Origin of the sequence: Roseiconus nitratireducens, assembly GCF_008629675.1 — a bacterium.
GTDB lineage: Bacteria > Planctomycetota > Planctomycetia > Pirellulales > Pirellulaceae > Stieleria > Stieleria nitratireducens.
Genome location: NZ_VWOX01000013.1, coordinates 173,015 through 217,474, shown reverse-complemented (window position 1 = coordinate 217,474; position 44,460 = coordinate 173,015). Strand labels below are relative to the sequence as shown.

General features: G+C 60.1%; 35 protein-coding genes. 16 read left to right on the top strand and 19 right to left on the bottom strand.

From position 1 onward, the window contains the following. Positions 1-313: 313 nt before the first annotated feature. From FYK55_RS21300 to FYK55_RS21280, 5 genes are all read right to left on the bottom strand, one after another. A complete protein-coding gene (locus tag FYK55_RS21300) occupies positions 314-1,489 on the bottom strand; it encodes a redoxin domain-containing protein (protein ID WP_161604665.1) in 1,176 nt (391 codons plus the stop codon). Between the two features lie 197 nt (positions 1,490-1,686). Next, positions 1,687-2,859, bottom strand: coding sequence for an AGE family epimerase/isomerase (locus tag FYK55_RS21295; protein ID WP_150078588.1), 1,173 nt, complete (start codon positions 2,857-2,859; stop codon positions 1,687-1,689). Then, positions 2,852-5,530 carry a sodium:solute symporter family transporter gene (locus FYK55_RS21290; protein ID WP_150078586.1) on the bottom strand — a complete coding sequence of 893 codons (2,679 nt, stop codon included), beginning with the start codon at positions 5,528-5,530 and terminating at the stop codon, positions 2,852-2,854. Before FYK55_RS21290 ends, FYK55_RS21295 begins: the two co-directional genes overlap by 8 nt. Positions 5,531-5,555: 25 nt before the next feature. Beyond that, complete coding sequence (locus FYK55_RS21285; protein WP_150078584.1) at positions 5,556-6,515, bottom strand: dihydrodipicolinate synthase family protein; 960 nt, start codon at positions 6,513-6,515, stop codon at positions 5,556-5,558. 58 nt (positions 6,516-6,573) lie between these two features. Then, the gene (locus tag FYK55_RS21280; protein ID WP_150078583.1) at positions 6,574-8,244 is read right to left on the bottom strand and encodes a sialidase family protein; all 1,671 of its coding nucleotides are present in this window, start codon (positions 8,242-8,244) and stop codon (positions 6,574-6,576) included. 317 nt (positions 8,245-8,561) lie between these two features. Between FYK55_RS21280 and FYK55_RS21275 the strand changes: the two genes are divergently transcribed. The 3 genes from FYK55_RS21275 to FYK55_RS21265 are packed head-to-tail and all read left to right on the top strand — an operon-like array spanning position 8,562 to position 12,229. After that, positions 8,562-10,043 (top strand): sulfatase, encoded by a 1,482-nt coding sequence (locus FYK55_RS21275; RefSeq protein WP_150078581.1) that lies wholly within the window; start codon positions 8,562-8,564, stop codon positions 10,041-10,043. A 51-nt stretch (positions 10,044-10,094) separates the two neighbouring features. Beyond that, the gene (locus FYK55_RS21270; RefSeq protein ID WP_150078579.1) at positions 10,095-11,264 is read left to right on the top strand and encodes a Gfo/Idh/MocA family protein; all 1,170 of its coding nucleotides are present in this window, start codon (positions 10,095-10,097) and stop codon (positions 11,262-11,264) included. Beyond that, the gene (locus tag FYK55_RS21265; protein ID WP_150078577.1) at positions 11,261-12,229 is read left to right on the top strand and encodes an ROK family protein; all 969 of its coding nucleotides are present in this window, start codon (positions 11,261-11,263) and stop codon (positions 12,227-12,229) included. Before FYK55_RS21270 ends, FYK55_RS21265 begins: the two co-directional genes overlap by 4 nt. Before the next feature lie 184 nt (positions 12,230-12,413). Here FYK55_RS21265 and rpmA read toward each other — a convergent pair whose 3' ends face one another. The 3 genes from rpmA to FYK55_RS21250 form a co-directional block, all read right to left on the bottom strand. Next, positions 12,414-12,659: a 50S ribosomal protein L27 gene (rpmA, locus tag FYK55_RS21260; RefSeq protein WP_150078576.1), complete on the bottom strand. Its 246-nt coding sequence runs from the start codon at positions 12,657-12,659 to the stop codon at positions 12,414-12,416. Between the two features lie 130 nt (positions 12,660-12,789). After that, complete coding sequence (locus FYK55_RS21255) at positions 12,790-13,791, bottom strand: FliM/FliN family flagellar motor switch protein (protein ID WP_161604664.1); 1,002 nt, start codon at positions 13,789-13,791, stop codon at positions 12,790-12,792. A 21-nt stretch (positions 13,792-13,812) separates the two neighbouring features. Further along, positions 13,813-15,090, bottom strand: a complete 1,278-nt coding sequence (locus FYK55_RS21250) for a glutamate-5-semialdehyde dehydrogenase (RefSeq protein WP_150078572.1) — start codon at positions 15,088-15,090, stop codon at positions 13,813-13,815. Positions 15,091-15,602: 512 nt separating this feature from the next. On the opposite strand from FYK55_RS21250, the gene FYK55_RS21245 reads away from it, so the two are divergent. Beyond that, entirely contained in the window at positions 15,603-16,388 is a 786-nt protein-coding gene (locus tag FYK55_RS21245) for a TIGR00282 family metallophosphoesterase (protein ID WP_150078570.1), read from the top strand. A gap of 295 nt (positions 16,389-16,683) precedes the next feature. On the opposite strand, the gene FYK55_RS21240 is transcribed toward FYK55_RS21245, so the two are convergent. From FYK55_RS21240 to FYK55_RS21230, 3 genes are all read right to left on the bottom strand, one after another. Next, a complete protein-coding gene (locus FYK55_RS21240) occupies positions 16,684-16,905 on the bottom strand; it encodes a BON domain-containing protein (protein WP_150078568.1) in 222 nt (73 codons plus the stop codon). Positions 16,906-17,790: 885 nt separating this feature from the next. Next, complete coding sequence (locus tag FYK55_RS21235; RefSeq protein WP_150078566.1) at positions 17,791-18,516, bottom strand: response regulator transcription factor; 726 nt, start codon at positions 18,514-18,516, stop codon at positions 17,791-17,793. Positions 18,517-18,586: 70 nt separating this feature from the next. Continuing rightward, a complete protein-coding gene (locus FYK55_RS21230) occupies positions 18,587-19,540 on the bottom strand; it encodes a sensor histidine kinase (RefSeq protein ID WP_150078564.1) in 954 nt (317 codons plus the stop codon). A 414-nt stretch (positions 19,541-19,954) separates the two neighbouring features. Here FYK55_RS21230 and FYK55_RS21225 point away from each other — a divergent pair, with 414 nt between their 5' ends. The 11 genes from FYK55_RS21225 (at position 19,955) to FYK55_RS21175 (ending at position 37,739) form a co-directional block, all read left to right on the top strand. Next, the gene (locus FYK55_RS21225; protein WP_235908864.1) at positions 19,955-20,401 is read left to right on the top strand and encodes a hypothetical protein; all 447 of its coding nucleotides are present in this window, start codon (positions 19,955-19,957) and stop codon (positions 20,399-20,401) included. A gap of 337 nt (positions 20,402-20,738) precedes the next feature. Further along, on the top strand, positions 20,739-21,749 hold the full coding sequence (locus FYK55_RS21220; protein WP_390621751.1) for an ABC transporter ATP-binding protein: 1,011 nt from the start codon (positions 20,739-20,741) through the stop codon (positions 21,747-21,749). Beyond that, positions 21,746-24,259 (top strand): ABC transporter permease, encoded by a 2,514-nt coding sequence (locus tag FYK55_RS21215; protein ID WP_150078560.1) that lies wholly within the window; start codon positions 21,746-21,748, stop codon positions 24,257-24,259. Before FYK55_RS21220 ends, FYK55_RS21215 begins: the two co-directional genes overlap by 4 nt. A gap of 185 nt (positions 24,260-24,444) precedes the next feature. Continuing rightward, positions 24,445-25,788: a 3-keto-disaccharide hydrolase gene (locus FYK55_RS21210; protein WP_390621750.1), complete on the top strand. Its 1,344-nt coding sequence runs from the start codon at positions 24,445-24,447 to the stop codon at positions 25,786-25,788. 398 nt (positions 25,789-26,186) lie between these two features. Next, entirely contained in the window at positions 26,187-28,883 is a 2,697-nt protein-coding gene (gene gyrA / locus FYK55_RS21205; protein ID WP_235908868.1) for a DNA gyrase subunit A, read from the top strand. Between the two features lie 254 nt (positions 28,884-29,137). After that, positions 29,138-30,862, top strand: coding sequence for an alpha-keto acid decarboxylase family protein (locus FYK55_RS21200; RefSeq protein ID WP_201743770.1), 1,725 nt, complete (start codon positions 29,138-29,140; stop codon positions 30,860-30,862). A 193-nt stretch (positions 30,863-31,055) separates the two neighbouring features. Next, complete coding sequence (locus FYK55_RS21195) at positions 31,056-31,484, top strand: hypothetical protein (RefSeq protein ID WP_150078556.1); 429 nt, start codon at positions 31,056-31,058, stop codon at positions 31,482-31,484. 199 nt (positions 31,485-31,683) lie between these two features. Further along, positions 31,684-32,409 carry a hypothetical protein gene (locus FYK55_RS21190; protein WP_150078554.1) on the top strand — a complete coding sequence of 242 codons (726 nt, stop codon included), beginning with the start codon at positions 31,684-31,686 and terminating at the stop codon, positions 32,407-32,409. Between the two features lie 439 nt (positions 32,410-32,848). Then, positions 32,849-34,372 carry a pyridoxal phosphate-dependent decarboxylase family protein gene (locus tag FYK55_RS21185; protein ID WP_201743769.1) on the top strand — a complete coding sequence of 508 codons (1,524 nt, stop codon included), beginning with the start codon at positions 32,849-32,851 and terminating at the stop codon, positions 34,370-34,372. Next, complete coding sequence (locus tag FYK55_RS21180) at positions 34,369-36,585, top strand: hypothetical protein (RefSeq protein ID WP_150078552.1); 2,217 nt, start codon at positions 34,369-34,371, stop codon at positions 36,583-36,585. The genes FYK55_RS21185 and FYK55_RS21180 overlap by 4 nt, the downstream gene beginning before the upstream one ends. A 14-nt stretch (positions 36,586-36,599) precedes the next feature. Further along, a complete protein-coding gene (locus tag FYK55_RS21175; RefSeq protein ID WP_150078550.1) occupies positions 36,600-37,739 on the top strand; it encodes a sugar-transfer associated ATP-grasp domain-containing protein in 1,140 nt (379 codons plus the stop codon). Positions 37,740-37,838: 99 nt separating this feature from the next. Here FYK55_RS21175 and FYK55_RS21170 read toward each other — a convergent pair whose 3' ends face one another. Beyond that, the gene (locus tag FYK55_RS21170; protein WP_150078548.1) at positions 37,839-38,516 is read right to left on the bottom strand and encodes a class I SAM-dependent methyltransferase; all 678 of its coding nucleotides are present in this window, start codon (positions 38,514-38,516) and stop codon (positions 37,839-37,841) included. A gap of 356 nt (positions 38,517-38,872) precedes the next feature. Here FYK55_RS21170 and pgl point away from each other — a divergent pair, with 356 nt between their 5' ends. Continuing rightward, a complete protein-coding gene (gene pgl, locus FYK55_RS21165) occupies positions 38,873-39,571 on the top strand; it encodes a 6-phosphogluconolactonase (RefSeq protein WP_150078546.1) in 699 nt (232 codons plus the stop codon). Between the two features lie 127 nt (positions 39,572-39,698). On the opposite strand, the gene FYK55_RS21160 is transcribed toward pgl, so the two are convergent. The 7 genes from FYK55_RS21160 to trxA all read right to left on the bottom strand — a co-directional run bounded on the left by FYK55_RS21160 (position 39,699) and on the right by trxA (position 44,441). Further along, the gene (locus tag FYK55_RS21160) at positions 39,699-40,361 is read right to left on the bottom strand and encodes a bL17 family ribosomal protein (protein WP_150078544.1); all 663 of its coding nucleotides are present in this window, start codon (positions 40,359-40,361) and stop codon (positions 39,699-39,701) included. 66 nt (positions 40,362-40,427) lie between these two features. Beyond that, positions 40,428-41,417, bottom strand: a complete 990-nt coding sequence (locus FYK55_RS21155; protein ID WP_150078542.1) for a DNA-directed RNA polymerase subunit alpha — start codon at positions 41,415-41,417, stop codon at positions 40,428-40,430. A 181-nt stretch (positions 41,418-41,598) separates the two neighbouring features. Beyond that, the gene (gene rpsK, locus FYK55_RS21150) at positions 41,599-41,982 is read right to left on the bottom strand and encodes a 30S ribosomal protein S11 (RefSeq protein WP_150078540.1); all 384 of its coding nucleotides are present in this window, start codon (positions 41,980-41,982) and stop codon (positions 41,599-41,601) included. Between the two features lie 206 nt (positions 41,983-42,188). After that, the gene (gene rpsM / locus FYK55_RS21145) at positions 42,189-42,560 is read right to left on the bottom strand and encodes a 30S ribosomal protein S13 (protein WP_150078629.1); all 372 of its coding nucleotides are present in this window, start codon (positions 42,558-42,560) and stop codon (positions 42,189-42,191) included. 211 nt (positions 42,561-42,771) lie between these two features. Then, a complete protein-coding gene (locus FYK55_RS21140; RefSeq protein ID WP_150078538.1) occupies positions 42,772-43,293 on the bottom strand; it encodes a dihydrofolate reductase in 522 nt (173 codons plus the stop codon). A gap of 5 nt (positions 43,294-43,298) precedes the next feature. Continuing rightward, complete coding sequence (locus FYK55_RS21135; protein ID WP_150078536.1) at positions 43,299-44,093, bottom strand: thymidylate synthase; 795 nt, start codon at positions 44,091-44,093, stop codon at positions 43,299-43,301. Between the two features lie 18 nt (positions 44,094-44,111). Next, positions 44,112-44,441 (bottom strand): thioredoxin, encoded by a 330-nt coding sequence (gene trxA, locus FYK55_RS21130; RefSeq protein WP_150078534.1) that lies wholly within the window; start codon positions 44,439-44,441, stop codon positions 44,112-44,114. Positions 44,442-44,460: the final 19 nt, after the last annotated feature.

Here is a 44,460-nt window from a genome sequence, read left to right as displayed (position 1 = left end):
GCTAGCCGCGGGTTTTCTCGCCTCGACCGGCGGCTAGCGCCTTGCCGCTCATTGCACTGCAAATCACGGTGTTTTTGATTGAAAGTGGCGCTGTCCAGCTAGGCTTTGTCTGAAAACAAGTGGCTACGCTCGCCAGAGCGTGGGTTTGCGCCGCAAACGCAACGGCAGCAACTGGGTTTGACGCCTTTTCAGACAAAGCCTAGCACCGACCGAAGAGTGCAAACCGGTTCGCCGACTTTCAGATTCGTCGCTCTAGCTTCCTTCCCCACGCTATTTGCCTGCTGACTGAACTTCCGGCGGCACGTCCCAAGCCTCACGGCAGGTACGTGTTGCTCATGATCTTCAGCAGGGTATCCAGCAGCTCAGACGCTTCCATCTTGCCGGTGTGCCGAAACACGATGTCGCCGCCGGGTGCCACCAGGACCGTGTGCGGCTCCGGACCTTCCCATTCCGGATCCAACGCCGCAATCAACGCGTCGATATCCGGATCGGTGAACAGGTAGTTGTTCCCCTCACGGCCTTCGGCTTCCAGGGACGGTTTTAAACGCGGAGGCAAGACGGCTCGCTGGGCGCTGAGAAACGCACGCACGCGATCTTGATTCTTAGGAAGATCGGTGCTGATCGTGATCAATTCAAAATTCCGCAGGCCCATGCGTCGTGAAATCTGCATCAGACCGGGAAACTCTTCGATACAAGGCTGGCAGGTGGTCGACCAGACGTTGAACAACCGGTACTTGTCCGTGGGATTCTTGACCAGTTTGCTCAAACCGTCCGCGTCGATCTGGGCTAAAGAAACGTCGGCCGTTTCCCATCGCTGCTGATCCTCTTCGACGCTGGCGATCTTTTCACGCCACTTCGTCGAACAGCCGAACGGCTTGGTCACCGCGACGGGGACTGGCTGTCCCTCCAGCAGCGCCAACACGGCGTCGCGTGCTTCACGGGATTCGACGGTGGCCGGATCCGGATAACGCGAGTTGTCCAACCGGCCCTTGTAGCGAAGTTTTCTTTGCTGGTCGAAAACGAAAACGTGGGGAGTCGCCAAACAACCGTAACGTTTTGCAGTTACCTGCGTTTCCCCATCGTACAGATAGGGGAAAGTGAAACCATGCTCCTCGGCATAGGGCTTCATGTCTTCGAAGCTGTCATCGTATTTTGAGTACCCCAGTTCATCGGGTCGCAACCCGTCGCCAGAATTCGGATTGATCGCGACGACGGCCACGCCGCGCCCTTCGACTTCACGCACCAGCTTCATGAATCGCGGATCGTGGGCGTGACACACGGGGCAGTGATTGGAAGTGAAGTAGACAACCAGAATCTTTCCATCGGAAAAGTCGTCCAAACTCCAGTCACGCCCGTCGATTCCAGGAAGCGTGAAATCGGGCGCTGCATCCCCGATTTCCAATGTTTGAAATCCAGGTGGCTGATCCGCCGAACAGACGGCAACGGCCATCAACATCGCGAACAAAGCTGAGTAGCCAATCTTGATCATGGCAGGGACTCCGGGGATGAATCTGTGCGGACGATCGGGGACGGACCTCCAATATACCGCCATTCCCCCAGCATCAGGGAAATCCGCACCCCTGCCCGCCAGCTCTCAGATGGCAAGCACCGCTCCACTTTCTGGTCGGCCGAACCTCCTTCACTTCAGTTGTGGCAAATCAAATAATCGTCGGGGCTTTCAAAGGCCTACCGGCGATCGCCCAGCAACTGGGAACAGATCAGCTGCATCCGCGGAAGATGGAAGGGGCCTTTCCAAAGATTGCCTTTCAGCTGGCTGCTGACGGTTCCGTCGTGGTGCAAGTACCCGAACCACTCTCCCCGCTCGGGGTCGGCGAAATGATCGTGTGCCCAATCATGCACCTGTCGATACCAGCGGGCGTACCTTGCGTCGCCGGTCAATTGGTACGCCATCAAGGTCGCGATCACGGCTTCGCAATGCGGCCACCAGAATTTCATGTCGTGCCAATACTCGCTGACCGGCTTTCCGCTCAAATCAACGAACGAGAACAAGCCCCCGTGGTCGTCGTCCCAGCCGCGTTGCCACATCCAATCGAGCATTCTGCAGCCCAACTGCTGCAGATCGCGGTCACCGCGATGTTGCCCCTCCTGCATCAGAAACCAGGAACACTCGATCGCGTGCCCCGGATTGAGTAACCGTCCATCAAAATGATCCAGTACCTGCCCGTCGACACCAACGTTCTCCAAGACGACTTCCAGATCTTCCCGAATGTGAAATCGCCGGATCAGGTCAATCAAGCGGTCGATGCAATCGTCCGCACCGGGATAGTTGATGGAATCACGCAACTGCTGGGCGGTCGCGATGCCAATCATCGGAAACCCCAACGAACGCATCGGCCTGGTTTCGGTGAACTTTGATTTCGCCTCGGGAGAAAACAGGTGATGGTTCAGAAATCGGCGAAAAAGCCGTTCGGCTTTCTGCGCCGCGAGATCGTCTCCGGTTGCCTGCGCCAACTCACCGTAGGCGATCGCGGCAAAGCTCTCCGAAAACGCGTAGCGTCTTTTGCGAAGCGGTTCGCCCGTGCGAGTCACTTGAAACCATAGCCGTCCATCCAGCGGATCAAAACAATTCCGATCGACGAAATCCATGCACCGCTGTGCCACGCGCAACCAGGTTTCATCGGCTTTCAGGTTGTTGTGCAGTTCACCGAGCAACCAGGCGAATCGGCACTGTTGCCAAACTCCTTTGTCGGTGTCGATCACGTTTCCCGCCGCATCCAACGAAGTGATCACTCCGCCAAACTTGTGATCCACCCCATGCTGGAGCCAGAACGGCAGCGTGTCTTCCAACAGGGCGTCACGGTAAGCATCTGCCAGCTGACGTTGGGTCGCATCATTCATCGGGTTTTCCCTCCCGAAACTTCGCGGACGGCCGAAGCGAATAGATCGTCAAACCGCTCAAATCATTGGCGGGTTGGGGAAACAGATGGCTGGATAGGTACCCGGCGACAAAACAGCTGGCGATCCCCGCTGCGGTATACAAATACCCGACCACCGGCGTGAAGTACCACAAGTAAAACATCACTGCGGCGCCCACCACTGCTCCGATCAATGCCCCCGGCGCGTTGGCGCGGCGGGTCAAGGCTCCCAGGATGAACAGCCCTCCCAGCACTCCCATGAACAGTCCGATGACCTTGATGAACGCATCGAACAGGGACCGGATTTCCGGATCAACAAAGACCAGCCCGAACAGCGTCCCCAGCACGCCCACCGTGAACGTCGCCACCCGAGCCGATTTGAAATAGCCGTTTTCGGTGCGACACCAATCAAAGGGACGCATGAAGTCCGTCACAATCGCGGTCGCCGTGGAATTCATACTGGTGGAGACGGTCGACTGCGCCGCCGCGAACACGCCCGCCACAATCAGTCCCGCGATGCCGACCGGCATCTCGCGCGAGATGAAAAGCGGAAAGACCTGGTCGGTCGTGATCGTCGGATCCAACTTCTCGGGGTGCGAACGATAAAAGACGAACAGCGCGGTCCCGATCCCGAAGAACAGCAGCGTTGCGGGAATCGTCAGGACCGCATTGGTCCAAATCGACCGGGCCGCGAGACGTTCCGATTTGGTCGTCATGTAGCGCTGCACCACCGCCTGGTCCGCGGTGTAGGACGACAGATTTTGAGCAATTGCCCCCACAATGATGACCCACAGCGCGATCTGCGTGTTGGTCACATCCCAGTGGAGATTCGCGATCGTGAACTTGTCGGCATTTCGGGCCGCGGCAAAGAAACCATCCAACCCTCCGTCGGCTCCGGCGATCAATAACACCAGACTGAGCACCGCGCCGCCCATCAAAACGAAGGTTTGAATGGTATCGGTCCAGATCACCGCTTCGATCCCGCCGGCCGTGCAGTAGACAATGCTCAGGACGCCCATCAACAACACCGACTGGGAGGGAGTCAACGGGGTCGCCACGGCGAGGGCCAATCCGGTCAGCGACATCACCACCGCCATGCGAAACACATGAAAGAAAACGAAACTGGCGCTTCCAAAAAGCCGAACCGGACGACTGAATCGTTTCTCCAGGTACTCATAGGCGCTGGTCGCATCGATCCTTCGATAAAAGGGCATGGCAACGTACACGGCGATCACAGCCACCACCGGGATCATGAAATTGCCGATGGCGTAAACCCAGTCCTGCGCGAACGCTTTCGAGGGAATGCCGGTAAACGTCAGCGAGCTGAGCATGGTGGCGAAGATGCTGCAGCCGGCAGCCCACCAAGGAATTTGCTTGCCGCCGCGAAAGTAGTCGTCGGTGTTTTTATTCCGCCGCGTGAAGTAAACGCCGATTCCGACCATCGCCAGCAGGTACCCGAACAAAACCAAATAATTCAGCGTCCCGAATTCGCGTGGCGGAACGTCCGGTGTCACCTCCCAGACGATGGGAGCGCGGACGCGGGGTCGAATTTCTCCGCTGGGGATCACGATGGATCCGTGCCAATCGACCGCCGACGTGGTGACATGGTTTTGCGGAATGGGCCCGGCATCGACCCATGTATCGGTAATCGTGTGGTAGGCCAGCGCACGGCGCGGGAACCCCGGGTGTTGGTCCCGTAGATCGTCCGCTTGAAAGAACAAAGACCCATCGGCACCGCCCAATACCAGAATGTGGCTCTGCTTGATTCCGATACCAGTCCCCGCCATCACGCACCGCGGGACATCGCTCCGCTGACGCCAACTCGCTTCGACGGGGGAGTATTCCCAAACATCCTTCAGAAATTCAACCTTGTTGCCGTCGCCGTCATTGTTGCCGTCGCCGTCCGAGGTGCGCCGGCCGCTGATCACGTACAGACAATCGTGGTATCCGTTGTGCTGCCGCACCATCAAATGGAACGCCCGCGGCTTGCCGGGAAAATCTTCCAGCCGTCGCCAGCGAAACTGTTGCGGGCGGTCTTTCATCGACAGGTCCAGTGACCACACGCCCGCGGTCGCCGTGTCGAGTGAGGCGTCGCGTTGACCACCGGTCAAATAGACGGTCGACCCCAGCATCGCCGCGGCGGAATAGACACACGGTTGCGGCAGCGAAGGATAGGGAATCATTTCCACCTTTTCGGTCGCGGAATCCCAACGCAACAGAAACACATCGCTGAAGGTCGTGTCCTGGTCGTTGCCGCCGATGCACAACACCCCATCCGCGGTGGAGACGGACGCGCCATAGGCGATGGGGTGTTTCAGTCGCCCGCCGTCTTTCCAAACCGGTCCCTGATCGGTTTGGATCAACACATGGATGCGGTCGTGCCACTGCTTGGTTGATTCCCACACCGGGGTCGGGAAATTGGCACCGCCCGCAACCATCAAGGCTCCGTGGTGAACACCGACGAAGGGGCCGGCGACACCCAGAGAATCCGGCAATTCGGGCAACTGATTCCACCGCAGCTGCATCCCACCTAACGACTCTTCCTGATCCGATTGAGCCGTCGCAGTGGTGGTCCAGCAAACACAAATTGCCGCCGCGATCATTCGGGTCAGCGTGATCAAATCGGGCCGGGGACCGACAGCAAATTGTGACATTCGTCGTTCCGCCGAGTTGGGCCCTTCAAGGCTCGGTGCGTTCAAGACTCCGTCCTCCGCGATCTCCACCCGGTTGAGACGACCATTGGAAAAACCCGATCGCTTCCAAGTCCTCCGCCAAGCGTTGCGTCTGTCGGGAATCCATCTCGGTCAAAGGAAGGCGACATCCGCCCATTGAAAACCCGTTTCGCTCCAGCACGGATTTCATCGCCGCGTGAAAAGGATACTTTCCCATGGTGCGCACCATCTGCACGGACAAACGCTGCAGCCCGCGCGCCCGGCCCATGTCGCCCGCATCGAACGCGTCGATGATGCCGCGATACAGCGGGGCGGCAACGTTGTACGTGCTTCCAATCGCCGCAACGGCGCCCGTCGCCAGGGCCCCCAACAGCATCTCATCACAACCCCAGACGACGTCGAATCGGCGCTCGTCCAGTTCCAGGCACTCTTGGAATTCGAACAATCGCGTGTCGGTGTACTTCAATCCGTGCAGATTGGCGATCCGTTCGGATCCACGCCGCAAGAAATCGACCGTGTCCAACGTCGATCCGGTCAACGAAGGGATGTGATAGTAATAGAAAGGAAGCTCCGGTGCCCCCGAAGCAACCTCGGCCATGCAATCGATCAACGTCGCCACGTCGTTGACCTTGAAGTAGGAGGGGCAGGTGGCCGATACCGCGTCGACACCGATTTCCTGCGCACGCGCGGCCAAGGCCCTTGCTTCTGACAAACTGTTGTGGCCAACTTGCGCCACGACGGGAACGCGACCACCGGACGCTTTGACAAACGCCGCGGTCACCGCGTCGCGTTCATCGCTTCGCAGGGACATCCCCTCCCCCGTGCTGCCACACACGTACAGCCCGCTGACTCCCTGCTCGAGCAGGTGATCAACCATTGCCGGGACTTCGTCCAGCCGGAGTCGTCCGTCGTCATCCAACGGAGTGAAGGTGGCTGCGATCAGGCCACGAAGCTTGAATGTTTGCATGTTGTCCAGTGGCAAAACGCCAGGTGGGATAGAGGCGGGAATGGCGAGAGGCGTAGGGCTAGGGGCGATCCTTGGATGGAGCAAGCATCTGATGGAGTGGGATTCGTTGAAAGATCAGGTCGGCCCGGCTGCCTTCATACAGAACCCCAAGTGTCTCGGAATCGATCTGGGTCATGCAGGAATACCCAAACGATCGGCCTTCGTCCAGGAGGACACGGTTTGATTGCGGCCAATGCTGACCGAGATCGGGCGATGCCTTGACCATCATCCTGGACCGTTCCGAACGACTGTCAGGGTTGGAAAACAGCAGCCATTCTGCTCCGCTATCGAATCTGTTCTCGACCGACGACAGTTTGATCAAACTTGCCATGCAGGCTCCCGGTTCGGAGAGTGTCGTTTCGGAAGTCGGATGTCGTTTCCAGGTCCGCCCCAGGTCATCGGTGGTCATCACCACGCGGAACGGTTTGCGGTTGTACCGGCAATTGAGCATCAACACACCCGGATGCGTTTCGACGATCTGTGCCTCGGTCGTGTCGGGAAAGGCTCCGTGACCACAATGCCAGGTCTTCCCGTGATCCTGGGAATACACGATCGTGGAATGGGGGAGACGTCCGTTGGATTCGGCATCTTGAAACTGGGCGGCGAACACCAGCGTCCCGTCGCTCATCGAGATTCCTTTGCCCGGGCCCTGCAGCAACAGACACCACTCGGGACGCTTGACTTGCGAAGTGATATTGATCGGTTCCGACCAGGTTTGCCCATCGTCATCACTGCGGACAAGCATCATTTGTCCTGTTTGTTCCGGGGCGATTCCGGGCCCCGATCCATGCCAACCGCGGGGCCCGTGACTCCACAGCCCCGCCACCCAGATCGTCCCCCGCTCGCGGTCGACCAACACGGCCGGGTCTCCGATTCCGTCGTGGCTCCACGCCGGATCATCGCCCATGTCCATGATGATTTGCATCGGTTCCCAATTGCGTCCCCCATCGAGCGAGCGAGACATGCCGACGTCGATGTCGGCGGGCAGATCGCGGCTGTTGGCTCGACGCACGTCGTAGACTGCGATCAGCGTGCCCTGATTCGTGGTCGCCAACCCGGGAATTCGATACGTGTCGACGTCGTCCTGGCCACCGCTCCGGAGTGCGATGCCGAACCGTTGCGGAACCGGATCGTCGCCGACGTGAATCCGTTGGCCGTTGGACACAAGCACACGGTCGCAGCCGACCGAAATTCGATGATCCAAGTTTGCCGTCGGACGCAATCGCACGGCCAAGCCAAATCGATTCTCACCCAACCGCAAGGCACCCGTTTTCGCGTTCAGGTCCAACCGCAACAGCCGCTCGGGCATCGGCTCGGCGGGCAGGCTTGCCAGTGGCGGCCACTGCAGTGACCCGTCGGAAGCAAGACGATGAATTGAAATCGATTCCAAGTCGGTCGCTTGATCGGTGCCCGCTAGCGACACGTCCAGTTCGCGAAGGTGCGGCAACCGTTGTGCGTCGCTTTCATCGGTCAGCGTTTCGGTCGAATCCTTTGATGAGACGGTGACGGAAATGGTTTGGACCGGTGTCGATCGATCGCCCAACAGAATCGGCAGCGTCACCCGTTGCGTGACGCAATGCACGTCCGCCGAGTGGCCTTGCGCATGGAGCAGGCCGCTTGAACCCAGCAGGCACACCGAGCCGATCATGGCAGCCACTGTCCGCAATAGATTGATACTGGCCTGGGGCACCGAATTGACTCCGTCGGGTGTTCGTTCTGTTGACGTTGCTGCCCGCGGTGGCACACGGACGGCAACAGCATAACAGCCGGTGTGGCGAGGATGAGTCCCGGGGATCTCAATTTCGGCTGGTCGAAAAGTTTCTGGACACTGCGATGTTTCATGCGGGGGACGAAACGCCTGCGTGCCCCCGAGCGCGTTATCCTGTAAAAGTCATTCAGTCTCCGATGGACGCCGAACCAAGTCAGAACGTTCCGTGGGTGGCCGAAGGTTCGGCATCAAAATGCTGCTGGTGGTTCTCAACTTTTTCACTCCCAAGCCTGACCGGAATGTTGTTTCAACGCTCTGCCCGATCGTTTTTTCTGTGGTCCTGTTTGCTGTTGCTGTTCTTTGTTTCAGGGGCACGCGTGACGACGGCCGAGCAACCCAACGTGCTGTTCATCGCGGTGGATGACCTGGCCGCCACCTTGGGGTGTTACGGGGATCCGTTTGCCAAAACACCAAATCTGGATCGCCTGGCCGCCTCCGGCGTTTGCTTCTTGAACGCTTACAACCAGTTGCCGTTGTGCAACCCGACCCGCGCGTCGGTCATGACCGGCCGTCGCCCGGATGAGCTTGGGGTCTACGACTTGGATCGCCATTTCCGCGACCAACTTCCCGACGTGATCACGTTGCCACAAGTTTTCCAAGCTGCCGGCAGTGAAGTGGTTCGAATCGGGAAGATCTATCACTACAACGTTCCGGCATCGATCGGCACCGACGGTTTCGATGACCCTCCGTCTTGGGACCAAACGATCAATCCCAAGGGGCGGGACAAAACGGATGAGCCGCTGATCAGCAACGCGGAACCGCACCGAAAGATCAGTGCCGCACTCTCCTGGCTTGCGGCCGACGGGGCCGATGAAGAGCAAACCGACGGCATGATCGCGACCGAAGCGATCAAGGTGATGGAACGGACGCGAGATCGTCCCTTCTTTTTGGGCGTCGGTTTCTTCCGCCCCCATACCCCGTACGTCGCACCGCGGAAGTACTTCGACCTGTACCCGCTGGAAACCGTCTCGCTTCCGTATGCGCCGCCGGGGGACCGCGATGATATCCCCACCGCCGCATTTGCACACAATTGCCCGGTCCCCGATTACGGCCTGCCCGACGACAAACTTCGTAAAGCAACCCAGGCCTACTACGCGTGCGTTTCGTTCGTGGATGCGCAGGTCGGACGGCTGCTGGACGCTTTGGAGCGATTGAAGTTGGCACAGAACACGATCGTCGTGTTGTGGAGCGACCACGGCTATCACTTGGGCGAACACCATGGCGTTTGGCAAAAGCGAACCCTGTTCGAACAATCCGCTAAAGCGCCGCTGATCATCCGAGTGCCCGGGGCCAACGGTAATGGCACCCCGTGTCGAAGGATCGTTGAGTTTGTCGACATCTATCCGACGGTCGCCGCCGCAGCTGGCTTGCAAGCGCCGGCGGGGCTGGCCGGCAACAACCTGGGACCGTTGCTGGACGATCCGCTCGCGGAATGGGATGAGCAAGCCGTCACCCAGATCCTACGTCCGGCCGATGACCGGCTGCCGCACCCGGTGATGGGATGCAGCATTCGCACGCCCCGCTATCGCTATACCGAATGGAGTGAGGGGGCCTACGGCGTCGAACTGTATGACCACCGAGCCGACCCCTTGGAGTTTGATAACCTGGCGATCAACCCTGATTCGCGCGCCCGTGCCGTGATCAAACAGCTGCAACAACGGCTGCGTGCAAAGGCCAGCGGCAAAGTGCCTGACGTCCCCGTCAATCCGGCACGGCTGTAACTTTCGACACCGCTTCGCCCCAGCTACCTCTCCTTTGAATCGCAGGATGTCATGAAAGAATTTCGAACGGTCGTGGTGGGCACCGGCTTCATCGGCCCGGTCCACGTTGAAGCACTTCGCCGTGCGGGTGTGACGGTGGCGGGTATTGTCGGATCGTCACCGGAAAAGTCGACCGAAGCCTCGAAGGCACTGGGACTGCCGGCGACCTACCCGACGCTGGAATCCGTCCTGAACGACCCAACGATTGACGCGGTCCATCTGGCAACACCCAACCGTTTGCACTTTGAACAAGCCGCCGCGGTGTTGCGGTCGGGCAAACACGTGGTGTGTGAAAAACCGTTGGCGATGACTTCCCGCCAATCCGCGGAGCTGGTCGAAATTGCCGCTGCCAGTGGGCGAGCCGCGGCGGTCGCTTACAACATCCGCTTCTACCCGCTGTGCCACGAGGCCGCGGCGCGGGTCGCAGGCGGGTCGGTGGGCGAATTCCTGCACGTCTCGGGATCCTATGTCCAAGACTGGTTGCTGTGCAAAACGGATTTCAATTGGCGTGTGTTGGCCGAAGATGGTGGTGAATTGCGCGCCGTGGCGGACATCGGCACGCACTGGCTGGACTTGATCCAGTTCATTACCGGACAGCGGGTCGTCGCCGTCTGTGCGGATCTTCGTACTGTTTACCCGCAACGGGAGCGACCGATCGGCAACGTGGAAACGTTTTCCGGAAGCGGCTCGTCGGACATTCCACGTGAGAGCGTGCAGGTCACCACCGAGGATTGCGGCAGCGTGATGCTGAAATTCTCCGGCGGCGCAAATGGGTGCATGTGGGTGTCTCAGACGACGGCGGGACGCAAGAACTGCCTGCGGTTTGAAATCGGTGGAACCGAGCAATGCCTGGCGTGGAACAGCCAGTCACCCAACGAGTTGTTCATCGGTCAACGCGATTGTGCCAACGAATCTTTGATCCGTGATCCTGCTCTGCTGCAGCCCCAATCGGCCGCACTGTGCAACTACCCCGGCGGGCACAACGAAGGCTTTCCGGACACGTTCAAGCAGTTGTTTCGATGCTTCTATGGCAGCATCGCTGACCAAAGCTTCGCAACCGATCCTCCCTTTCCCACCTTTGCCGACGGACACCACGAAGTCCTCCTCTGCGAAGCCATCCTGACAAGTCACCGCAAGCGGACTTGGGTGGACGTTGCCAAGGATCAAGGCGATCACCAATGACACGGATCTATTGCGGAATCGACTTGGGCGGAACGTCGGCCAAGCTGGCGTTGGGCGATTCGACGGGAAAGATCATTGCATCGGATTCGTTTTCCACGCAGTCCGATGGTAGACCGGACGCCGTGATCGCTTCGATCGAACAACACGTCCAGAAGCTCTTGCGGAAAGCCGGCGCGGACTCGTTAGCGGGACTTGGAATGGGCGTACCCGGTCTGGTGGATGTTCAAGAAGGCGAAACCCGGTTCCTGCCGAATCTGCCGACACAGTGGCGAGACATCCCGGTCGCGAGGAACTTAAGCCGAGTGTTGGATTGTCCCGTCCGATTGATGAACGACGTGCGCACCGCGACGCTGGGAGAACTTCGATTCGGTTCCGGGAAAGATTCGCCACGGGATTCGTTCGCGTTCTTCTCCATCGGCACCGGCATCGGTGGTGGAATTGTGATCGATGGAAAACTGCGACTGGGACCGCTCGGCGCCGCGGGCGAACTTGGGCACCAGACAATGCTTCCCGACGGACCACGTTGCGGTTGCGGCAACCGCGGATGCCTGGAAACCCTATCCAGCGGACCAGCCATCGCCGCAGAAGGCATGCGGCTGATGCGAATGGGCTTGGCGCCGCGGCTGCACGCTTTGACCGGCGGAGCCACCGATCGCGTCACGGCCAAAGAAATGGCGCTGGCCGCGGCAGAGGATCCGCTCATCGACGGAGCGATCGAACGGGCGTTCGAGTTTCTGGGAATCGCCGCCGCCAACGTGGTGACCGTGCTGCATCCGGACCGGATTGTCCTGGGAGGAGGCGTTTCGGAGATCGGCGACCGGCTGCACCGGACGGTCAAACGGGTGATCAGCGAACGGGTGGGAATGTTTCCGACCGCGCGGATTCGCGTGATCTGTTCGCCGCTGGGTGAACGGGCAGGGCTGCAGGGTGCTCTGGCCCTCGCCATCGCATCCGCCGACGATTGATCCTCCAGCGGTCCGGCCGTCTCCAGCGGCGGGAGATGCGGATGGCCCCAAGATGAGGATCGCCGGATTCTTGATCACCGAATTCTTGATCACCGGCACTGCGCAAACAAAAACGCGATCACACTGACGTGACCGCGTTTGCTTGTTTCAATCGGTCGGGCCGGCGGCCCGCCTGGTGGTCGCCTCAGGCGGAAACCACGTTGATGCGTCGGCCGTTCTGGTCGAATGCGACCTTGCCGTCGACCAAAGCAAACAGCGTGTAATCGCTGCCTTGGCCCACGCCGCGTCCGGGGCGCCATTTGGTGCCGCACTGGCGAATCAGAATGTTGCCGGCCGTCACGGCCTCACCACCGAACTTTTTGACTCCTCGGCGCTGCGCGTTGGAGTCGCGTCCGTTGCGGCTGGAGCCCTGACCTTTCTTATGTGCCATTTCTTCACCTGAAACGTGTATTTTCGAAGTGCAAGAGGATATCGGCGTTTGGCGGGAACATCAAGCGGTTTCTGTCCCGGCAAAATGCGACTTTCACGCGATTTTTCCTGCCCGGGGGGAACCTCGTCCGTCAATACAGTGTTTTGACCTCCAGGGCCCGCCGCTTGCCGCGCTGGCCAAGCTTTCCGCTGCCGCAAACCCGCCCGTCGATTTCGATCAGCACGGGTTCCTCGGCTCGGGCCGACAGCGACAACAAATCCCCGCGCCGTAGTTCTCTCAGCTGTTTTGCCGATCGGGTTCCCGCCGAAAAAAATGCGGTCAGCCTGGCCGCCTTGGAGCAGGCATCGCCGACAGGGCGATTCCCCAGCCGACGCAGTAAGTCCGAACGGCGGACCAGCACCCGCCACCGCCCCCGGACTCCGCCGACTCGGATGTCGAATCGAGCCCCGACGGCCGGATCTGGGCTGCGTCGAGATTCCGGCTCCGACTCTCCGGCATCCACCTCCCGTGCGCGTGCCGGAACGGCCTGCTGCCAAAGCGAATCGAATTGGGTTTTCAACCGCCCCAGCAAACCGGCTTCGATCTCGCTGAGCGGCCGCTCAGCGGCCATCCCGTCGATTGTTTCGCTGCCGAGCATCGACTCAACCAGGGCCAGGGCGAGCAGCGGATCGGGTTGGATTCGGTGTTCCGGTTCCCAGTCTTTCCTTGGAGGCCCGTCTGTCGCTGGAGGCCAGTCTGTCCCGGGAGGCCAGTCTGTCCCGGGAGGCCAGTCTGTCCCTGGAGGCCCGTCTCTCCTCGGAAATTCGTGCAACGGTTCCAGATCGGCAAACCGCACCTCCGATTCGGTGCACAGCAGATCCGCCAGCAAGCGGCCGAAACCATCCTGGACCTGGGCGAAGCAGTCCCGCAGTTCGACGGCGATCTCGTCAAGCAACCATTGCTCTCGCTGGTCCCCCGGGTCGCTGTGGGGCGACGCCACGCGAATCTGGTCGACCAGTGGCTGCATCTGAGTGGCAGCAACGGGACCGGACGTTCGCTGGGGCTCTCCCGTCGGTTCGGTTGAGACCGATCGAGGGAGGTTGCCCGCTGCCGGCGACGGGTGCAGGTGATCGGATTGGTTGGCCTGGTGCATCCCTGCCTCGGCGAATCTTTCTCAGGTGCGAATGTGACCGTTGCCCTTCACGATGTACTTGTAAGTGGTCAGTTCTCGCAAGCCACACGGGCCCCGGGCATGGAATTTATCGGTTGAAATCCCGATTTCGGCGCCCAGCCCGAACACGCTGCCGTCGTTGAACCGCGTGCTGGCGTTGACCATCACGGCCGAACTGTCGACGCCGGCGGTGAACGCGTCAGCGGCAGCCAATTGCGAAGTCACGATCGCGTCGGAATGGTGCGAGCCATACCGATTGATGTGGTCGATCGCCTGCCCCACGGAATCGACGACCGCGACGCTGATGATCGGCCCCAAGTATTCGGTCGACCAGTCTTCGCTGGTTGCCGGGGTTGCCCCGTCGATCCATTCTGCCGCGCGCTCGTCCGCCCGAATTTCAACTCCGGCCGCCTGCAAACGCTTGGTGATCGTCGGCAAAGCGGAGGCGGCGATCGCTTGGTGGACCAACAACGATTCACAGGCATTGCAGACGCCCATCCGCTGGCACTTGGCGTTGTGGACGATCTCGGCCGCCATGGCGACGTCGGCAGATTCGTCGACGTAAACATGGCAATTCCCGTCGTAGTGCTTGATCACGGGCATGGTGGCTTCGGCGGTCACGCGTCGGATCAACCCCTCGCCGCCGCGGGGGATCGCCACGTCAATCAGCTCGCCCATCGACAAGAACTCGCCGACGGCAGCCCGGTCGGTGGTCGCGACCAGCTGAACGGCGTGATCGGGCAACCCACAGCGGGCTGCGGCATCCGCCAGCACATCGACAATCGCCTGGCTGCTGTGAATCGCTTCTTTACCGCCCCGAAGGATCACCGCATTGCCACTCTTGACGCAGATTGCCGCGGCATCGGCGGTGACATTGGGTCGACTTTCGTAGATGAAAAACACCACCCCCAGCGGCACCCGCTTCTTCAGGATCTCCAATCCGCCGGGACGTGTGAATCCGTCCAACACTTCCCCGACGGGATCGGTCAGTGCACAGATCTCGCGGAGTGCCGTCGCGATGGATGCAATTCTTTGCGGTGTCAGCCGCAATCGATCGATCGCGGCATCGGTCAATCCGTACCCCGGTGCGGCCGCCAAATCCCGTTCGTTGGCTTCCAGAATCGTTTCGGTCGCATCGATCAATGCCGATGCGGATTCGGTCAGCCAATGGTTCTTGATCGCGGTATCAAGCGTCGCCAGTTCCGCGGATGCTCGTTTGGCATGGATGGCGGTTTCGCGGCAGTACGTCGGTAGATCAATCGTGGAAACGGTTGCGGACATGGCAGAGGTCGATCGGGTCAGCTAAAGATCGGAGAAAGAGAAACTTGGGCTGCGTTCAATGTTTGGGATCCGTGGAGGCCGGCGAAGGTTCCATCCGACCGCCAAGGCAGCCGACGGGACACCGCAGCCGACGGGACACCGCAGCCGACGGGACACCGCAGCCGACGGGACACCGCAGCCGACGGGACACCGCAGCCGACGGGACACCACAGCCGACGGGGTACCGCGGCCGACGGGGTACCGCGGCGGGGGAAGACCGACACCAGGCGATCCGCCAAGCAGCGATCGCGGCCGTCCCGCTTCGGCCCACCGGCGGCCATCATACCCCCGCCGACGGAATAACCGAAGTGCTTTCAGCCCAACGCTTTGGCGGCCTGCCGACGCCCAGCGCACGTTGACGAGGCCACGCCGCACCGATACGGTTTTGAAGTTGGCAACGATGGGATTCGGCCGACGTCGACGGACCGTCCCGTCGCCGCTGTCTGCCGGTTCCGACACGCACAAAGGTCGTTATGAAATTCCTTTTTCTCGGAGACATCGTCGGAAAACCCGGCTTCAACGCCGTTCTGCAGAACACGCAACACATCCGAGAAGAATTGGATCTGGATTACGTCGTCGCGAACGCCGAAAATGCGTCGGACGGCTCCGGCTTGATGCCGCGGCAGTTTGATCGGTTGATCAATGGGGGCATCGACGGCGTCACCCTGGGCGATCACATCTTTCGCCGCAAAGAGATCATTCCGACGTTGGAGAAAAGTGACCGGATCGTCAAACCGGCCAACTATCCCGGATCGGCCGCGGGCCGCCGCTGGACCATGATCACCCGCAGCGGCCGACCGCCGCTGGCGATCATTTCAATCATGGGACGCGTCTACATGCGCCCGGTCGACTGCCCCTTTGACGCTCTGGATGCGGTGCTGGAAGAGATCGGCACGCAGACCGACCACATCCTGGTCGATGTGCATGCCGAAGCGACCAGCGATAAACAATGCCTGGCACGCTACCTGGACGGAAAGGTCACCGCGGTCCTGGGAACCCACACCCACGTTCCCACCGCCGACGCCCGTGTCCTGCCGAACCGCACGGCGTTTCAATGTGACGTCGGGATGTGCGGTCCTTACGAAAGCATCATCGGGCGCGACATCGATCGGGTCACCCACACCACGCGAACCGCCGAGCCCTGTCACTTTCACGTCGCCACCGGTGACGTGCGACTGTGCGGCGCGATCGTCGAATCAGACAAACACGGGCGAGCGACCAGCATCGAGCGCTTCGAACGCCAAGTCGTCACGGTCTAACGGGACGGCACTCTCCAGCAAAAATCGCTTGAACGTCGCGGTCATGTCGCCACCGCCGCCAGACGGTGGATGTGTCCGGGGGTGTCCCACGCTCTGGCGAGCGTGGCGACGACGTTTACTACTTTCCTGTCGCTACCTTCGTCAGACGGTGGAGGTGCCCAGGGGTTTCCCACGCTCTGGCGAGCGTGGCGACGACGTTTACTACTTTCCTGTCGCTACCGTCGCCAGACGGTGGAGGTGCCTGGGGCGTCCCACGCTCTGGCGAGCGCGGCTACGTGTATCGCGTTGACGCGGATCAGTTTTGCACGCTGACGTGATTGACCACGCGGAGCCCACCGGCCAACGGCAGCACGGCTTCTTGAGCAAGCTGTTTGTGATAGAAGCTGCGAACCCGACCGTGCAGTTGCAACTCGTTCGATTTCTCATCGACACGCAACTTGCGAAGTTCCGCGATGGAGCTTTTGGCCAACACCGCCGAGGCGGCCGTTTCGATCGGTTTCTTTGCGTTGCTCGCCATTTGCTTTGGTTCCCGTATTTCCCATCCGCACGATTCGCCACTGACGTTTAACTATCACACATTGGCCGTAGGCTGCCTACAGAAAACCAGCAAAAAATCTGTGACCGACGGGTGACCACGGCGCCGTCGGCACCGAATCGTGCGGTTTCGTTTCGTTGCGCGACGCAACATCCGAAACGAACTTCGAAGTCGAGCCATTCCGCACAGCTTTCCTGACCGGAGGACGGCTCGGGATGCATCTAATTTGATAGCAAGTGCAGTTCCAAAACTATTTCGGAACCGCCGGTGATCTGCCTTGACCGCGTCAAAGGCGTGCGCGTATCTTCCCGCCATCGCTGATTCGTTCTACCCGATGGGACGTGTCAGCGAGGCGAAACGATTCGCCGGCGTGATCCTGCACAGGCGTTCGAAGTTATCTTCTGGTGCAACGAATCGCTGCGGACAAATCGCATCGTGCGTGACCGATGGATCGGTTGGACGCACCGCGGTGAAGTCGACGAATTGTGAGCAAAAGTGTTCGGCAGGTCGCGGCATGGATGCGACGACCGTGCCGGACCAACCTAACCATCCACCGGCTCCCGGTTCGATAGCGCGTTATCCTCCGCCCCCCTAGGATCTCGTACTGAACCGGGGGCTTTTTTTATACCCGTCGCGGACTTGTTGCTCAGACCATGGAGCCAACGCTCCGATGACGTCGTTGGGTCAGGCTGAAAAGCCGGACGAGCGAAAAGGGTTCATCGCCGCTGGCCTTCAGACAGTGCCTCGCTGGACAGCGCCACTCTCAATCAAAAACGCCGAGATTTGCAGTGCAATGAGCGGCAACGCGGTTGAGGCGGAAAAACCCGCGGCTCACGCCACGCGGCGCACCCGAGTGCCGCTACCCAGCTAGGACGGGTCCAGGATGAATCGATACCCGGCGTCGCGGATCGTCAGTAGATGAATCGGAGCGGTGCTGTCCGGCTCGATGATCTTTCTCAATTGGGCGATGAACTGATCGACGGCGCGCGTTTGCAGATTGCCGTTGATTTCCCAAACCTCGCTCAACAACTCCGAACGGCTGATCACGCGGTCGGGATTCTCAACAAAGTAACGCAACAACTTCAGTTGTTTGGGCGTCATCCGAACGGGCTTTCCGTCGACGTGTACTTCGTGGTTCAAGAAATGCACCATGACGTTGCCGAACTTGACCTGATCGATCGATTCGCGGACGCGTTTGGGCATCGCTGCCGCATGGACGGGTGCGGCGTGTTGCAACAGATTCTTGACGCGGCTGATCAGTTCGTCCAACTCGAAAGGTTTGTTCAGATACTGATTGGCGCCGACGTCGAAACCTCTTGCCCGATCTTCCGGGAGGGTTCGGGCCGACAGCATCAACACGGGAATGGTCACGCCGGCGTCACGAATCGTCTCGCACACCGTGTACCCGCTCATCCCCGGCAGCATCAGGTCCAGCACGATCAAGTCGATCGTTTCGGGCCCGGAGTCGATCAATCGCAACGCGGTCGGTCCGTCTTCGACCAAACTGACCCGCAAGTTCTCCGCTTCCAGGTTGTATTTGATGCCAACGCCGAGATGCTTTTCGTCTTCTACGACAAGGATGTGGGGACGCATGGGTGAAAGCCGACGAAGGGAACAGGGACAAAACGGTGGAGCAAAACGCGATGTTCGTGATCAACCCACGTCACACCGTATGAACTTCCGGAACAACGTTCTTTAACGTGACCTCAAACACCGTTCCCGAGATCCCGTCAATTTCCGTGCGACCCCGGATACGGACCGAGGCCCCCAAAGCTTTGCTGATCGTCCGCACCAGGTGCAGCCCCAATCCTGTGCCCGGCGTGCTCCGCTCCAGTTCATTTCCCAGGCGGACGAAACGGCCGAAGATCTTGCGCCGCATGTCGTAGGGAATCCCCGCACCGTTGTCGATGATCGAGACGACGACCTGAGGATCCCGTCCATCATTTTCCACCGAACGCACCTTGGCAATGACGTCCGGCGGCGACCCACCATACTTGATCGCATTGTCGATCAAATTGCGAAACAGGATCTCCACCTGAACCAATTGGCTGGTGATGCTGACCGGTGGAGAGTCCACCGTGACGGTGTCGCGGGGCAACCGGTAACGCATGCAGGACGCGGCCGCGCATTGATGGAGCAACTCGTCCAGTCGGAAGGTTTGCTCACGCTCGGAATCATTGCCTCGATCGATGCGGGCGGCATCCAACAAGTGATTGATCAACGCGTCCAGCCGTTCGACGTCCTCCAACATGATGCGGTGAAAGTCACGTTGCTGCGTTTGATCGACCTCGCGCCGCGACATCGTTTGCAGGTACAGCTTCAGCGACGCAATGGGGCTCTTCAATTCATGGGTGACCGAATCGATGAAGTTTGATTGACGTTGGTTCAGCTGAAACGCTTTGAGCGTCAACGTCATGTAGACGATCACGCCGACCAGAATGCTTAGCAACAGAAAGCTGCCGATGATGAACAGCGTCCAAAACACGCCCCCCCGCTGCACGTTGTCCGTGATGCCCAGCACGCTGCCGAAGGCCCAGATGGCCCCCAAAATGACCACCAGAACGATCAGGACCACGCCCAGAACCAGCGGGGCGCGCAGCGAGCGGCGTTCAAGCATGGAATCGTTTGCGGTTAAACAGGTCGGACAGGTTGACGGCCACTACGGCGGAGCCCGCTTTCGGGGGGAACAACCACACCAGCTGCACGGCGCCGTGGCACCCGAGCCCACAGAATTTGATGTTTTGTCGCCTGAAATTAGCCGATGCGGAAGGTGGCGGGGAAAGTTCCTGGACGACGCGTCTGTTTGTGACGCCTTCGTGACCTTCGACGGTCGGTCGGATTGCTTCCGAAACGCAGTCCGGGTAAGGCAGGTGGACGTGGCAAGCTGTCGCGATCCCATCATCCGGAATGCCAAAAAATTTTGCTTGTCAAACATTTTTTGGCGATTCTGGGCATGACGGAAAACTGTTTCCCGGCAATAATGTTTTAAGTGAGATTGTTTCCCACTAGGCGGATTTTTTGGAGAAGGATCGTGAGCACCCGCACACAGCCACAACGGTTTTCCGAAGCGACCATCCGCCAGGTCCGCTCGGATTGCAACCGAGCCATGATACGCGCCCGATTTTGCCCTCAGCAAAGCGAAATCGTTCAAATCCGCTGCGTCGACCACCGACTGGAAACCGAGACCGACTTCGGCAACCAACTGTGGTACTTCGAAGGCGTCGGCGTCGACGAGCTGGATCGCCGCCACCCGGTCTACGGCGTGGTGGAGTATTCGACACAATACGGTCTGAACGAGTTGGTCGAAGACGGCGTCTTTCCGTCTGACCACCAACGGGAGCGTTTCCGCAGCCTCTACGAGCGAGAAGTGCAGAAGCCCGATTGGCGGCATCCGGCACACCGCTGGCTGGCCGGTGGCATGGTGGCCGTATCGGCCGTCTGGCTGGCTTACCTGGTGATCCGTTCGCTGATCGCCTAGCAGCCGGTTGCCGTGTTCTTTCACCCTTCCTCCGGAAGGGTCGCCTTCTCTGGCTCGGAAAGCTGTACGACCTCCAAAGCTGGAGGGCGCAGGTTGTTTTCGCGCCACTCAACTCTGCACGTGACTCCGACCGTCGGACGGGGCTACCGCGTCGTTCCCCTCCGATCCGCCTCGGCGAGACTCGTGCTGCCTGCGGATTTCTTTGGGCGTCACGCCTGATGCCCGGTCAATCTGCCGCGCGGCGGAAGGGCGCCTTGGGGACCGACTGCGCGGGCGCCACTTGCTATGCTGAGCGTGCCCGTCCCCTCCCAATTCATTGCGGACTTCGCCACACGCCGTGCCGTCTCCCATCGTCGATGTCGATCAGCTGCGCAAAACCTACCGTAGCCTTTCCTTATCCGGACGGCGAACGGTCGAAGCGGTCCGGGGCGTGTCGCTGCAAGCCCGCGCCGGGGAAGTCTTCGGGCTGCTGGGCCCCAACGGAGCGGGGAAAACGACGCTGATCAAAATGCTGCTGGGCGTCGTCAAACCGTCCGGGGGCTCTGCGTCCTTGTTCGGCCAGCCGATCGGCAGCGTGGCGGCACGCACGCGCGTCGGGTACCTGCCCGAATCGTTGCGTGTGGATCGACACCACACGGCGCGTTCGGCCCTGCGTTACTACGGCCGCATGAGCCGCATGAATGGCTCCCAGATTCGGGCGCGCAGCGAAGAATTGCTGCGGTTGGTTGGCCTGCTGGGCCGAGACCGTGAATCGGTGCGGCGGTTCAGCAAAGGCATGTACCAACGACTGGGATTGGCTCAAGCACTGATGCACGACCCGGACCTGCTGGTCTTGGACGAACCGACCGACGGCTTGGATCCGGTCGGACGCAACGAAGTGCGGAAGGTGATTGAACAGTTGCGTGATGCCGGCAAAACGATTTTCCTGAACAGTCACATCCTGCAGGAAGTCGAAATGGTTTGCACGCGGGTGGCGATCCTGGCCGAAGGTCAGATCCGCGCGATCGGACCGATCGGCGAATTGGCGCACGGCGAGGACCCTCGCGTGGTGGTCGAAATCCCCATCGCCAAAACGGTCGATGACCGCGACTCCGCCCCCGGCAGCCCCGCCTCGGAACCCTCCTGGTCCGAAGTCTTCGGCGCGGAAAAGTCGGACACGATTCACAGCAAACGGCTCGGCGCGGCGTTCCAACTGACGATCCCCGCCGCCGACCAGAACGAAATCAATTGGATTGTCGATCAACTGCGGCAAGCCAATCATTCGATCTCGCGGCTGCAGGTTCATCGCGAAACGTTGGAAGAGACGTTCATTCGGCTGGTCGGCGACAGCAAGGGGCTTGTTTCATGAGACCGTATCTGGCGGTGATCGCCGATTCCTTTCACTCCGCATTGGCTTCGCGAATTCTATGGATCGCCTTTTTGGCGATCTGGCTCTTTTTGGCCGCCCTGGCCCCGATCGGTTACCACGAGGATTACACGACGACGTTTCGTTGGTTCGACCTGGACAACGGGACGCAGCTCAAGGCGATGCTGGCCCGCGGATTGGTCGACCCCAAAGAGGCCGACACGGCCTTGGGCCGGATCGCGAGAACCTTCCCCGCGGAGATCAAACGACAACTGCGTCAAGTCGCCGAAGGTGACGACGTCCGAATCGACAAGAGTGCGTTGGCCGATTCGCTCAACGAAGCGATGGACGACGAATCCTGGTACGACCCGGATGCCTGGAGGTCGACGGTCCGCTTGAGAGAGCTGCGGGAATTGGATGAGCTGCCCGAAGACCAGATCTCAACGTCGCAGCGTCGACGTCGTGCGCGGCTGCGAATTGAAGCGGCGTTGCCGGGCGTCTTTGCAGCCCAAGCGGCACGATCGATCACGCTCTCCTACGCCGGGTTTGACTTTCCCGCTGTGTTCTCGATCGGCAAGGACCAGTTCGTGGCGCTGGTCAACCAGATCGTCGTTCCCGTGTTGATGAACTGGTTGTTGGGTTTCGCGTTAATCTTTCTGGGCATCCTGGTGACCGCGTCGATTGTTCCCGAAATGCTTCAGCCCGGATCACTGCACCTGCTGCTCAGCAAACCGATATCGCGGACGTTGTTGCTGCTGTCGAAGTTCTTGGGGGGATGCGCGTTTGTGTTTTTGTGCGTGTGCCAACTAGTGATCGGTCTGTGGCTGATCGCCGGCTTTCGATTGGACATATGGAACGCGCGCATTCTGTGGTGCATTCCGGTCGCGGTGTTTCTGTTCGCCGTGTTTTTCAGTGTTTCGATGTTTGCCGGGTTGCGGTGGCGTTCGGCGATCCTGTCGATCGGCATCACGTGCATGTTCGGCGCCTTTGTGATGGTGATCGGATTCATCGGAGGCTACTTTGACACCCTGGTGCGGGGACCCGATCGCGTCAGCCAGTTGGCTTTCAGTGATGACCAAGTCGTGATCTCGACCCAGGGCGGCGGATTGAAACGCTACGACCCCGCGACCAACAGGTGGCGGGAGCTGCTTGAAACGGAAGGCCATCGTCGCGACTTGATTGTTCCGCCGATTCAAATCGCCGACGGGGCGATCGCATCGGCACGCATCCGCAACGGTCGATTCAATCTTTACGGCAGCGGATCGTTGGACTTGCTGGTTTTGGACGTTGCCAATGATTGGGAGCCGAAGCCCAGCTTGCGGCTTCCGATCGGAACACGACGCCTGTTCAAAATCGATGATCGCTTGGTGGCCCTGAACAACACCGGATTGATGGCCACTCCGATCAAAGCCGCACGGGACGCGATCGATTTCGCCAGTGACTCTGAAGACAGTGACTCTGAAGACAGTGATTCCGAAGACAAAGAATCGCAGGACAGTGATTCCAGCGTCGATGCTTCGACCGATGCCGATCGCGCGTCCGCCGGGGAAGAACAGCCGGCGGGTGACGCTGCTTCTTCGTCGATCGGCGTGACCGCTTGGATTTCCGACCTGCTCCGGATGCAGGGCGGTCCGACCGAAGATTTTCAACCGATCCTTCCCAAGCAAGTCACCCTGACCGAACCGGTGCGGGTCACCACGGTTCCCGGAAGAAGTTCCTTGGTCATTTACACACGCGGACGACTGGCTCACATCAGCTTTGGTCAAGCCGCCGCCGGCGATGGCGATCTGGACTCGGCAACGGTTGTCCGTTCAAGCTTTGCGGACGGGGGTCGCGTCGTCGCCGATGTGATGTTGCCGGGCGACGATTCGCGTCAAGCGGTTTTGGCGGCGTCGGACCAGGTCGTGTTGGTCGCTCGCGAAGACCAACCGGTTCGATGGATCGAGCTGTCAGGATTGGAGACCGTCGCTGAGGCGGAACCGCCCGAATCACAACAGGTGTTGTCGATGACCGCCCTCGGATCAACCGGTCAATTTGCCATGCTGACGATCGACGGTCGCTGCCACGTCGGCTGGTGTGACGGTGACACGTTGAAGTACCAGACGCTGCCGTGGAGTGACGTCGCGGCAATCGACTTCCAGGAACAAACCGGTCAGCTGGTCATCGCCCATCACATCGACCAGGTCGACTTTGTCACAGTCGACTCGGGCAACTCGGGCGGAACGGTTGCGACCAAGGTGGTACGTACCATTCGCCCGACCTTGACCAGTTGGCGAAGCGTCGATCGCTACCTGATCACGCCGCTGCGGATGTTGACGCCCCAAACGGGGGAACTCAGCGACACGGTTTCCGCGTTGGTCAGCGGAAAGTCGTCTTTCGTCCTGGGCCAAGCGGACGCCGATCAACAGGAGGTGATTCGACTAAAAATCGCCCGGCCGGTGCTCAGCTGCAGCGTGTTTCTGGTGGTCATGCTGACGCTGTCCTGCATGTATTTTTCCAGCCGTGACTTCTAGTTGGCCAGCGCCACCTTCAATCAAAGAGCGGCAGCCGCTAGCCGCCGGTTGAGGCGAGAAGACCCGCGGCTGGCGCTTCGCGGCTCACTTTTCAGACTGAGCCTAATCGGCGGATCAATCTAGGCTATCATGTTCGCACGGTCCTCCCCGACGTGGACGTCAGTCCGTCCCGACGCGGGCGGCCGATGATTGCCCCACCACTCTCCCACCTCGACGACAACATTGCCGCGATGAACAAAACCTTTCCCGCCTTCGCTCTCGCTCTCGCCACGCTGCTGCCATGCGGCGCATCGGCAGACTCACCGTCCACCTTTCAGCCGATCTTCAACGGCAAGAACCTGGAGGGCTGGCACGGTCGCCCGCACTTCAGTCCGATCAAACTGGCAGAAATGTCAGCGGAAGAGCGCAAGGAAAAAATGGCCCAGTGGCAATCCGATGCCGAGCAGCATTGGAGCGTTGAAAACGGCGAACTGGTCAACGACGGCAAGGGCGCTTACCTGGTCACCGACAATGATTACCGGGATTACGAACTGAAGCTCCAGTACAAGACGGTTGCCCGTGCCGACAGCGGGATCTACCTGAAAGGAAACCCGCAGGTTCAGATCTGGGATTCGACCGACCCCAATAAGTTTGACATCGGTGCCGACAAGGGCAGCGGCGGACTGTGGAACAACAGTGCGGGAGCGCCGGGCAAGGATCCGCTGGTGCTTGCCGACAAGCCCTTTGGCGAGTGGAACGACGTTCGAATTCAGCAAGTCGGTGCCCGAACCTCCGTTTGGCTGAACGGCAAGCAGGTCGTCGACCACGCGATCATGGAGAACTACTGGGACCGTGACACGCCGCTGTTCGTCGAAGGCCCGATCGAATTGCAGACCCATGGCGGAGAGATCCGCTGGCGGAACATCGAACTGCGTGAACTGACTGTCGACGAAGCAAATGACATCCTGGCATCGCACCAGGCCGACGGGTTCGAGTCCATTTTTGACGGCAAGAGCCTGGCCGGCTGGACCGGAGCCACCGACAGCTATGAAGTCGTCGACGGAGCCATCCGCTGCAAGAAAGGCACCGGCGGCAACCTGTTGACCGAGAAGGAATATGGCAACTTCGTCGTCCGCTTGGAATTCCGTCTGCCGCCCGGCGGCAACAACGGCTTGGCAATCCGGTCGCCGCTGAAAGGCAACCCCGCCTACGCCGCGATGTGCGAACTGCAGGTGCTGGACAACACGGCCGAAAAGTACCAGAACCTGGATCCTCGACAGTTCCACGGTTCCGCGTACGGAATGGCCGCGGCGACGCGCGGGTACCTGCGTGATGTCGGACAGTGGAACTTTCAACAAGTGACCGTCGACGGCAGCCGAATCACGGTGGAGTTGAACGGCACCGTGATCCTGGAAACCGACTTGTCGGAGGTCACCGACTTCATGGCCGACAGCCCGCACCCGGGCAAGGACCGCGCCGAAGGCCATTTCGGATTCGCCGGACACGGCGACCCCGTGCAGTTTCGCGGATTGTCAATCCGCAGCCTGTAGGCCACACCGTCAGGAGCCGGCCTGGCGTTGGGCTCTGTCTGGAAACTTGTCGCCACGCTCACCAGAGCGTGGTTTTCCGCCATCGGTCGGAGGCCGGCGACGCGGATCTCCAGAGTGATCCGTTAGCCCCCGATGTCCCCGTTCTTTGCCCTTCCGGGGTGCCCGGACGCGGGCGGGGGCTCGTTGTGGATTGGGCGTGAAACTGGTATCCTTTGCGGCTGCCGAATGCCGCAAAAAACCGGCTTTTTTCCGCCTTTTCCCCTCCACGCTAGGACACCACGTTGGCAGACGAGAACAACGAAAACGGCCAGGACGAAGACAACTCGCCGGGCGACCTCCCGGAACCGCAAGGCGAGGGTGAGGGCGGCGGCAATGGCGGGGGTGAAGGGGCACTCCGGATGATCGATCTGCCGATCGAAGACGAGCTCCGGGAAAGCTACCTGACCTACGCGATGAGCGTGATTGTCAGCCGCGCCCTGCCGGATGTCCGCGACGGCTTGAAGCCCAGCCAGCGGCGGATCCTGGTCGCGATGAATGACCTGAACCTGGGCCCGGCCAGCAAGCGTGTCAAATGCGCCAAAATCTCCGGTGACACCTCCGGTAACTACCACCCGCACGGCGAGTCGGTGATCTACCCGACGCTGGTCCGCATGGCCCAAGAATGGAACATGCGGTGCCTGTTGATCGACAAGCAGGGGAACTTCGGTTCCATCGCCGGCCTTCCCCCGGCGGCCATGCGGTACACCGAAGCCCGATTGTCGGCCGTCGCTTCGGCGATGCTGGACGATCTGAAGCTGGACACCGTCGACTTCATCCCGACCTATGATGAAGCGCGGAATGAACCGACCGTGTTGCCGAGCCGTTTTCCGAACCTGTTGATCAACGGGTCGGGCGGCATTGCCGTGGGGATGGCAACAAGCATCCCACCGCACAACCCGACGGAAATCTGCGATGCGGTGATCCGGTTGATCGATCACCCGGAAACCTCCATCGACGAACTGTGCGAAATCGTTCCGGGGCCCGACTTCCCGACCGGCGGCATCATCTGCGGTCGGGCCGGCATCCGACGCGGCTACAAGACCGGTCGCAGCACCATCGTGGTGCGGGCAAAGGTCCGCGTCGAAGAGATGAAGGGGAATCGCCACCGCATCATCGTCTCGGAAATTCCCTACCAGCAGTACCGCGATCGCGTGGTTGAGAAAATCGCGGCCTTGGTCAATTCCGATCGGATCAAAGGGATCTCGGGCATTCGCGACGAATCGGACTTGAAAGAGCCCGTGCGTTTGGTGATCGAACTCAAACGCAACGAAGACCCCGACGTCATCCTGAACCAGCTGTACCAGTTTTCGCCGCTGCAGGACACCTTCTCGCTGATCTTCCTGGCGCTGGTGGACGGCAAACCGCGCGAATTGACGCTGAAGGAGATGCTGACGGAGTTCATCCGGCACCGCGTCACGGTGATCCGCCGACGGACTCAGTTTTTGCTGGCCAAAGCCCGCCGCCGAAAACACACGGTCGAAGGCCTGCTGTTGGCGTTGGCCAATATCGACGAAATCATCCAAACGATTCGCACCAGCCGCACGCAGCCCGAAGCCAAGGAGCGGTTGATGGGCATTCAATGCCCCGCATCGATGATGCAGCGTGCCCTGGGAGACGAAGGCTTTCGACAGTTCCAGATCGAACGTGGCGAGAGTGACACCTACACACTGACCAGTGTCCAGACCGACGAAATCCTGAAGATGCGTTTGGGCCAGCTGGTCAATCTGGAACAGGAAAAGCTGAGCGAAGAGCACAAACAGTTGCTCGAAGAGATCACCGACTACCTGGACATCCTGGGCAGCCAGGCCCGGGTCTATGGGATCATCAAAGACGACCTCGAGGAGATGAAGCGTCGATTCGGCGACGCGCGACGCACCCAGATCAGCAATGAAGAACTCGGCAACATCGATCTGGAAGATCTGATCACCGAAGAAACCATGGTGGTCTCGATCAGCCACGAAGGCTACATCAAACGAACCCCCGCCAGCGTCTACAATTTGCAGCGTCGCGGCGGCAAGGGGCTCAAGGGCGCCAAGACCGACGGTGAAGACCCGATCGAGCACCTGTTTGTTGCCAGCACGCATGCCTACCTGTTGTTCTTGACCACCACCGGCAAGGTGCGTTGGCAAAAGGTGTACGACCTGCCGCAGCTGCCGCGTGACGCGCGGGGCCGAGCGATCGTCAACCTGCTGGCACTGGAACCGGATGAAAAGATTGCCTCCTGTCTGGCCGTCCGGGATTTCAACCAGGAGGGTTACTACGTGGTGATGGCCACACGCAGCGGCCTGGTTAAGAAAACTCCCTTGGAGCAATACAGCCGCCCCAAACGCGGCGGAATCATTGCGATCAAGCTGCGTGATGAAGACGAACTGGTTTCGGCCAGCGTCATCGGCCCGGGCGACGAAGTGGTCCTGGTCACCGCCGGCGGAATGGCGATCCGGTTCCAAGAATCCGACGCCCGACCGATGGGTCGAAACACCTCCGGCGTCAAAGGTATCAGCCTGGTGGACGATGACACGGTCGTCGGCATGGTCGTCGCCGAACCCGACGCCACCCTGCTGACCGTTTGTGAAAAAGGCTACGGGAAACGCACGTACTTTGGTCCCAGCGCCGGCGATGGCGAGAACGGCGACGACGACAGCGAGGGCGGATCTTCTTCGGCCCGTTACCGGACACAACGACGCGGCGGAAAGGGATTGCGCGACATCAAAACCAGTGCCCGCAACGGCAAGGTGATCGCCATCGCGCGGGTCGATGACCAGGACGAAGTCTTCCTGATGACGGCCAAAGGAAAGCTGCAACGGATTTCGGCCAAAGACATCAGTGTCATCGGCCGCAACACGCAGGGGGTGCGGATCATGAACATTGATTCGGACGACACCCTGATTGCCGCCGTCCGAATTCCACCCGAAGAGAATGCTGAGGCCGAAGCGGAGGCGGCGGCCGACGCAGCCGATGCGGCCGAGGCCGCGGCCAGAATCAATGAAGCGGCAGCGTCCGAATCGGAGAACCCCGATTCCGGCGAACCGAGTGACGGCGATAGCGACGACGTCTGAAACCGTTTCCCGACGGAACCGAGTCGCTGACCGACGTATCGGCCCAGCTTGCGAACCGAGTCGCTACGCTCGCCAGAGCGTGGTATTCCACCGCGAACGCGACGGCAGCGACGGGCTTTCGCCCCGTCCGCCCGCGTCGGTCGCATCAACGATCACACGGCGGACGCCAGCGGAGACCGTTAGAATGAAGGCAGTCCCGAGGACCGTTTGTCACGGTCTTCGGATTCCCCACGACGGTCCATGGAGGCACGGTGATGAACGAGCTGACTTCGGCCGCAGGCAAATCCGGTGATCAACCCCGCGCCCGTCGCGTCACCGCGAATGTGTCGATCGGACAGTACCTGATCCAACGGCTGCAGGACTACGGGATCGACCACATGTTCGGGATCCCCGGGGACTATGTGCTGTCCCTCTACAGCGAACTGGAAAAGAGCCCGATCAACATGATCGGTTGCACCCGAGAAGACTGTGCCGGTTTCGCGGCAGATTCGTACGCGCGGCTGAACGGGATGGGTGCTCTGTGTGTGACGTACTGCGTTGGCGGGCTGAGCGTCTGCAATTCAATCGCGGGGGCTTACGCCGAAAAATCACCCGTCGTCGTCGTGACGGGATCGCCGGGGCTGAAAGAACGCACCCGCGGTGCCCTCCTACACCACATGGTTCGCGACTTCCGCACCCAGTACGAAGTCTTCGAAAAGTTCACCATCGCCGGTTCCGAACTGTCCGATCCATTGACCGCGTTTTCCGAAATCGATCGGGTCCTGGATGCTTGTGACCGATTCAAGCGCCCCGTGTACTTGGAAATTCCCAGAGACATGGTGCACGTGGTGCCTCCGGTCGCGCATGGTTATCGCGGAGTCGTGTACGAGAACGACCAGGAAGCCACCGCCGAAGCGGTGCGTGAGACCCGGCAATTGCTCGAGTCAGCCCAAAAGCCGGTGATCCTGGCCGGCGTGGAGGTGCACCGATTCGGTTTGCAAGACGAATTGCTCCGACTGGCCGACACCGCCGGGATCGCGATCGCAACCACGATGCTGGGTAAGAGCGTGATCAGTGAGCGACACCCGATGTTCATCGGTCTGTACGAGGGAGCATTGGGAGACCAGGCGGTGACCCAATTTGTCGAAGAAAGCGACCTGGTGCTGTTGCTCGGGGCATTCTTGAGTGACATCAATTTGGGGATTTACACCGCCAACCTGGATCCCACCCGTTGCGTCAATGCGACCAGCGAAGAACTGCGGATCTCTCACCACCACTATCACAACGTCAGCCTGCGAGATTTTCTGCGGGGACTTTGTGAAGCTCAATTGAAACCGGCCAACCGCCCCATTCCCGAATCGCTCTCGAAGATCCATACCGCCGCGATCGATAGCGAACCCGGCGACGGAGGCTTGCGAACCAGCTGGATGATCGGCCGGCTGAACCGAACGATTGACGGCGACACCATCGTGATCGCCGATGTCGGCGATTCACTGTTCGCCGCAACAGAACTGGTCATTCATGAACGCGGCGAATTCTTGAGCCCGGCGTACTACACGTCCATGGGCTTCAGTGTTCCCGCGGCACTCGGCGCCGCCACGGCGCGTCCCGACCACCGTGTCGTCGTGCTGGTCGGTGACGGAGCTTTCCAGATGACCGGACAGGAGTTGAGTACCTTGATTCGCTACCAGCACAACCCGATCGTGATCGTGCTGGACAACCACGGCTACGGCACCGAACGTTATCTTCACGCCGGCCAGTGGGAATACAATGAGATTCAGCCTTGGGATTACGGCAAGGTACTGGGGGTCTACGGCGGCGGACGGAGCCATCGCGTGGCAACGGAACTGGAATTTGAAACTGCCCTCCAGGAAGCCTGGCAGCAATCGGACCGGCCCCACCTGATTCATGCGGAATTGATCGAGGGTGACGCCAGCAACACGCTCCGTAATCTTGCGGAGCGGATGGGAGAAAACGTGGCTCGGCGTCCGGTGACGTGATCGCGTCCAGCAATCGGACGATGGATTTGGATGGAGCTCCGGAAGCCCGCCGCCCAGCCACAAGCTTGCGCCGTTTTCCGAGCGAGGAAAACGACATGGGTCCGGTCGCGATGCGACGACAGCCCACTCCTTTTCGGTGCAAGCCGACGAAGCAGCTGCAAAACTGCAAGACCTGCCACAAAAGGATCGTTCCGTGACTGAACCGTTAAGCTCCCCACAGCTGGATGAATTACGTGCCGACCTGCGAGACGGCCAGAAGTTGGCCGCGATCAAACGCTACCGCGAATGGACCGGTTGCTCGCTGATCGACGCCAAGCACTTCGTCGACGCTCTGCAATCGCAGGGCGCTACCGGCGAAGTTTCTCCAACGTCCAGCGACGCGATGGAGGAACTTTCGGACGACCAAATGGATCAGGTCCTGGACGCGATTGAACGCGGTGAAAAACTTCGCGCCGTTAAGCTCTACCTGACCTTCACCGGCAAGTCCCTCCGGGAATCAAAGGACCTGGTCGAATCAATCATCGACGAGTTAGGCGTCGGTGGGAAAGGACCAGACAATCGGACCGGCTGCGCGCCCGCCGTGCTGCTGTTGTTGGTCCTGGGAAGCTTGCTGTTCTGGTGACGACGGAAGATGTTGGCCACCGAGGTTATCGAGATCACCGAGGGCGAAACTCACCACCGAACGACGCGGACGCTCGACGCCTTCCTCGGTGCGTCGCCTCCTGGGAGGAAGGAAGCGTTTACAATGTCAACGCTCGGTCGACCTGCGGGTGACCGCTGGCCCTCCTTCTCATCTGGTCTTCGATCGTTGGATGCCGCCCATGTCACCGTCTCAGCACGCACCCACCGATACATCCGCATTGATTGCGTTCAGCAAACGATTTGCCCCGTTGCCGGGCGCGTGCCTGGCGCTGATCGTGGTGCTGGGGTTGGTGGGCTTGGCGTGGGAGCCGGCGGCGATTGCGGCCACGGTCTTGGGCATTGTGGCGACGATCGCCTTGGTGTTTGCCGGACGAATTGGCATCGTGATCGCAGCCTGGCGCGACAAAACGGCCCAAGGCCTGCTGTCGCTGTTTGTCCCGATCTATGCCTACTACTACGCATTCACCCGCAAGGGCGCGGCGCTCAACAGCGTCGTCGTTCTAGTATCCGCATTGATTCCGGCTTTGGCGACGATGTTGGTTTTACAGATGACGTATTCACTCTATTCTCCCGCGGGACGCTCCGCAGCGCGACAACAAGCTTCACAGCAACGTGCCGACCGCATGCGTGACATGATCCTGCAACGGGAATCCGATTTCGCCGACGACGCGGAATTGGTCACGGCAACCTATCGGATCGCCGGCAACGTTTCGCGGGCGCCCAACGCCGACACCGTCGAACAACTGCTCAGCGAGTTCAAAAGTTACGTTCCCAAGTCCGTGACGCTGGATCCGGTGGCCAGATCGCTGTCCTTTCAATATCGCGGTCCCGACAATCTGCAGTCCCAATACGGTCTTTACTTAGCGTCACGAACGGGAATCGTTCTGCTGCCGGCGGGTCCCTAGCCAGACAGCGCCACGATGGGTAAGCCGCGCAGCATTCGCCACGGAATTTCTCGCCTAAACCGGCGGCTAACGCCTTGCCGCTCAATGCACTGTGAAACACGGTGTTTTTGATTGAAAGTGGCCCTGCCCAGCTAAGCATTGTCTGAAAACGAGTAGCTACGCTCGCCAGAGCGTGGCTTGGCAGTCTTGCCACCGTCTTGCGAGCGTCGCTGGACGTTTGGGGACACAGCCTGGCGGGTGAAACGGTCCCCGCGTCAGAGTCACGCACGCCGTGATTTGATCGATGCCAACGTCATCATCCGTACGGCAGACGTAGAATTCCCTGCAATCAGACTCTCCGCAGTTCGCCCCGTCGCTAAACGTGGTCCATCTTTCCAAAGTTTCTTTTGGAATGAAATGACTGGCACAGTCATGGCACGCACGGTGGGACGAGGTGGTGATGATCGTGAAAACGATGGAGAGCACGATCGGGGATTCAGCCATCCTTGCTCCAGAAACGTCCCTGGATCCCACGGATTGGCAGGACTTTCAATCGCTGTGTGAAAGCGAATTATCTGCGTTGATCAGTCACCTGTCGGGCGCGACCGACCGCGTGGCTTGGCGGGCGGTGCCCGAAGACGTCAAACGATCTCTGGCTGAACCGCTGCCGATGGAACCTCAGGGTCCTCGTCAGGCGTGCGAGTCGATCCGCAAAAACATTCTTCCCTGGACGCTGGGCAACACCCACCCCCGGTTCTTTGGGTGGGTCCACGGATCCGGGACGCCGGGCGGCATGCTTGCCGAGATGTACGCCGCAGCAATCAATGCCAACCTTGGCGGTCGTGAACACGCGCCGGTTTACGTCGAACGGACAGTCATCGATTGGTGCCGTCAAATCTTCTCCTTTCCGGATTCCGCATCCGGATTGTTGCTTAGCGGAACCTCGATGGCGAACCTGGTCGCCTTGGCAGTCGCTCGCCAACATCACGCCCCCATCGACATCCGCGAGGAAGGCGTCGCGGCGCTCCCGCAACCGATGATTGCCTACACGTCGGCCGAAGCACATTGCTCTGTGGCCAAAGCGATGGAAACACTGGGCCTGGGGCGACGCAACCTCAGGCGGATCGCTACCAACCAGAATCTGCAGATCGATCTCGATTCGCTTCGGCAGACCATCAAGACCGACCGCGCTCGAGGGCTGTTACCGTTCTGCGTCATCGGATCCGCCGGCACCGTCAACAGCGCAGCCATTGACGACCTTGCCGCGCTGGCAAACCTCTGCGAACAGGAACAACTTTGGTTCCACGTGGACGGCGCTTTTGGCGCCCTGGCGATGTTGAGTGAAATCGAACAACCAAAGCTGCGGGGAATCGAGCGTGCCGACTCGCTGGCTTTCGACTTTCACAAATGGATGCACGTGCCTTACGACGCCGGGTGTCTGCTGGTCCGCGATGGTGAAAAACATCGTCAAGCGTTCAACACCCAGGCGAACTACCTGGCAGAAGGACTCGCCGCCTCCGCCGGTGCCCCCTGGTACTGCGAGTTCGGGCCGGAGCTTTCCCGAGGTTTCCGCGCGCTGAAGGTCTGGTTCACGATCAAAGAACACGGCTTGCGGCGGTTGGGCCGGAAGATCGGCGACAATTGCCGCCAGGCACGCTATTTGGCACAGCAGATTGAATCAAGTCCATCGCTGGAGCTGCTTGCTCCGGTTCAACTGAACATCGTCTGCTTTCGATACAAGCCGCCGGGCTTTCCAACGTCCCAGTTGGATCGACTGAACATCGAGTTGGTCGCGGCGATCCAATCCAGTGGCGTCGCGGTTCCTTCATCGACGCGGATCAACGAACGCGTCGCGGTTCGAGTCAATCTGACCAACCATCGCACGCGGAAGGAAGATCTGCTGGAATTCCTGAATGCCGCACTTCGGCTGGGTCCGTCCGTCGCCGAACGGGTCTTAGCGTCCGATTCGGGAGCGCCAATGTGAATGCGAATCCTGAAGAATTCGGCACCGATCCGATTGAACTGCAGCGACGCCTGAACGACGTTTGCAACCGGACGGAGCTCCGCCCGTTGCTGCCCCAGCGATCGGTTGGCTACGTCCCCAGCTTGGATCTGCCTTTCCTGGTTGACGACCAGGGAAGCATCTTGATGAGCAGTGACGCGCTGGCGAATCCGGTGTCAGCGGCCGTCGTGCTTCGTCAGGCGATTGAACTGTCGATTCTGTTGCCGTTCATTTCCTCGTCCTCGCCTTGCGATGCAGTCACGGCGGCCTGGTTCGCGCTGACGACGGCCAAGAAATACGCCAACTTTCACTTTTCGCATCAACAACTGCGTGCGGCCACACTGCCGGCCTATTTCAAACAGGATGCGCCCGCCGCAATCGACCCGCTCGGGACTGCAGCACCGGAAGTGAAACAACATCTAAAATCTTTGCTGCCTTTGCAGGGGATGGACGGTTCGTTGATCGATCGAATGTCGTCCAGTGATTGGAACGCTTTGAGTGCCCGCGCCACGTCCTTTGGCGCGATTGCCGGACCGACGGAATACCTGATCACGACCGGTGGTGACACGCGATTGAGCATCAGCCCGGACAGCGAGTTCTCACGCTATGGATGCCGGCGAACGCCGAACGTCGATTTGGTGTCCTTCGGATCTTCCACCGCAACCGCGATCACCGCGCAGGATCTGGAGGTTTGCGAAAGGCACCGACAATCCTTCGTCCATTCCGCCTTCGAAACACGTCTTCCCCAAGCAGCCGCCAAGCTGGCCGGGCGAATCAAACGAGAAATCCTGACGTTCTGCGTCGGCTCGGATCCACGGAACACCTCGGTGTTGCTATGCAGTTCCGGAACGGATGCGGAGTTGTTTGCCAGCTGTCTGGTTGCCGAGGCACTGCCCGGTCCGGTCACCAATCTGGTGATCGCACCGGCGGAGACGGGCAGCGGCGTCACGCTTGCCGCGGCGGGATGCCACTACGACAACCGAACGCCGCTTGGCACCAAGGTCCGCAAAGGCGAATCGATTTTGCCACCGCAACACGCGGCGATTGAAGTTTGCACAATCCCCTGCCGGGACCGACGCGGCACCCTGCTGCCACGTGGCGAATTTGAAGCCCGGATCGTACAGGCGGTCGACCGCGCTGTCGCATCGGGAAGTTGCCTGCTGCACGTTCTGGATGCGGCCAAAACCGGTTGGAGTGGTCCCGACATCTCACTGGTTCGGCAGCTGCGAAACCGCCATGGCGATAAGTTGGCCATCATCGTCGACGCTTGCCAGATGCGGAGCCCCAAACGCTCGCTGGCGGAGTACTTGCAACTGGGTTGCCTGTTGCAGGTCACGGGTTCCAAAAGTTTTGGCGGTCCACCGTTCTCTGGCGCCCTGCTGGTCCCGGAACCTTTGCGGCAGAAGTTCGCGAAGTTGACGCAATGTCCGCCCGGCCTGGGCGACTATGCGACGCGTGTCGACTGGCCACGCGATTGGGGCGTCACCGATCAGACACTGAACGTGGATTACAACATCGGGCTGTTGCTGCGCTGGTCGGCGGCCACACGACAGATGCGGCGTTTCGCCGAAGTGCCGGCATCGATGCGGGTTGAAATCTTGTCGACGCTGGCGAAGACAATTCGCTCCTGCATCGCCGATTCGCCCGCCGTGGTTCCGGTGTCATCCGTTCCGGCTTCTCTGCCCGCTCGGCCGCAACGAACATCGCCGGGTCCGACGTCCTGGGATCAGGTGCCGACCATCTTTTCGTTCCGACTGCGTGGCACCTCCGCGGGATCCAGCACTTTTCTCTCCCATGCTGAGATGAAAAGTGTTCACCGTTGGCTGAATCAAGACCTCTCCCAAATCGCCGAAAAGCTTGGCGATGCGGACGAAAGGGAAATCGCCGGTTCGATTTTTCACATCGGACAACCGGTCGAATTGTGTGCCGATCAACGAGATACGTTCAGCGTGCTGCGCGTCAGCACGGGCGCCCGAATTGTCTCGCGTATCTATCACGACCTGTCGCGCGGCCACAACGTCGCGGCCCGTCTGCAACGTGAGTGCGATCAGATTCCAAAGTTGTTCGCCAAGCTCGATTGGATCCTCCGCCGCTGGGAACAACTCGAAGCAGCCGATTCGGCCACTTCGACAACAACGACCGACACCGCGGCGCCTTCCCAGCCCACCCGTTCAAATCCCGTCTTCAAAGCCTGAATCAGGAACCCTCCATGACCCTGCCAAGTTCGGTCTTACAGGCCCCGAAATTTGTCGAAGATCTGACCCGATCGAAGAAAACCGTCGACCACGCCGTCTGCATGCAGAACGCGATGAAAAGCGGTAAGAACATCGCGAGCCAGATGTGGGAGTTTCTCCGCCTATCACGTTGTCCGGGACAGCTGAACCTGAAGGACTACTTCATGTACCAGCTGTACGACGACGACCGTTTCACGTTCAATCAGAAACGCGAATTCGTTAGCGAAAGCTTCTACTTCCAAATCATCGAGAAGTGTTGCGATCGACGCTGGTGGATCTTGGCCGATGACAAGTTCTGGAGTTACAAGGTCTTCGAATCCAACGGCTTTCCCGTGCCGGAAACTCAAGCCGTGGTGTGCGTCGGGAAGCGCGCTTTCGGGGGCGTCAAAAAGATCGCCGATGTCGAACAACTGCGGCGGTTCTTTGAATCCGAAGCCCGCTTTCCGATCTACAGCAAACCCATCGACGGGATCGGAAGCTTTGGGAATTTCCTGATCCAAGGCTATGACGACGGTGCGCTGCGTTTGCATGACGATACCGCCATGAGCGTTGAAGATTTCATGGGGCAGATCGATTCAAAAAGCGGGCAACTGCTGCAGACGATGCTGACGCCTCACCGAGATCTGGAGGACATCAGCCGACGTGTTTCGACGATCCGCGTCATCCTGATCATCCGCGATGGCGAAGCGAAGATCCTAAGCACGGTTTGGAAAATTCCCGCCAACGAAAACATTGCCGACAATTTCTGGCGAGACGGCAACCAGTTGGGCGCGGTGGAGGTGGCCACCGGAAAAGTGACGCGTGTGGTCGGCTACCAAGACGGGACGCCACAGGAAATCCCCAGCGATGCGGAAGCGTCGCGTCAACTGGTCGGACGCCAACTGCCCGATTGGGACGCCGCCATGGACCTGTGCCGCCGTGGAGCCGAACACTTCTTGCCGCTGAAATTCCAGTCGTGGGACATCGCCCTGACTGACGACGGCCCCGTGGTCGTGGAACTCAATCCAGGATCGGCCTTCCTGCTGCCTCAACTGGCCGAGGGCAAGGGCTTCTTGACCGACGAGTTCTATGACTTCCTGCAAGAGTGCGGCTGCAAGCTGAAAGCCCGTTCCTAGTGCTTCAACGGCTCTGCATTTGTGGGCCAATTCCGCCTAGTGTTTTCGCGGTAGGTCAGGCTGTGCCTGACGAGGGAAAATCCAAGCCCCCACCGGCGGCTAACGCATCCAATCAATCGTACAGTGCCGATCGCTGGTCATCGCGACGGCGTCGGCCGGAATGCCCACCGACTGCGCCGCCTGACGCATTTCCTGCAGTGTCAGTGCGGCATGCAGCGATTGACGCAGCAGTTGCTGGGCGTACTCGCTTTCCTGTCCGGCGTGCAGATTCACCAGGCGTTCGACGTCCTCCGCCGTTTCCGGACGCACCAGATCTCGGATGAACAACCGGCCCTGATCGTTCATCAATCGGACCGCCTGCCGGAGCGCGTCGACGGGCTCCGCCAAATGGTGCAACAAGGTGTTGGAGATCACCGAGTCGGCGGACCCCGACTGGAATTCCGTCAATTGTTTGCAGTCGGCATGTTCCAGTTGGATGCGTCCGGTCGCCCCACCCAGTTCGATCTCGATCTTGGCGGCCTCCAGCATCTCGATCGACATGTCCACGCCCATCACCTCGACGTCGCTGAGTCGCTGGCAAAGCAGGATCGGGATTTGCGCCGTGCCGCACCCCAAATCCAAGACGCGCGGCCCAACCTTACCGCCCCGGACCAGATCATCGACAAAGGCCGTGTTGACCTCCAAATGGTCCATTTCCATGTACTCCTGAACTTCCTGTTCGGAATCCATCACTTCGGTTTCAAGGGTTCGCGGTAGCGAAACGTTGCCTTCGGTCATTGTTTAATTGCAGCTGGGGGACTGGATGAGCGATGTGATCGGACAGACGGACAGCGCCGTATCCGTTTGCGTGGGATCTTCAGCTCCGCCACCGTTTGACGACGGGGCTCCCTCGAGCCTTGCCAATCAGTGGACTTCAAGCCGGACCTGTTCTTGCGGCGTGGGACGATCCGATAAAGCCGATTTCAACAACGCCGGCGACGGGGATCCTGGTTGACCACGAGCGGATCAACGGTAGCGTATCGACTGGTCCCCCGGCGTTCAAACCGGCGTGGACGCGTTTCCGATCGCCAGAAACACGCAGCGCCGCTCCATAGCCGTGCCGTGGCCCCTTGAATCCAGGATGCTTCCGATTGATGAATGCTCCCTTTGAACCCTTTCCCGATGTGCCCACCCTGCAACAGGCGGTGACCGATGCATTCTGTGACCTGGTGAACGAAACCGTGGCTCAGCGAGGCACGTTCAACGTCTCGCTTTCCGGTGGCTCGACTCCCAAACGTGTTTACGAATTGCTGTCCCAACGTAACCTGCCCTGGGACGCGATCCACTGGTTTTGGGGCGACGAACGCAACGTACCGCCGGATCATCCCGACAGCAATTTTCGGATGGTCAAGACGGCGCTTTTGGATCAGGTCCCGATCCCCCAAGCCAATCAGCATCCCGTCCCGGTCAACGTCGATGATCCCGATGACGCCGCCCGGCAGTACGAGCAGACGCTTCGCGAACACTTCCAGACCGGATCCCCGGAGTGGGATTTGGTGCTGCTGGGAATGGGCGACGACGCCCACACGGCCTCCCTTTTTCCGGGCACCGACGCGTTATCCGTCCGGGACCGGTGGTTCGTTCAGAATTGGGTGCCGAAGTTCGATGCGTTTCGCTACACGCTGACCTACCCCGCCATCGAGAGCGGACGCAACATCTGGTTCCTGATCACGGGCCAGGCTAAGCGGGACGCGTTGCAACAGGTCCTGCAGGGGCCGGCCGATGCGGACCGCTACCCGTCCCAAAAAATCAAGCCGACACGATGGTTCGTATCGGCTGATGCGTGTCAGTAGAGAGGACGCTCGCCCACCAAGCGTCACACCGTCGATGAGATCGACGCTCGATCCCGGATCCTGGCCGCTCCTTGAAGGTCCTTGATTGAAGGTCGCAGTGCGACGGCCGGATCCGTTGCGAAACCGGTCAGGATTCCTTGGTTTCGGAATCGTCCGATTCGGCCGCTTCTGGTTTTGATTCCGCGGCGGCGCCGGCTGCCACCGGCTCCCGATCTTCCGATTCGGGTTGCTCGTCAAACGACGGGCGTTCGGCTTTGCGGGTGACGCGATCGTTCTTTCCGACCAATTCCAAAATGGCCCGGGTTCCGGCGTCGCCCAATCGTGGCATTGCCAGTCGCAGGACGCGGGTGTAACCACCGGGTCGATCGACATAGCGTTCGGCAATCGTGCCGAACAGGATCGCGGTCGCTTCCTTGTCACCGATCAATTGCACGACGCGACGTTGGGCGGCAACGACGGGCGCCCGAGCGGCGACCCACTTTTGCCAGTCGTCGCTTTCGCGCCACTGCTTGTACTTGTCGCTTCCACGATCGGCATCGCAGGCGTACTTGGCAGCTTCCTCAGCGTGCGGCAGCGACTTTTTCGCGATCGTGATGCACTTCTCGACCAGCGGACGAACTTCCTTGGCCTTGTGCAAGGTGGTGGTGATTCGGCCTTGCACTTTGGGCGCGTTGTCGTCCAATTCCGCGTCGCGTTCGGTCAGGAACAGGGCGCTGGCAAGGTTTTTCAGCATGGCCTTTCGGTGGCTGGGACTTCGTCCCAGTGTGCGGCCGCGTCGTCGGTGTCGCATGACGTTATCGGGTAAGGTGAGGTGACTTGATTGGGACGGGTCGGACCGGGCGGGTCCAACCGGTGACTAAAACATCGGTTGCGCGGGGACACGCATCCCGAGGTGCAGGCCGTACTGGGCCAGTTTTTCGCGAACTTCGTTCAGCGTGGTATCACCGAAGTTGCGAACTTCCAACAGTTGATCTTCGTTGCGTTGAACCAAATCGCGAACGGTTTGGATGTTTTCGCTTTCCAGACAGTTGTTGGCCCGCACCGACAGGCGGAGATCGGCCAGCGACATGTTCAACTTTGCTTCCAGCTGGGCCTCGGGCGATCCGGCACCACCGCGAGCTGCCGAGAAGATGCTCGGCCCCAGTTCGCGGTACTGCACGAACGGGTTGAGGTGCTTGCGGAGGATCTTGGCGGATTCGACCAGCGCCAATTCCGGATTGACGCTTCCGTCGGTCCAGATTTCCAGAACCAACTTGTCGTAGTTGGTCTTTTGTCCGACGCGGGTCTCTTCCACTTCGTACCGCACGCGGGTGATCGGGCTGTACACGGCATCGATCGGGATGATGCCGATCTCGTGATCGACGCTGCTGTGTTCGCTGGAGGGCACATAGCCGCGACCGTTCTCGACGACCATTTCCATCATGAACGGAACGTCTTCGGTCAACGTTGCCAGGACCAGGTCCTTGTTGATGATTTCGACGTCGGAGTCGGTCTGAATGTCAGCGGCACGCAATTCGCCCGCCTTGTCGGACTCCAGCGTGATCACGCGGGTCGCTTCGCTGTGGTTGCGAACGACCAGGCTCTTGACGTTCAAAACGATGTCGGTGACGTCTTCCAGGACGCCCGGGATGTTCGTGAATTCGTGCTGGGCGCCGCGGATTTTGATCTGCGTCACCGCGCTGCCCATCAGGCTGCTCAGCAGGACACGTCGCAGGCTGTTGCCGACGCTGGTACCGAAACCGCGTTCAAACGGTTCGGCGAAGAACTTGCCGTAGGTCGGGGAGAGTGATTCGCGGTCAACTTCCAGGGTGCTGGGAAGTTCCATGCCACGCCAACGGATATGCATCGTTGTGAACCTGTCGATCGGGAGAGCTGTGACGAAGGAGCAATACCTTCGCTGGAAACCACCGGAAAATGGGATAGACGATCACTCCGGCAGGTGACCGTCTTGCTGGGCGACGCTGTTCGACGCGGCTGCGAGTCATCGGGGACATCGCTGCCTGGCGTCCGGTCGCATCCGCGGGGCGTTAGACGCGGCGTTTCTTGCGTGGGCGACAACCGTTGTGCGGGATCGGCGTCACGTCCTCGATCTGCTTGACCTTCAGCCCAGCCGCCTGCAGAGCAGTGATGGCGCTTTCGCGTCCAGAGCCCGGGCCTTTGACACGAACTTCGACGTCACGCATCCCAAACTTGCTGGCCTTTTCGGCTGCTTGCTGGGCGGCACACTGGCCGGCGAACGGGGTGCTCTTACGGCTGCCCTTGAAACCACTGGTCCCGGCGCTCGCCCAGCACAACGTGTCGCCTTTGACGTCGGTGATCGTGACCGTCGTGTTATTGAACGTTGCATGAATGTGCGCGATCCCGTTGGTCACGTTGCGCCGCACGCGTTTCTTTTTATTACTCTTAGCCACACCAAAGCCCTAAAAGACTAAATGAATCGGTATCGGTTGTTGTGCCGCCCGCGGGAAAACGCTTCCGATCTTCAAATCGGCGCGCCGGCCCGGCGTTAAAACATCTTGACTGGTGGATCGGTCTCCGCGCCGCCGATGCGTTGCACCGACGGGCGTCCGATCGCGCGGGAACATCCGTTTCCCGAACAGCTGACCGTCTCCGCGACTTAGCGGAGATCCTTCACGCCTTTCTTTCCGGCGACGGTCTTCTTGGGGCCCTTGCGGGTCCGTGAATTGGTCTTGGTCCGTTGCCCACGCACCGGCAGGCCGACACGGTGACGCATTCCGCGGTAGGATTTGATTTCACGCAGACGGCTGATGTTCTGCGTGACCTGGCGACGTAGCGGACCTTCGACCGTGTAATCACGTTCGAGAAGTGCCGCGATCTGACCGAGTTCGTCTTCACCCAGGTCGCTGGCCGCGCGAGTCGGATCGACACCCAGCTTTTCACACGTTTCACGTGCCGTGTACAGTCCGACGCCGTACAAATACGTCAACGAATACTGGATTTGCTTGTCGTTTGGGATGTCGACGCCCAACAAACGGGGCATGGCGAGACTCCTGCAATAATCTTCTTCAAGGGAATGCAACTACACACAATGCTTTTCGCCGGCGTTCTGGGAACGCGACCGTGCCGCCAGGGAGGATCTGCGGAAGGGTCGCCCTAAAATGCCCAAAAAGTGCTGGCCAAGAATCCCGGACTATAGCGAACGGTCCCCTTTTTGCTCAATGGCCACTGTCCGCTCTTTTTCAGGATTTTTGCGGGAAGCTTTTTCCCGCCTTGCGGACGTACCTTCGGAACTCCGTGGGGACGTCGTCGCGAAGCCCCGCCGGGACGCGTTCCCGCTCCATCACGCGGAATTCGCTCAAATCCAGCTCCACCCGGGTCTCTCCGTTCACCCCCGACCAGACCCGGGTCAGCCAGATTTCGTCACATCGCGGCAGCAACGCCGCGTAGATCTGCGCCCCGCCGACAACGAATCCCCGCTCGCCACCGATCTGGCCGATCGCCGCCTCCGGGCTCGCGGCGGTCTGCACGCCGGGGGCACTCCAGGCCGCGTCCCGGGTGATCACAACGGTGCGACGCCCCGGCAACGGGCGGCCAATGGATTCGAACGTCTTCCGTCCCATCAGCAACACGCCCCCCATCGTCATCCGCTTGAACCGCTGCAGGTCCTGCCGCAGCCTCCAAGGCATGTCGCCGTCGCGGCCGATCACCCCCGACGGGGTCGCGGCCACCACGGCGATCAACGGGTGCGTCGTCGTCTCCATCCGCCCTAAACCGCCACCGGCGCTTTGATGTGCGGATGTGGGTCGTAATCGACAACCTTGAAGTCTTCGAACCGGAATCCGTCAACCGACTCCGGTGACGAATGGATCACCATCTGCGGAAGCGGCTTGGGCTCGCGAGAAAGCTGTTCGCGGGCCTGTTCGAAGTGGTTCTGGTACAAGTGCACATCCCCAAAGGTGTGCACGAAATGCCCCGGCTCCAGATCGGTGACCCGGGCCATCATCATGGTCAACAGGGCGTAGCTGGCGATATTGAACGGCACCCCCAGAAACACATCGGCGCTGCGTTGATACAGCTGGCAGGACAACCGACCGTCGGCGACATAGAACTGGAACATCGTGTGGCAGGGGGGCAGAGCCATCGACGCCACGTCGGCAACGTTCCAGGCCGAAACGATCAACCGACGCGACTGCGGGTTGACCCGAATCTCGTTTTCCACCCACGCGATCTGATCGATGGTATGCCCGTCCGGCGTCGGCCAGGACCGCCATTGGTGCCCGTAGACCGGACCCAGTTCGCCATCCTCGTCGGCCCATTCGTCCCAAATTTTGACGCCCTTGTCATTGAGCCAACCGATGTTGGTGTCACCGCGCAAGAACCAGAGCAATTCATAGATGATCGAGCGGATGTGAAGCTTTTTGGTCGTCACCAGGGGAAACCCCTCGGACAGATCAAATCGCATCTGCCGACCGAAGAGCCCACGGGTGCCCACCCCGGTGCGATCACCGCGGTCGGAACCCGATTCAAGGATCTCTTCCAACAGTCGAAGGTATTGCAACATGGGAAGCCGGTGTCCGGATCAAACGGAAGCGTTGATCGCGTCCTGCAATGCGGACTTGGTGGTGTTCCCACCGCGGAAGCTGTGCTCGACCTCGCCGTTTTTGAACAGCAACAAGGTGGGGATCCCGGTGATGCCGAAACGTTGAGCCACGTCCGGGGCATCATCGATATTCAGCTTGCCGATCTTCGCGGATTGGTTTTCCGCGGCCAATTGGTCGATCATCGGCGCGATTGCACGGCAAGGTCCGCACCACGGCGCCCAGAAGTCGACCAACACGGGGCCGTCGGCATTGAGCACTTCCGACTCAAAATTGTCTTGGGTGAATTCGATCACTGCGTCAGAAGCCATCGCTGATGTCCTCGAAAGA

Coding starts and splice junctions, on each gene's coding strand:
- FYK55_RS21300 (WP_161604665.1), bottom strand. CDS start 1,489: ATGATCAAGATTGGCTACTCAGCTTTGTTCGCGATGTTGATGGCCGTT.
- FYK55_RS21295 (WP_150078588.1), bottom strand. CDS start 2,859: ATGAATGATGCGACCCAACGTCAGCTGGCAGATGCTTACCGTGACGCC.
- FYK55_RS21290 (WP_150078586.1), bottom strand. CDS start 5,530: ATGTCACAATTTGCTGTCGGTCCCCGGCCCGATTTGATCACGCTGACC.
- FYK55_RS21285 (WP_150078584.1), bottom strand. CDS start 6,515: ATGCAAACATTCAAGCTTCGTGGCCTGATCGCAGCCACCTTCACTCCG.
- FYK55_RS21275 (WP_150078581.1), top strand. CDS start 8,562: ATGTTGTTTCAACGCTCTGCCCGATCGTTTTTTCTGTGGTCCTGTTTG.
- FYK55_RS21270 (WP_150078579.1), top strand. CDS start 10,095: ATGAAAGAATTTCGAACGGTCGTGGTGGGCACCGGCTTCATCGGCCCG.
- FYK55_RS21265 (WP_150078577.1), top strand. CDS start 11,261: ATGACACGGATCTATTGCGGAATCGACTTGGGCGGAACGTCGGCCAAG.
- rpmA (WP_150078576.1), bottom strand. CDS start 12,659: ATGGCACATAAGAAAGGTCAGGGCTCCAGCCGCAACGGACGCGACTCC.
- FYK55_RS21255 (WP_161604664.1), bottom strand. CDS start 13,791: ATGCACCAGGCCAACCAATCCGATCACCTGCACCCGTCGCCGGCAGCG.
- FYK55_RS21250 (WP_150078572.1), bottom strand. CDS start 15,090: ATGTCCGCAACCGTTTCCACGATTGATCTACCGACGTACTGCCGCGAA.
- FYK55_RS21245 (WP_150078570.1), top strand. CDS start 15,603: ATGAAATTCCTTTTTCTCGGAGACATCGTCGGAAAACCCGGCTTCAAC.
- FYK55_RS21240 (WP_150078568.1), bottom strand. CDS start 16,905: ATGGCGAGCAACGCAAAGAAACCGATCGAAACGGCCGCCTCGGCGGTG.
- FYK55_RS21235 (WP_150078566.1), bottom strand. CDS start 18,516: ATGCGTCCCCACATCCTTGTCGTAGAAGACGAAAAGCATCTCGGCGTT.
- FYK55_RS21230 (WP_150078564.1), bottom strand. CDS start 19,540: ATGCTTGAACGCCGCTCGCTGCGCGCCCCGCTGGTTCTGGGCGTGGTC.
- FYK55_RS21215 (WP_150078560.1), top strand. CDS start 21,746: ATGAGACCGTATCTGGCGGTGATCGCCGATTCCTTTCACTCCGCATTG.
- FYK55_RS21210 (WP_390621750.1), top strand. CDS start 24,445: ATGATTGCCCCACCACTCTCCCACCTCGACGACAACATTGCCGCGATG.
- gyrA (WP_235908868.1), top strand. CDS start 26,187: ATGATCGATCTGCCGATCGAAGACGAGCTCCGGGAAAGCTACCTGACC.
- FYK55_RS21200 (WP_201743770.1), top strand. CDS start 29,138: ATGAACGAGCTGACTTCGGCCGCAGGCAAATCCGGTGATCAACCCCGC.
- FYK55_RS21190 (WP_150078554.1), top strand. CDS start 31,684: ATGTCACCGTCTCAGCACGCACCCACCGATACATCCGCATTGATTGCG.
- FYK55_RS21185 (WP_201743769.1), top strand. CDS start 32,849: ATGATCGTGAAAACGATGGAGAGCACGATCGGGGATTCAGCCATCCTT.
- FYK55_RS21175 (WP_150078550.1), top strand. CDS start 36,600: ATGACCCTGCCAAGTTCGGTCTTACAGGCCCCGAAATTTGTCGAAGAT.
- FYK55_RS21170 (WP_150078548.1), bottom strand. CDS start 38,516: ATGACCGAAGGCAACGTTTCGCTACCGCGAACCCTTGAAACCGAAGTG.
- pgl (WP_150078546.1), top strand. CDS start 38,873: ATGAATGCTCCCTTTGAACCCTTTCCCGATGTGCCCACCCTGCAACAG.
- FYK55_RS21160 (WP_150078544.1), bottom strand. CDS start 40,361: ATGCGACACCGACGACGCGGCCGCACACTGGGACGAAGTCCCAGCCAC.
- FYK55_RS21155 (WP_150078542.1), bottom strand. CDS start 41,417: ATGCATATCCGTTGGCGTGGCATGGAACTTCCCAGCACCCTGGAAGTT.
- FYK55_RS21140 (WP_150078538.1), bottom strand. CDS start 43,293: ATGGAGACGACGACGCACCCGTTGATCGCCGTGGTGGCCGCGACCCCG.
- FYK55_RS21135 (WP_150078536.1), bottom strand. CDS start 44,093: ATGTTGCAATACCTTCGACTGTTGGAAGAGATCCTTGAATCGGGTTCC.
- trxA (WP_150078534.1), bottom strand. CDS start 44,441: ATGGCTTCTGACGCAGTGATCGAATTCACCCAAGACAATTTTGAGTCG.